Consider the following 55,954-nt stretch of genomic DNA (forward strand, 5'->3'; position numbering starts at 1 on the left):
CAAAAACCAACCCCTCCTCGGTGTGGGTCATATCGGCAATAGACGGCAAAACCTCATGAGCCGTCACTTGAACAACAAGCAGTGACCACAGCAGCAGCACGCTTGACAACAGTTTGAGAAACGACACCTTGGTGCCAACGAAGATGGAGTGTGCCATGCGCGGTTTAGCCCTTACCCTTGCTCTTTTTGCCCAACCGGCCACTGCGCACGAACTTTGGATCGAACCACACAGCTATCGGAATCCTGCCGAAACTATTGTCACAGCCGATGTTGTCAACGGTGAGAACTTTGAAGGCATTCGATTGTCCTACATCCCTACGCAATTCGAACGGTTTGTGGCGGTGAATGGCGGCAAATTTGCCAATGTTCAGGGCCGCGTCGGGGACCGTCCTGCCATGCAATTGCAGCCGCTTGGTGATGGACTGCATGTCATCGCCTATCTGTCGAAAGTCGCCACCATCAAATATGAGGAATGGCAAAAGTTTCAGAACTTCGTAGATCACAAGGATCTGGGCGATGCGCTGACGGAACATCGTGCGCGTGGGCTGGATGAGGAAGGGTTTTCAGAGGCTTACACGCGGTTCTCAAAGTCATTGGTCAGTGTTGGCAGTGGTGAAGGTGCTGATCGACGCCTCGGGTTAGAGACGGAGATTGTCGCACTTGATAATCCCTACATGGACGGTCTGACGGAGATCCGGCTCGAACTGCATTACCAACGTGATCTGCGTGCCAATGAGCAAATAGAAGTCTTTGTAAAGGCTCCAGATGGCACGGTTGAGGTATCGCTTTATAGAACCGATGACAACGGCGTCGCCACCGTGCCTGTCAAACCAGGGCATGCGTATATGGCAGATGCGGTCGTGTTGCGCGAACCATCAGATGACTTGGCGGCAGCAACGGGTGCGGTTTGGGAAACGCTCTGGGCCAATATCACTTGGGCTATGCCGGAATAATTCCAACGCGATATACATTAATTATATGCCACAACCTTCTGATATTATTTGTGTTGGCTCGTTCCTTTGGGATGTGATTGGTCGATCCTCCAATCACATGCGCGTCGGATCAGATGTTCCGGGCCGGATCACCCGCCTGCCCGGTGGTGTGGCGCTCAACATTGCAATGACCTTGCAACAGTTTGGCATCAAACCCACCGTTCTTTCCGCGATTGGCAAGGACAAGGCTGGTGCCGAACTCCTCCATGAAATGGGGCGGATGGGCATGGATTGCGCCCATATCTACAGATCCGACGACCTGCCCACAGATGTCTATATGGCGATTGAGGGAGGCAATGGCCTTATTGCCGCAATCGCAGATGCCCATTCACTGGAGGCTGCAGGGGACAAAATCCTGACCCCGCTGCGCACCGGAGCGCTCAAAATTGGTGATCAACCCTTTGTTTTGGACGGCAACCTGACGGTGGATCTGCTGCAAACCATCGCAACGGACGACCTCTTCAAAGGCGCAGACCTCAGAATTGCGCCAGCTTCGCCTGGAAAAGCACTGCGCCTAAACGCTTTTATCCCACATGCAACAGCCACTCTGTATGTGAATTTGGAAGAGGCTGGCTATCTTTGCTCGACAGAGTTTGAAGACAGCCGGTCAGCTGCAGACACACTTCTGAAACGCGGCTGCGCGCGCGTTCTGGTGACAGATGGTGCGCGGTCAGTCACAGATGGCACCAAGGACAGCCTCATCACCCAAACCCCGCCCGAAGTGCTCGTCACCCGTGTTACTGGCGCAGGCGATACCTTCATGGCCGCGCACATCGCATCCGAAGTTCAATACATGCCGCGTGACGACGCCTTAAACCGCGCCCTGGAGGCCGCAGCGACCTACGTGTCTGGAGCCACCCCAAAATGATCCCCCTCCATTTCAGTGCAGACGTTCAGGCTGCAAGAGAGAAGAACCACCCCATCGTGGCGCTCGAAAGCACCATCATCACGCATGGGATGCCCTACCCCCAAAACGTTGAGACGGCCCAATTGGTCGAAGCAGACGTGCGCGAAAAGGGTGCCGTGCCCGCCACGATCGCTGTCCTCAACGGCAAACTGCACATCGGCCTGGAAGCAGATGGGCTTCAAGCATTGGGCCAAGCCAAAGATGTTGCGAAACTCAGCCGTGCGGATATTGCCGCCTGTATCGCTTCTGGTGGGACTGGAGCCACCACCGTTGCTGCCACAATGATTGCGGCAAATCTTGCTGGGATCTCCGTCTTCGCCACTGGCGGGATTGGGGGTGTGCATCGCGGTGCAGAGAGCAGCTTTGACATGTCTGCCGATCTTCAGGAGCTCGCGCAAACACCTGTCACCGTTGTTGGCGCGGGGGCAAAGGCGATCCTCGACCTTCCCAAAACTTTTGAAGTCCTCGAGACGCTCGGCGTCCCTGTCATCGCTGTCGGGCAAGACACCCTGCCCGAGTTCTGGTCCCGCGCCTCTGACCTCCCTGCGCCGCTGCGGTTCGATACGGCTGCAGAGATCGCGAAAGCTCACATCACCCGCGGTGTTATGGGGATTGCCGGCGGGCAATTGGTCTGTAATCCAATCCCGCAAAACGATGAGATTCCTACCGCCGACCTTCAGCCAATCATCACCCAAGCCCTCGCCGAAGCGGAGGCCGCAGGCATCGCCGCAAAAGCCGTCACGCCCTTCCTCTTGGGACGCATCTTTGAGCTAACCGATGGTCGCTCCCTCACGGCCAATATCGCTTTGGTTCGCAACAATGCCTGTTTGGCCGCCGAAATAGCCACTGAAATCAACAAAATGAAAAGCGTTTGAGCCATAGACGCCTCATCGCCTTGTGAGATCACGGCCAACGCCCTAAATCATCCAAAGTACGGCTTAGGACCCAAGACATGACGAACGACCCATTCCATGATGATGCACCCCGCCGCAAACCCGGGATCATTTCGCGGCTGCGCGGAAACTTCCTTGCGGGGCTTATCATTATTGCGCCAATTGGCCTAACCCTTTGGCTGATCTGGACGGTCGTGGGCTGGATTGATGGCTGGGTCTGGCCTTTCGTGCCGCGCGCCTATCATCCAGAAGAATTGGTCAACTGGGCGCTCGGCCTGACAGGCGAAGAACGGATCAAGGTCAACGTGCGTGGCATCGGCGTCTTCGTCTTCCTGATCTTTACGATTTTCGTGGGCTGGTTGGGTAAGGGCCTCATGGGCCGCTCCTTCCTGCGCTACGGCGAACGTCTTGTCGATCGCATGCCTGTTGTTCGTTCCATCTACAACGGCGCGAAACAAATTGCGGAGACGGTCTTTTCCCAGCGCGATACGTCATTCGACAAAGCCTGTCTGATCCAATACCCGCGCCCAGGTCTTTGGGCGATTGCCTTTATCTCAACTGACGCGAAAGGCGAAATAAAACGCCACCTGTCGAACGGCGAGGACTACGCGACCGTCTTTGTCCCAACGACACCCAACCCGACCTCAGGCTTCATCCTCTTCCTACCGCGCAGCGACATCAAAGTCCTTGATATGTCGGTGGAAGATGCCGCGAAGCTGGTCATCTCTGCCGGGCTTGTCTATCCAAACGGGATAGATGACGACAAACCAGAGACCTAAATGATCACGCCAGCCTTGGTGGGCTTTGCCACCGGCTTCTCCCTCATTCTGGCCATCGGTGCGCAGAACGCTTTCGTTCTGCGGCAGGGCTTGATGCGTCAGTACGTGTTTTGGCTGTGCCTGCTCTGCGCCGCCTCTGACGCTATCCTCATCACGGCGGGTTTTTTGGGGTTCGGCATCATCGTTGCGCAATTCCCAAACCTGCCGATTGTTATGGCATGGGGCGGTGCGATTTTTCTGTTCGTCTATGGTGCCATGAGGTTTTTGGCCGCGTGGAAAGGTGCCTATGCGATGCAGATCGAGGGGCAGTCCGCAGGCCTTTTGACCACGCTTGTCACCGGCGCGGCTTTCACGTGGCTCAACCCACATGTCTACCTCGACACGCTTGGCCTGATCGGTGCGATCTCAACCGATTATCCGGCAGGGTCACAGCGGACCGCGTTCGGAGTCGGTGCGGTCCTGTCGTCTTTCGTGTTCTTCTTCGGGCTGGGCTATGGTGCGCGGCTATTGACGCCCATCTTCCAATCGGCCCGTGCGTGGCGCATCCTTGATGTGGTGATTGGAGTGGTGATGTGGGCGCTGGCCCTGAAGCTTATCAGCTGAACATTGCTGCCAGATCGACGGTCGAACGTTCGTTCAAGTCGTCCTTATACTCTGCCAAAAACGCCTTCGCTGCCGCCTCACCCGCTGCTTGAAAACGGTTCAAGATCACAGGCGTCGGAATCGTCTTCATTGCAACACTCAGCTCATTCATCAGCGCGTCATCTGCGATCATGTGAACCAAAACGTCCTTCATTGTCTCGCGCTCGATGCTGCCATCGGCCAACAGGCGCAACACAAAACTGATCGGCCGCAGCTCGCGCAAGAGCGACGTGTTAAAGCTGATCTCATTCGCACGGTTCTGGATTGCCGTGCTGTCCACCGGCAACTCTTCGCGATAAAGTGGTTTGATATTCACGACCAAAATGTCGTTTGGCAGGCCTTTGTCGAACAGCGGAAATAGCGCCGGATTGCCGGTGTACCAGCCGTCCTAATAAGCCTCCAACTTGTTATGTGTCGGGATCTTCAATTTCAACCGCTTTAAACAGGCTCGGCAAACAGGCGGGGGCCATGATTGCTGTGGGGTTAATCTCATCGCCTTGAAACAGCTTGATCTTGCCAGACCGCACATTGGTTGCACAAATCCGCAACGCTGGCCCATCTGCTGCGTAGACCTGATCAAAATGCAGCTCCCGTAAAATCCGTTCCCACGAGTTCTTCACTAGACCGCTGTACATGTAAGGCTACAACATACGAGTGCTTAAATCAAAGGAGGCGTAAGCGGGCGAATAGTCGAGCGCTTTGGTAAATGCCCCTGCAAAAGGCGTCAGCGACGCGATCCACGGTTGCGGGCGCCGACCTGACCCCAAAGTGAATTTAGATTGTTAAGCGCTCCCTTGCGGCCGCCAGAAATCAACCCCGCTTTCAGCGCAGATCCATTGAGCGCACCCGCCTATGTGCCAGAGATGCCGGCAATCTCAATGTATTCATCCGCCAGCAAGACATTCAGCACACCCCAGGTGAACGCCCCATGTGCCCCGCCGCGCTGAAGCGCCAGATTGATCCGCTTGGTCACAGGGCCGTCCAGCCGCCATCAACGCTGATCGTGGTGCCTGTGATCTGGTCCGCTGCTGATGAACATAGGAAGTTCACGGTCTGGCCCAACTGCTCCACCGTTGCAAATTCCTTGGACGGCTGGCGCTCCAAGATGATCTTCTGCGCTACTTCTTCTTTACTCATGTTGTACTTCTTGGCGGTGTCAGGGATCTGAGCCTCAACCAATGGCGTCAGCACATAGCCTGGACAGATGGCATTGCAGGTGATTGGTTCCTGAGCCGTCTCCAACGCCACAGCCTTGGTCATGCCGACAACACCGTGCTTCGCCGCCACGTAGGCCGATTTGTAGGGGGACGCCGTCAACCCGTGGGCGGAAGCGATGTTGACCACCCTGCCCCAACCCCGTTCGCGCATAATCGGCAAAGCCACCGCTGTCGTGTGAAAGGCAGAGCTCATGTTGATCGCAATGATCGCGTCCCATTTTTCAACCGGAAAATCCTCAATCGGGGCAACGTGCTGAATGCCTGCATTATTCACAAGAATGTCGCAGCCACCGGCCTTTTCTATCAACACGCGACAGGCATTACCCTTGGACATATCCGCCTGAATGTACCGCGCATCGAGGCCGGTTTCCTTCGCTATCTCCGCGGCCAAGGCATGATCGCTTTCATCATTGGTATAAGAGTTTAGCACAACATTCACGCCAGCCCGCGCCAGCTCCCACGCTACACCCAATCCGATGCCGGAGTTTGACCCTGTAATGATCGCTGTCTTTTCGCCGCTCATCTTGGCAATCCTTTCAAATCATTTTGGAAAAACACTATGCTGCAACTGCAAAATAGCCAACCATCAGGGCGACTTAAGAATCACTTAATTTTCAGGTAAACCTGCACGGACATTCGCAAGAATCTGCCATTTTCCTAAAAAAAACGCCCGCACGAAGCGGGCGTAAAGTTCTTGAGGCAGGTTTCATACAGGCAAGAAACCTATCGAGCAGTGATTGCTTTATAGGCAATTCGGCGCCAGCAACCAAGCTAAAAGTTTGAAATACTTGAAAACCCTCAGTACTCTCAAAGTTACTAAGAACTGGGCCAAGAAGGATTGTAGCAGATATGAGATCAGATTTTTTCCGCCTGTCGTTGGGCAGTTTTGCTGCCTCCGTGGTTTTGGCCACGTCTGCACGAGCTGAACCGCTACACGGCATCGCGATGTACGGCGAACCGGCCCTCTCTGCGGATTTCACCCATCTACCCTATGCCAATCCTGATGCGCTCAACGGCGGCAAAATCGTCACCTCTAGCGTTGGCACCTTCGACAGTCTGAACCCATACATTCAAAAAGGCTCCGTCCACTGGCAATTGCGGTTTCTGACGCAAGAAAGCCTGATGGGCCGTTCACTCGATGAACCATTCTCACTCTACGGGGTCTTGGCCGAAACGATTGAGACAAGTCCGGAGCGTGATTGGGTCGAATTCACTTTACGCGAAGAGGCGACATTCTCAGATGGCAGCCCCGTCACTGTCGAAGATGTCCTTTGGTCCTACGAAACACTCGGCACCCAAGGCCACGGACGCTATCGCGGCTTCTGGGAAAAGGTTGAAACCCTCGAACAAACCGGCCCCCGCGCCGTGCGCATTACCTTCAACACTGAAGATCGCGAACTGGTTCTGATCGCGGGCCTGCGTCCGATCCTGAAGAAAGCACAATGGGACGGTGTGGAATTTGCGGAAAGCGGCCGCGACATCGTGCCGATCACTTCCGCCGAATATGTCATCGATGAGTTTGAGGCGGGGCGATACATCTCCCTCAAACGCAACCCTGACTACTGGGGCAACGACATTCCCTTCCGCAGGGGCACCGGCAACCTCGATGAAATCCGGTTGGAGTTCTACGGCGATGACACAGCCGCGTTCGAGGCGTTCAAGGTCGGCGAAGTCAACGCCAACCGCGAATTCAACGTTGCCAAGTGGGAGAGCCAGTACAACTTCCCGCGCGTTCAGAATGGGGAGGTTGTTCTTTCCGTCGTACCGCATGAACGTCCCTCCGGCATGACAGGTTTTGCAATGAACACCCGTCGCGACAAGTTTGCAGACTGGCGTGTGCGTGATGCGATGCTCCATGCGTTCAATTTTGAATTTATCAACGAAACACTGACAGGCTCTGCTCAGCCGCGCATTACCTCTTATTGGTCCAACTCCCCTTTGGGCATGGAGGATGGCCCCGCCACAGGTCGTGTCCGTGAATTCCTGGAACCTTTCGCCGCTGACCTCCCTCCCGGCGCACTTGATGGCTACGCGCTTCCCGTCGCGGATGGCAGCGAACGTAACCGCGCAGGGATCGCCGCGGCGTTAGATCAGATGGCTGCAGCGGGCTACACCGTTGTGGATGGCGCGATGACCAACCCCGACGGCACACCGTTCACTTTTGATATTTTGATTCAAAGCGGCGGGTCGGAAAACAAAGCCATCACCGACATGTTCGTGCAATCGCTCGAACGAATGGGCATCACCGCGACCGTCTCTGCCGTGGACCGCCCGCAGTTCAAGGAACGCACTGACACCTACGACTTCGACATGGTCTACTATCGTCGCGGCGTCTCCCTTTCCCCCGGGAATGAGCAATACGCCTACTACGGCTCTGAACGCGCGGATGAGGAAGGCGGGCGCAACCTGATGGGTGTCAAATCCCCCGTCGTGGATGAGATGATCGGAAAGCTGCTGACCTCAGAAAGCCAAGATGACTTTGTGGCCGCCGTCAAAGCCTTGGACCGCACCTTGACCTCTGGCCGCTATGTTATTCCAATTTATCAGTGGAACATCAGCCGACAGGCTCACGTTAAAGAGCTCAAGTTCCCAGACGAATTGCCGATCTTTGGCGATTGGCCCGGTTGGCAGCCTGACGTATGGTGGTGGGAAGACTAAGCCCACCACCTCATTCAACAAAAAGCATCACACATGAAGTATATCTTTCTAGCAACGATCGCCCTTTTTACGACCGCCTGCACCCCGGCCCGCATCGCTGCCGACGCGGCGGTCACAACAGGCCAAGTCGTGCTGGGTGCTGCGGATATGCTGCTCTAAATGCGTCGGATGCTGGTGGCAGAGGGTTTGGGCACCTGCCTGCTTTTGATCGGCGTTGTTGGCTCCGGTATTATGGGGTCGGCTTTGGCAGACGGCAACGTCGCAATCACACTCCTCGCCAATGCCATTGCGACCGGCTGCATCCTCTACGCCATCATCACCACACTTGGCCCAATTTCCGGCGCGCATTTCAACCCAGTCGTCACGCTTTACTTCTGGCTCCGGCGTGAGACGGACACCGCTGTCGCGCTGGGCTACATACCAGTCCAAATTGCTGGCGGGATCGTTGGCGTCTGGCTCATCCATCTGATGTTTGACCTGCCCATTTGGCAGTTCGGTGGAACCACCCGAAGTGGCCTTGGCCAATGGTTCGGCGAAGCTATCGCCACCTTTGGACTTCTATTTGTGATTGCTGGTGGCCTCCGCTCCAAACCCGATGCGGTGCCAACGCTCGTGGCTCTCTACATCACCGGCGCCTATTGGTTCACTCCTTCCACCAGCTTTGCCAATCCCGCCGTCACCATCGCCCGCGTCTTCAGCGATACCTTCGCAGGCATTGCGCCAACCGACGCCCCCATGTTCATCCTCATGCAGGTGATCGGCCTCGGGGGCGCGCTTGCACTATTCCCCTGGCTTTTTCCGAAATCAGGTGAGTGACGTCATCCAAAGGATCGTCGCATCGTCCTGACTGATGGAGATGACGTTGTGCCCCATCGTGGCATCGTAATACGCACTGTCCCCACGGCGTAACTCCAGCGGCTCATAGAACTCCGTATAAAGCCGCACAACGCCGGTCAGCACGTAAAGGAATTCTTCCCCATCGTGCCGGATCCAGCCGTCAAACTCGGACATATCCCGCACCCGAATGCGTGACCGATAGGGCAGCATCTTCTTGCGGGTCAAACCATCTGCCAAAAGCTCATGCTCATAGGTGGTGGTCATCTGAACTGTGGTTTCGTCCGACTTCGTCACACTCAACCGCCCATTCACCTGATCGCCAGACGGCGGTGTGAAAAGCTGCGGAACAGAGATTTCTAAACCTACGGCCACCTTCTTCAAAGCGTCATACGTCGGCGACATTTGCCCATTCTCAATCTTGGACAGGGTTGAGCGTGCCAAACCAGCCTGCTTTGCGGCCTGTTCCAGCGTCCAATTCTTAGCCTTGCGCAACTCTCGCACGCGCAGACCAAGATCAAGCGGCTCGGCTTTCTCTATCTCCCCATTATCACGGGCGACGCGGACGATGGCGGTGGGATCATTCTTGGACATACGCTCGTATAACCAAGCCAAGCCTGCGCTTGCAACCCAACGAGGCCGCAGATACCGATGGGCCATGCACCTAGGACCTCCCCCAAAATCCTTTAACATGGCGCAGTATGTGCTCTCGGCCGATGTCGATCCGGAGAAACCCGCGTTGGAGATTGTGGGCGCCAATCCCATCCGCTTGACGTACGGCGAACTCCGGCAGGCCGTTGAAACGTACGCCGCTCAGATTGCGGACCAAACGAGTGGACCAAGCGATCGCGTTCTGCTTCGCCTCGGCAATAAGCCTGACTGCCCCATAAGCTACCTCGCGGCCATCGCCGTGGGCCGCATTCCGATCGTGACCTCAGCTAAACTGACGGCGGCGGAGGTGGAGCATATCGTCGATGTAACCCAGCCCGCACTCACCGTCTGCGACCCTGACCTCAACGCACCCAAAGGCATCCCAATCCTTCAGGAGACTGAAGCAACGTTCGAAGGCTACGAAATGGGCGATCCCAATCGCGGCGCATACATCGTTTTCACCTCCGGCACCTCCGGCAAGCAGATGCCTGTGTTGCACGCCCACCGCGCGATTTGGGCTCGGCGGAGCATGTTTGACGGCTGGACTGGCCTGACTGCCGGCGATCGTTTTATGCACGCAGGTGCCTTTAATTGGACCTATACAATGGGCACCGGCCTGATGGATCCGTGGACCCTTGGCGCGACAGCCCTCATCCCCGCCGATGGCACCCCGACGTCCGACCTGCCAAACCTGATGGCCGAGGGGCAAGCTACCATCTTCGCCGCCAGCCCTGGCGTATATCGCCGCCTCAGCCGCACAACGTTTCCAGCGGCCCCGCACCTTCGCTACGGCCTCTCCGCAGGTGAAAAACTCCCCAAAGAAACGAGACAGGCATGGGAACAGGCTACATACACGAAGGTTCACGAAGCCTACGGCATGTCCGAATGCTCAACCTTCATCTCCGGTTCAGCCCTCCATAACGCCCCCGAAGGCACGCTGGGCTTTGGGCAACCCGGCAGGCAGATCACTGTCCTGAACGTGGACCCCGGCACCCAGATCGGCGAAATCGCTGTCCACCGTGATGATCTTGGCCTTATGCTCGGCTACTTCAATGCCCCCGATGCAACGGCCGCTAAGTTCGATGGCCCGTGGTTCCGTACAGGCGATCTCGCGCAGCAAACACCAGACGGAGCGTTTCACTACAAAGGCCGCGCCAACGATATGATGAACGCAGGCGGGCACCGCGTAAGCCCGATAGAGGTGGAAGCCGCCCTCGCCCAATGTTCGGAAATCACAGAAGTGGCCTGCGCAGAAGTGCGGCTCAAATACGACCTTTCGCTGATTGCCGCCTTTTATGTCGCGCCAAACCTGATAGACGAGGACGAGATCAAATCGGCTCTTGCAACCCGCCTTGCCGATTACAAAATCCCGCGTCTTTTCGTTCCGGTGTCTCAGCTGCCGCGTGGGAATAACAACAAGCTTCTGCGCCAGAAGCTCCGCCAAGATTGGGAGGCCGCACATGGTCAAGCTTGATATCATCTCCGATCCCGTCTGCCCGTGGTGCTACATTGGCAAATCCAACTTCGACAAGGCGCTTGCCGACTTTCCGGATCATCCGTTTGAGATTCAATGGCACCCCTTCCAACTGAACCCCGACATGCCGCCCGAAGGTATGGACCGCCGTGAGTACCTTGAAGCAAAATTCGGCGGTAAGGAGGGTGTGATGCAAGCCTACGGCCCCGTCGTCACGCATGCGGAGAATGCAGGCGTCGAACTTAACCTCGATAAGATCCAAAAGACGCCCAACACCATCGATGCCCATCGATTGATCCATTGGGCGGGGCTGGAGCAGCTGCAATTGCTCGTCGTCGACCTGCTCTTCAAAGCCTACTTCGTCGAAGGCTGCGACATCAGCGATCACGAGGTGTTGTCCGCCATCGCGGAAACCGCCGAAATGGACACCAGCATGGTCACCCGCCTGTTGAAAACCGACAGCGACATCGAAGATATCCGCGCCCGCGACGTGCACAGCCGCAAAATGGGCATCCAATCCGTCCCCACCTTCATCGTCGCCAACCAACACGCCGTCCCGGGGGCCCAACCGCCGGAAATGTGGGCGAAGGTAATCAAGGAAATTCAAGATCAGTTGGATCAGGCGGAGTGACCCAACCAAGCCAAAGACTAAGCCAAGGCGAATTCATTGCGCTCATGGCCATGCTCACCGCCACGGTCGCGTTCTCCATTGATGCGATGTTGCCCGCGCTGCCTGAGATTGGCGAAGAACTCAGCCCTGTCGCGCTCAACAACGCGCAACTGATCCTCTCAGTCTTTATCCTTGGCATGGGCCTTGGCACGTTTTTTACTGGTCCCTTGTCGGACTCCTTCGGGCGCAAGATTGTGATGATCGGCGGCGCGCTGATCTATTCCGCCGCTGCACTCTGGGCCTATGTCGCGCAAAGCCTTGAAGGGGTGCTGTTCGCGCGCCTGATCCAAGGCATCGGCGCGGCAGGCCCGCGCGTGGTCGCCATGGCGATGATCCGTGACCTCTATGGCGGGCGGAACATGGCGCGGATTACGTCCTTTGTGCTGCTGATCTTTTCGCTCGTCCCCGCCCTCGCCCCGACGCTGGGCTATGTCATTATCGCGGGCTTTGGCTGGCGGGCGATCTTCCTTAGCTTTCTTGTCTTCTCTGCCGTTACCACCCTCTGGCTCTGGCGCCGCCAGCCAGAGACACTGACGGCCGAGGACCGCCGTCCGCTGAACCCGACCAAACTCTGGGAAGCCACGAAAGAGGTTTTCGCAACCGAAACAACACGCCTGTCGATCATCGTGCAGACGCTGGGGTTCGGTATCCTCTTCTCAAGCTTGTCCTCGATCCAGCAGATTTTCGACGTGGGCTTTGGGCGTGGCGACCATTTTCACCTATGGTTCGGCAGCATCGCGGTCATCGCGGCCAGTTCATCGCTGCTGAACGCGCGAATCGTGGGCAGCTACGGGATGCGCGCGATCATACGCCGTTCGTTTCAAGCAATGGTGCTGATCGCTGTCGTCATGCTGATCATGCAATTCTTAGGCAGTGAGACGGTCCGCTTCTGGTCGTTCTACATCTTCATCTTGGGATGCTTCTTCAATGCTGGACTCACACTTGGCAATCTCAATGCCCTAGCGATGGAGCCTTTGCCCCACATCGCGGGCCTCGCCGCAACCGCTGTCGCCGCCATTGGCACCGTCGGCTCCGTCCTCATCGCGATCCCTGTGGGCCTCGCCTTCAACGGCACACCAATCCCCTTAGGCTTCGCGGTTGTCATCCTAGCCACGCTTGCCTTTGCTATCACGAACAAGATCAAGCGACCGGGCGAAGATTAACCGGCCTTCCGCTTTCGCTCATCCGCCAACTTTTGGGCGAGATCGCGAGCGATGTTGAACGCGCCTTGGATTTTGTCCTTTTCCTTGGTCCAATCCCGTTTCACGACGATTTTGTTGTCCTTGATCTTTGCCAAACCGCGTTGATCGTTGATGAATTCGACCAACCCCTGCGGGCTTGCGAACTTATCGTTGTGAAATTGGATTGTCGCGCCTTTCGGCCCTGCGTCGAGCTTGGCAATTCCCGCTTTCTTGCACATCGCCTTGATCCGTACGACCAGCATGAGGGAGTTCACTTCCTTCGGCAGTTTGCCAAAGCGGTCAATGAGTTCTGCCGCGAACCCTTCCAGCTCTACCTTGGTGCTGAGTTCTGATAAACGACGATAGAGGCCCAGACGGACATCCAGATCCGGGATGTAATCCTCTGGAATAAGTACAGGAATCCCAAGGTTGATATTGGGTGCCCATTGTCCGTCATCGACGATCCCGTCGGCGGAGCCTGACTTGATCGCGGCGATCTGCTCTTCCAGCATCTGTTGGTAAAGCTCGTAGCCTACCTCTTTCATCTGGCCGGACTGCTCTTCGCCCAGAAGATTGCCTGCCCCGCGAATGTCGAGGTCTTGGGAGGCCAGCGTGAACCCTGCCCCCAATTTGTCGAGCGACCCCAACACCCGCAATCGTTTCTGCGCAGTGTCCGTCAATCGTTGGCGTGGCTTCGTGGTCAGATAGGCATAGGCACGGGTTTTAGACCGGCCAACACGGCCCCTGATCTGATAAAGCTGCGCCAAGCCGAACATATCTGCCGCCCAGATGATCATAGTATTCGCCGTTGGAATGTCGAGGCCGGATTCTACAATCGTGGTCGCCAGCAAAACGTCGTACTTGCCGTCGTAGAAAGCGTTCATCCGATCATCCAACTCCCCCGCCGCCATCTGGCCGGTGGCGGTGATAAAGGACACTTCCGGCACCTGATCCCGCAGGAAGGCTTCCAGCTCTGGAATGTCGGAAATGCGCGGCACGACAAAGAACGACTGCCCCCCGCGATAGTGTTCGCGCAGCAGAGCCTCCCGAATTGTGACGGTGTCAAATTCACTGACATAAGTGCGGATCGCCAAGCGGTCGATCGGCGGTGTGCCAATGATCGACAAGTCCCGCACGCCAGAGAGCGAGAGTTGCAACGTCCGTGGGATCGGCGTTGCAGTCAGGGTCAACACATGCACATCCGTGCGCATCTGTTTCAACCGCTCTTTATGCTGTACCCCGAAATGCTGCTCTTCATCGATGATCAGCAAGCCAAGGTTTTTGAACCGAATGTTCTTGGCCAAAAGCGCATGGGTGCCCACGACAACATCCAACGTGCCTTTCGCCATCCCTTCCCGCGTTGAATTCGCATCCTTCGGGGACACAAACCGCGACAGGGGCCTCACGTTCACGGGGAACCCACGGAACCGTTCCGCAAAGTTCTTGTAGTGCTGTCGCGCTAGGAGGGTCGTCGGCGCAATGATCGCCACCTGGACGCCGGTCAATGCAGCGACAAAGGCCGCGCGGATGGCCACCTCCGTCTTGCCAAAGCCGACATCGCCGCAGATCAAGCGGTCCATCGGACGACCGGAGGACATGTCGTTCATCACATCCTCGATCGCCTGAAGCTGATCGTCGGTTTCCACATAAGGGAACCGCGCAAGGAACTGATCCCAAAGCCCGTCCATAGGCTCCATCACCGGCGCCGTGCGCAACTCCCGCTCTGCCGCGACACGGATCAGACGTTCTGCGATCTGACGGATGCGCTCTTTCAGCTTGGCTTTCTTGGCTTGCCATGCACCGCCACCTAGACGATCCAAAAGCCCCGTATCGTGACCGTACTTTGATAGCAGCTCGATATTCTCAACGGGCAGATAGAGCTTCGCCTGCTCTGCGTACTCTAGCAGTAAACACTCATGTGCGGCACCAAGGGCTGTCACCACCTCAAGCCCGACAAACCGCCCAACGCCGTGATCGACGTGAACCGCTAAATCACCGGGAGCGAGCGACGTGGCTTCCGTTAGGAAGTTCTTCGCCTGTCGCTTCCGCTTCGTCTGCCGGATCAGGCGGTCGCCCAAGACGTCCTGTTCTGAAATCACCGTCAGCCCAGGCGCTTCAAACCCCGCATCCAAGGCCCAGACCGCCAGATGCAAGCCCGCCTTTCCGATGCGAGAAAAGTCAGTGATGGGGATCGCCTCTGCGATACCTTCATCCTCGATCAATCCCGTCAGGCGTTCGCGCGCGCCGTCAGAATAGCATGCAATCACAACTGGCCCATCCGCCAACCGCGCCTTCACATGAGAGGCCAAACTGCCGAACAGGCTGACCTGTTCTTGCTGGCGCTCTGGCGCAAAGTTCCGCCCCGGACGCCCGCCGGCATCCGTAACACCGGGCCCTGTTGCCTGAGGCAAAGGTGCAAACTGGATGACCCGCGCTTCGGTCAAGGCCGCATCCCACGCGGCATCATCCAAATAAAGCAGCTTCGGCGGTGCAGGCTTATAGACCGTGTCCATCCGCGACTTTTGCTCAAGTGCGTGTATGCGCGTGCCGTATTGATCTTCGATCGCCTCCCAGCGGGCCAACCGGCTTGGATCAACCTGATAGTCAAGGCTGACCGTCACACCTGGCAAGTAGTCAAAGAGCGTCTCCAGATCGTCTTGAAAGAAACTCAGCCAATGTTCCACACCTGCATGCTTCCGACCCGCTGACACTGCTTCATAAAGCGGATCGTCCGTACCAGCCGCGCCAAACTCGATGCGATAGTTCTGCCGAAACCGCGTGATCGCTGCCTCATCGAGAACAACCTCGGACACGGGCGCCAGTTCGATCTCGGTCAGTTTTTCGGTGGTGCGCTGCGTAACGGGATCAAACCGCCGCGCGCCATCCAACACGTCACCGAAAAGGTCCAACCTTATGGGCCCTGTCTGGCCTGGCGGGAAGATATCAATGATCCCACCCCGAACAGCGTAATCCCCCGGCTCCATCACCGTAGGGCTTTGCGTAAAACCCATCCGCACAAGGAAGGACTTCAACCCATCCTCATCCATGCGCTTGCCAACCGTGGCGGAAAACGCGGCCTCTTTAAGCAAGGACCGCGGTGGCACCTTCTGCGTCGCAGCGTTCACCGTGGTCAGCAGGATGTATTGATGCGGCATCCCATGCACCAATCCGGCCAGGGTGGCCATCCGCGCCGCCGACACATCCGCGTTAGGCGACACACGGTCGTAAGGCAAACAATCCCACGCCGGAAACACGACAACAGGCACATCCGGCGCAAGGAACGCCAAAGCAGCCTGCATCGCTGCCAACCGCTTATCATCGCGGGCGACATGGCACACCGGCCCGCCGCTTTTGCCCATCTCTTCCAAGATGACTTGCGCATCAAAGCCTTCCGGCGCACCGCTAATGGTAGTTTTCTTCACTGCTGACATGCGACGCGACCTATGCGAGCCTGCGCAGGTGTCAAGTTAAAGAAACCTGACAACATCAAGGTTTTGGTACATTCCAAACATCGCTGTGAAAAAGATCGCGATGATCCCGACGACCTGCGTCTTCAATCTGTGCCAAAACAGGGCGGAGATCAACTCTTTACCCTTCGGCTGCGCCTCATTCATCACATAAGCAGTGTGCATACTGATCCCAAGGACAAAGGACAGCGGCAGTGCGAGTAAGAAAATCGCCTGCGCCAGTTCAAACCAGTAATAAAAGGCAATCAAGCCAAGCGCTGTCAGCAGGAAATAGATGAAACCAACCAAGAAGGCGCCGGCTGTTTGGTTTATATGCACCAAACGGTTCACGTTCACCCGTGCGATATCCTCCAAATCACGCATCCCTTGCCCCGTTTCATCGCGGCGGGCACGCTGGATCAAGTCATTAGGCACGCCCAGCACAAAATGACTCACAGACGACCATACGACCGCAACCGCCATCCAATACCAGATGGAGGAAAAGGATCGCAGTTCGATGACTTGAAAGAGAGCTGTGGTCCAGTCCACCCGAGGGGTCCTACTGTGCGGTTCGTTGCGTTCGGCGGACACTAGCGTCAGCGCCGCCAATTGCCTAGCCTTGGCAAGCAGGAAAATCCGTGCGACCAACGCTTTGTGACCAGAAAGGCCCTAATATGAAACCGACCGTCGCCCCTTTTCCCTCCATGCGGTTCCGCCGGATGCGGCAATCGCCTGCACTCAGAGCCTTGTCAGGGCAAAACAGGCTGACGGTTGAGGATTTGATTTGGCCGATTTTCGTCATGGACGGCAAAGATGACGAAACACCAATCCCCTCCATGTCCGGTGTCACACGCAAAACCGTCGATCGCGCGGTCACTGCCGCGAAAGAGGCGCACACCTTGGGCATCCCTGCGATTTGCATCTTTCCTTACACCTCGATGGAGGCGCGGACCGAAGACTGCGCCATGGCGTGGAATCCCAACAATGTCAGCAACCGTGCGATCCGCGCGATCAAAGACGCAGTGCCCGATATTGCGATCATGACCGACATCGCGCTCGACCCCTATAACATCAACGGCCACGACGGCTTTGTCGACGACGGAGAGATCGTCAACGACCGCACGGTTGAAGCGCTGGTCAAAATGGCCATCGCTCAGGCTGAAGCTGGTGCCGATATCCTCGGCCCCTCTGACATGATGGATGGGCGCATCGGCGCGATCCGCTCGGCGCTCGAGTCCAATGGCCACCAAAACGTCACCATTCTCAGCTACACCGCCAAATACGCCTCTAGCTTTTACGGCCCATTCCGTGATGCGGTTGGCGCAAGCTCTGCGCTCACAGGCGATAAAAACACCTACCAAATGGACCCTGCCAATTCAGACGAAGCACTCCGCCTTGTGGAACGCGACCTGATGGAAGGCGCAGATATGGTGATGGTGAAACCTGGGATGCCATACCTCGATATCTGTCGCCGCGTGAAAGACAGTTTTGGCGTACCGACCTACGCCTACCAAGTCAGCGGCGAATACGCGATGCTGATGGCCGCCGTACAAAACGGCTGGCTCGATGGGGACAAAGTGATAGCTGAGAGTCTTTTGTGTTTTAAAAGAGCGGGTTGCGACGGCATCCTCACCTACTTTGCACCACGGGTGGCGAAAGCGCTGAATGGGTAACGCCGCAAAATCGACTACCACCACATCTTGCGCGTGACAGTGCCGACGGCACTGTTTATAAAGTTGCTAAGAGGGCAAAAGCCCCAATATCGGCAGTATAAGGCATATTCAGATGACAAACTTCAGTAGACGCAGCTTTGCGCTTGGGGCGGCTGCACTTCCTTTGGCAGCCTGCGGCAACGGCATTGGTGGCAGTGGCGCCGCGATGATTGATGCCCGCGTGGCCGAAACACTCAACTTCCTCTACGCCAACTACCCTGGCATGCAGGACCTTGCTGATCGGTCAGCAGGTCAACTTGTAATGCCCCTTGTATCCGAAATTGGATTGGGTTTTGGCGCGTCCTTCGGGCGTGGTGCCCTGCGCGTTGGCGACAGTAGTGTGGACTACTACAGCGCCGCCTCCGCCTCCGCTGGTCTCCAAATTGGCGCACAACAGTTCAGCCACGTGCTGTTCTTCATGACATCTGACGCACTGATGGATTTCCGCACGTCTGACGGCTGGGCCGCTGGCGCTGATCTTGAGTACGCCATCGCGGAACAAGGTGAAGTCTTGCGGGCAGACACGACAACCTCCCTGTCCCCTGTGGTTGCGCTGGTCTTTGGTCAGGCGGGCCTGCGGATCGGCGCAACACTTGAGGGCACTAAATATACCCGCATCATCCCATAATCTGGGATCACACAGCGGCGACTGAGACGACGACGTTCAACCCAATTTTGGTTCAGACAAGATTGGCATCTCCGGAGGCCCCAAATTCGTTTCGGTCCAAATCGCCGGTGATGTGAAGCACAAGAGTGCTCAAATCGCCCATATCGCTGCCCCGTTCGCGGTAGATGCGCGCGTCCAGTGTGACCGGTCGCACGACACCCTGAAGCGTCAAATTGCCTTCGAACGTGGCCCCGATCCCTGACCGCGTCACTCGCGACCTCTCAAAAGTTGCCCGCGGATTCTGCGTGGTCGACAGAACCGCCTCAGAGCGCACAGCTTCCGTCAACTTGCCAAAACCTGCATGCGTCCCTGTCATATGAAACATCACAAAAACCTATGATCGGCTCAGATTGTCAAAATCAATCACCATATCGGCCGCCGCAATCGGTATCTCCCCCTGAAATTCTGACCATTGCAGATTGTTGGTGAACCCGATGCGAGAGTCGTCAATTTTCAGCGTGTAGCTTTGTGGCGCAGCTCCTGCTGGCACGGTCTAAAAACCGACAAAAGCAGGCAGCGCGATTCTCCAAAACGGCATCATCCACCTCCAAGCAATCGGACGCTATTATTCTGCACTCTGATCACGGCCCACTAAAATACATGTGAACGCACACGTGAATGAAAATCGACACAACTGGTCGGTTGAGAACAAGAATCTGCCCATGGGAGATTCAGACTGACCAAAACGATGGAGGTCACAAAATGAAAACCAACACGCGCGTGGTCGTTATTGGCGGAGGCGTTGTCGGATGTTCGGTCCTCTATCACCTGACAAAACTCGGCTGGTCCGATGTCATGCTCCTCGATCGGTCAGAGCTGACCTCCGGCTCTACCTGGCACGCGGCGGGCGGCTTCCACACCTTGAACGGCGACACCAATATGGCTGCGCTGCAGGGGTACACCATTAACCTCTATCAAGAGCTGGAAAAGATCACCGGCATGTCCTGCGGTCTGCACCACGTCGGCGGTCTGACCCTTGCCGATAATCAAGACCGCTTTGACATGCTCGTCGCAGAACGGGCCAAGCATCGCTACATGGGCCTTGACACCCACATTGTTGGGCCGGACGAGATCAAGAAGATGGCCCCGATCACCAATACGGACGGGATCATCGGGGCGCTGTATGATCCGCTCGACGGGCACCTCGACCCGTCGGGCACCACCCACGCTTATGCCAAAGCCGCGCGGATGGGTGGGGCGACGGTAAAAATCCACACGATGGTCAAAGAAACCAACCAGCGTTCCGACGGCACATGGGACGTGGTGACGGACAGAGGGACCATTCACACCGAACATGTGGTCAACGCAGGTGGGCTTTGGGCGCGTGAAGTTGCGGCAATGGCAGGCATCTATGCGCCGCTGCACCCGATGGAGCATCAATACATCGTCACCGATGAGATTCCCGAGATTTACGAACGCGACGAAGAGCATCCGCATATCATCGATCCTGGTGGAGAAAGCTATCTCAGGCAGGAAGGCCGCGGCCTGTGTATAGGGTTCTACGAAAAGCCCTGCAAACCGTGGGCGGTCGACGGCACCCCTTGGACTTTCGGGCATGAACTTTTGCCGGACAACCTCGACAAGATCGAAAACTCCATTAACTTTGCCTACCGCCGCTTCCCGATCCTCGAACGCTCCGGCGTCAAAACGGTGATCCACGGTCCGTTCACCTTTGCTCCTGACGGCAACCCGCTTGTTGGCCCCGTCCCCGGCGTGCGGAACTACTGGTCCGCTTGCGGTGTTATGGCGGGCTTCAGCCAAGGCGGCGGTGTTGGGCTGATGCTGGCGCAATGGATGATTGAAGGCGAGTGCGAGCGCGATGTCACCGCTCTTGACGTCGCGCGCTACGGCAAGTGGATCACGAAAGGCTATACCCGTCCAAAAGTGATTGAGAACTACCAAAACCGTTTCTCTGTCAGCTACCCAAACGAAGAACTGCCCGCCGCCCGTCCGCACCGCACCACGGCGATGTATGACATTTTCAAAGATCTTGGCGCTGTCTTTGGCCATCAGTTCGGGCTTGAGGTGCCCAATTACTTTGCTCAAGGCGATGAACCGACGTACGAAACACCCTCCTTCCGCCGGTCGGACGCTTTTGAGGCTGTGGGGCGTGAAGTGCGTGCCGTCCGCGACAGCGTCGGCATCAACGAAATCCAGAATTTCGGCAAATTCGCCATCACGGGGCCAAACGCCCGGGCATGGCTCGACAAAATCATGGCAGGTCGCCTTCCGCAGCCTGGCCGGATCACACTCACCCCAATGCTGACGCCCAAAGGCAAGCTGATGGGCGACTTCACCGTGAGCTGTCTTGAGGAAGGTAACTTCCAACTCACCGCCAGCTACGGCTATCAAGAGGCGCACTACCGCTGGTTCCTGCAACACTTTGAGGACGGCGTGCAGGTCCGAAATGTCAGTGACCGCCGGACGGGTTTTCAGATCGCGGGGCCGAAATCACGCGATCTGCTCGCCGCCTGCACACGCGACGCGACAGACCTCAAATTCCGCGACGTGCGGCAAATGACCATTGGGCAAGTGACCTGCACTGTGCAGCAAGTCAGCTACACTGGCGACCTTGGATTTGAGATTTATTGCGACCCGATGGATCAGCGTCAGCTGTGGCACACCCTTTGGGACGCGGGCCAACCGATGAACATCACACCGTTTGGGATGCGCACAATGATGTCGCTCCGCCTTGATCGGTTGTTCGGGTCTTGGTTGCGGGAGTTTTCACCTGATTACACCGCCGCCGAAACTGGCATCGACCGTTTCATACAATGGTCCAAGAACACCGATTTCATCGGTCGTGCAGCGGCCGAGGCTGAACGCGCCAACCCACCGGCCCGCACCTCCGTTGCGTTTGAGGTGGACGCCAACGACGCCGACGTCACAGCTTATGAACCGGTCTTTATCGACGGCGAAGTCGTGGGCTTCTGCACCTCCGGCGGCTACAGTCACCACACACAGAGATCCATTGCCCTTGCTCTCATCCCGCGCGACAAGGCGAAGGACGGGCTGGAGGCGGAGATCGAAATCCTTGGCAAGATGTGCAAAGCACGACTGATCACGTCCCCGCTATTTGAGCCAAAAGGTATCGTCACCACGGGTTAGAGGCACTAGATTCTATCCAATGATACCGATTTTGATCATAGCAGCAGGGACATCGCGGCGCATGGGTGGCGAAGATCAGCTGATGCTCAAGATCGATGGCGTGCCGCTGATTGTGCGCACGTGCCGCCGTGCAGCGGCTACGGGGCACCCTGTCTTTGCCGCGATCCCCGGCCCGTGGCATCCCAGATATGAAGCCCTACGCGACGAACCTGTCACCTGCTTTGACGTGCCCGGTCACAAAGAAGGGATTGGCGGCCCCATGCGGGGGGCGGTCCGCCGCCTGCCCCCGTGCGAGGCCTTCATGATCGTCCTAGCCGACATGCCGGATTTGGAAACCGCTGACCTTCAAAAAGTCACCACCACATTTCCGCACCAAGCAAAAAACACTGTGGTCCGCGCCTTTACCGATAGGGACGACCCAGGCCATCCGATCCTCGTTTCCAGCGACCTTCGGCCAGAATTTTCAGAGCTGTCAGGTGATGACGGCGCGAATTTGATCGTGTCAAATCCCAACTTAAATCTGATCCGCGTCCAACTTTCCAAAGATCGCGAAATTCACAAGGTGATCAGGGCATCACGACTTCTGCAAAACGCGCAATGCCGTGGAGCGGCTTAGTCCAAGGTCCGATTTCATCTTTGTTTCCAATTTTTCGCCAAGTTTTGCGTCAACGCGTCGCCTCTAACGAGAAAACGCGGGCAGACCGATCACGAATGGAAAACAACGCGACAGCCGCACAGGCCCGATATTGATGTCAATTGAGTGAAGGCGTTTCGCCACACTTTTGTTCACGTGCCCAAAACAACGATTACGCATACTTGTTTTTGTTTCCAGTGCGCCCAGAAATTGCGCCGCGACACTCCGAATCAAGTCATTTTCATGGCCGTGCGGCACTCCTGGCTTTCTCGAACCTGACAAACTTGTAAGGTTGCCATCAGGTTCTCATTAAGTTCACCGGTCACATGTCGGTCCACACAAGATGGAAAGACAGATATGACCACTCCGGCAAAACCACATAGCTTTATCACCCGTAGCATCCATTGGGCCTCCGCCGCATTGATTGCTTTTGGCTATTTCAAGGGCCTCGACAACGTGTCTCAACTCGCTGATCCGAATTTGTTACGGACAGAGGTGATCTTTTCCCTCCTGCTGGGTGGCCTCTTTGCCTTGCGCCTGTTGTGGACCAAGAAAGTGGCCGGCCATACGCGCCTGCCCACAGACGCGCCGCGGTGGGAAAAATTCGCCTCTCAAGCCGTTCACGTCGGACTTTATGCAAGCGTCTTCTTGATCGTGATCTCAGGTCTGGGCATTGCTCTGGGATACACAACCCCGGTGCTTTCCGGTCTGTTTCTGTCGGCGATGATTGGTTTGCATGAATTTGCACTCGCCGCGCTGCCGATACTGTTGATCACGCACATCGCTGGTGCGCTCTGGCATCGCTTCATTCGCAGAGACGGGATCTTTGAAAGCATGGTCCCCGGCCTCTCGTCAAACGGAAAGGCGAGCTAAGACCGAATAGTGGATTGACCCCCCTGCGACTGAACGCTAGGACACGCAACGTGCCGATGTGGCGGAATGGTAGACGCAGGGGATTCAAAATCCCCCGATGGCAACATCGTGAGAGTTCGAGTCTCTCCATCGGCACCACCAAATCCTTCTCGCCTGCCTTGACCTAGACCGCGCCTCATGGCCTAAGCGACGTGATCGCGGCAGAGGCAAGTATGATCAAAGGTCTGTACAATTGGACGATGGGTCTGGCGCAATCGCGCCATGCGCTTTGGGCGCTGGCAATTGTCGCCTTTGTGGAATCTTGCTTCTTTCCGATCCCCCCCGACGTGCTGATGATCCCGATGATCATCGCCCGCCCTTCGAAAGCATTTCTCATCGCAGGGATAGCCACGGTCGCCTCCGTCCTTGGCGGGCTTTTGGGTTATTACATCGGCTACGCACTCTTCGAACTGGCCGGTCAGCCTATCTTTGATTTCTATGGCAAGGGTGATGCCGTCGCCGAATTCTCCGCCCGTTATAATGAACACGGGGCGTGGGCTGTGCTGATCGCCGGCGTCACCCCTTTCCCGTTCAAAGTCATCACGATAATGTCGGGCGTCACGCAATTGTCGCTGCCAGTCTTCATCGTATCCGCCATCCTCGCGCGCGCGCTGCGGTTCTTCTTTGTTGCCACGCTCCTCTGGAAATTTGGCGCACCGATCCGCGACTTTATGGAAAAACGTCTTGGCCTCATGTTCACGCTCTTTTGTGTTCTGCTGATCGGCGGCTTTGCCCTAGTGAGGTATCTATGACCCGCCAAATGCTCACCACCCTTGCCGCCGCTGGCTCTTTCGCCTTGCTCGCAGGGGCCTATACGTTTGAGTTTTTCGGCTATCCTCCGTGCCAGATGTGTTATTGGCAACGTTGGCCCCACTTCGTGGCCATCGCGATCAGTATCGTGGCCTACTTTGTTCCTGCCCGTGTCCTTGCATTACTGGGCGCGCTCGCTGCGTTCGGCACCTCTGGCGTCGGCGTCTACCACACGGGGGTGGAGCGGGATTGGTGGGAAGGCCCGACCAGTTGCACAGGCGGTGGCCTCACCGACCTTTCAGCGACAGATCTTTTGTCGACCGACGGCCCGCGTCTGGTGATGTGCGATCAGGTGAGTTGGGAATTCCTGACGCTGTCGATGGCAAGCTGGAATGCTCTGTTTTCCTTCGGCTTTGCGCTGATTTGGCTGGCCGCTGCGCGGAAGGCTTAGTCCAAGAACTGCCCGTGGGCTGGTGATGCAACAAGCGTTCGGCCGCGCTTAATGGTCGCCAAGCACTGACTACAAATTTGCTGATGCGCTCGGCCTAAAAAACATCAGCCCGCCGGGACGGGCAGGTGTTGGCGCGGCGCGCTACGCGCTCGACCCGCGCCTTACCGCCGCGTCGACAGTAAAATACTTGTCTCTGTCCGGCCAATCGCCTCTGTCCGACGGATCGCAGTCAGGGCGGCATCGAATGCCTCCAGCGTCTCCGCCCCAATCTCAGCGATATAATCCCACTTGCCGTTGGTCGAATGCACCGCCTGAACTTCTGGCCGCTTCAAAAGCGCCGCCGCGACCTTCTCACTTTGCCGTCCCGCAATCTCCAACATCATCAAACCACGCACGGGGTAGTCACTGATGTCGGCCTTTGTTTCGACCGTGAAGCCGACGATATCGCCCGCCTCCACCAGCTTTGCCATCCGCGCGCGCACGGTGTTGCGTTGCACACCCAAATCAGCCGCCAGTTCTGACAAAGATGCCCGCGCGTTCCGGCGCAGCATCCGCACAAGGCTCATATCCAATTCGTCCAACACAACTATCCGTTTCGATCAATCTTCATGCGTTTCGCACCTTTGGACCGCTAGGGGAAGCATGGCTTTCGATCAATACTCAGCACATGGACAAGAAGAATTGTATATTCATCGGCGTCCCGCTCGATTGCGGCAAACGACGCCAAGGCTGTCTGATGGGCCCCGACGCCTATCGTACAGCGGGACTGGCCGACGCGCTCACCGCGCTTGGCCACACCGCACGAGACATTGGCAACGTCGTGCCTGACAAAGTTGACGCCAGCGACGATGGGCACCTGCACAAACTCGCTGAAAACATCGGCTGGACCTTCGCCCTGCAACGCGCGGCGAAGGACACAGCGCCAACCGGCTTCCCGATCTTCATGGGCGGCGATCACGCATTGGCGGCTGGCACGGTTAGCGGCATGGCAGCCCATTGGGCGAAAGAGGGCCGCCCGTTCTTCGTCCTCTGGCTCGACGCTCACACCGACATTCACAACCCGCAAAGCACAGCCAGCGGCAACCTCCACGGCACGCCCGTGGGCTACTACATCGGTCGCGACGGATTCGACGGCTTCCCAATAGTCGAAGCCCCTGTGGCATCGGAAAACATCTGCATGATTGGTATTCGCTCCGTCGACGCGCCCGAAAATGACGTTCTGCAAGACCTCAACATCGACGTTGTGGACATGCGCCGGATTGACGAGACGGACATCGCCACCCACCTCGCCGCCTTCCTCGAGCGGGTGAAGGCTGCGAATGGCGTCCTCCACGTCTCCCTCGATGTCGATTTCCTCGACCCGCTCCACGCGCCCGCAGTCGGCACCACCGTCCCCGGTGGAGCGACCGAACGGGAGGCGCATTTGGTCATGGAGATGCTGTCTGACGCAGGTGTTGTCCGTTCCCTCGACCTTGTCGAACTCAACCCTTTCCTGGACGACCGCGGCAAAACGGCGAGCTTGATGGTTGACCTCACCGCCTCCCTCATGGGCCGCCGTGTCTTTGACCGACCAACACGGGATTACTCCTCATGACATTTGAGCCCTCAAAACTCGCCATGGTGCCCTTCGTCTCCGTCGAGAATATGTTGAAGCTCGTCCACCACATCGGCATCGAAAACGTCCTCTGCGATCTGGCACAAGCCATCGAGGAAGATTTCAAACGGTGGGAGCTTTTCGATAAAACCCCGCGCGTTGGGTCCCACTCCAACGTGGGCGTTATGGAACTGATGCCCACCAGTGATGGGAAGCTTTACGGCTTCAAATACGTCAACGGCCATCCCAAGAATGCGAAAGAAGGGCTGCAAACTGTTACCGCTTTCGGTCTGCTGGCGGAGGTTTACTCCGGCTACCCTGTGATGCTTTCTGAGATGACGGTGCTGACCGCCCTGCGCACCGCCGCCATGTCTGCGGTCGCGACCAAAGCGCTCGCCCCCAAGGGCGCAAAGACGATGGCCATGATCGGCAATGGCGCGCAATCCGAATTCCAATGCGTCGCCATGAAAGCCTATTGCGGGATCGAGACGGTCAGGCTCTATGACATCGACTCTGCGGCGACGGTCAAATGCGCAGGCAACCTCGCCCGCACCGGCCTTAGGATCGAAACCTGTTCCTCTATCGAAGACGTTGTGGAGGGAGCCCAGATCATCACCACGGCCACCGCCGACAAAGACAAGCAACAAATCCTCACCGACAACCACTTTGGCACAGGCGTGCATATCAACGCCATCGGCGGCGACTGCCCCGGCAAGACGGAGCTTCACCGCGATATCGTCTCCCGCTCTACCGTCTTCGTGGAATACCTGCCGCAGACACGGATCGAAGGCGAAATTCAGCAAATGGCGGAGGACCACCCCGTCACCGAATTGTGGGAGGTTTTGGCAGGCAAGACCGAGGGCCGCACGTCGCTGAACGAAGTGACCCTCTTTGATGGCGTCGGCTTCGCGATCGAGGATTTCTCCGCACTGCGCTACGTCCATGCCAAGATCAAAGGCACGCCCTTCTTTGACGATCTAGATATGATCGCCGATCCCGACGATCCTCGCGATCTTTTCGGGATGCTACAACGCGCCAGATAGCCGATGTGTACATACGCTGTGTGTACAGCCTGTGTACGCAATACGCGGCCTTTTTTGAGGGCCGCCATTGCCCCCATATGCGGGGTCTGATATAAATTTTGCAACGAAATATGGGCCGGAGCAGCGGCCAAACATCCGGGGCGATTTGCGTGATCGACACACCAGAAACACCTGAAAATGAAAATGAAAATCCAACCGAACGCTCCGCGTACGACGGTCCGACGGTTTCCATCCTCGATGAAATGAAAACGTCCTACCTCGATTACGCGATGAGCGTGATCGTTTCACGGGCGATTCCCGACCTTCGCGACGGCCTAAAACCCGTCCACCGCCGCATCATTTATTCGATGTACGAAAAGGGCATCACGCACGACAAAACCTACCGCAAATCTGCGAAATCCGTGGGCGATGTGATGGGCTCCTATCACCCACACGGCGATAGCGCAATTTACGAATCCCTAGTCCGTATGGCACAGGATTTCGCCATGTCCCTGCCGCTGATCGATGGTCAGGGCAACTTCGGCTCCATGGACGGCGATAACGCCGCTGCGATGCGCTACACCGAAAGCCGACTTGAGAAGGTTGCGGTCCATATGACCGATGATCTTGGCAAGGCAACCGTTGATTTTGTTGACAACTATGACGGGAAAGAGCGTGAGCCGACGGTTCTGCCCTCAAAATTCCCCAACATGCTGGTCAACGGCGCGGGCGGCATAGCGGTGGGTATGGCCACGAACATCCCGCCCCACAATTTGGGCGAAGTTATCGACGCCACGCTGGCGCTGACCGACAATCCCGATCTTACCAGCGAAGAACTGATCGAATACGTGCCTGGCCCCGATTTTCCGACCGGCGGCATCATGCTGGGTCGCTCTGGCGCTCGGAAGGCTTATCTCGAAGGGCGCGGCAGCGTTATCATGCGCGCCAAAACGGAGGTCGAAGAACTTCGTAAGGATCGCTATGCCATCGTCATAACCGAGGTGCCTTACCAGGTGAACAAAGCGACTATGATCGACCGCATCGCAGAAGCCGCACGTGACAAACGGATCGAAGGCATTGCCCACGTCCAAGACGAGTCCGACCGCAACGGCGTGCGCGTGGTCATCGAGTTAAAGCGCGATGCAACGGCAGAGGTGGTCCTGAACCAGCTGTTCCGCTTTACGCCGATGCAGACGTCCTTTGGCTGCAATATGCTGGCTCTGAACGGCGGTCGACCTGAACAGCTGACTTTGCGCAAGTTCCTGACCTACTTCCTCGACTTCCGCGAAGACATTGTCGCCCGCCGGACAGCCTATGAACTGCGTAAAGCGCGGGAGCGGAGCCATATTCTCTGTGGTTTGGCCGTGGCTGTCACCAACATCGACGAGGTGGTCAACACGATCCGCAGCTCTGCCGATGCAGCGGAGGCGCGTGAGAAGCTGATGACACGCCGTTGGCCCGCGGAATCGATCATCGAATATATCCAACTGATCGATGACCCGACCCATACTGCCAACGATGACGGCACCTACAACCTGTCTGAAACGCAAGCCCGCGCCATTCTCGAGTTGCGCTTGCAGCGCCTGACCCAGATTGGCGTCAAGGAGGTCACCGACGAACTTCAAGATCTCGCCGCGAAGATCCGTGAATACTTGGAAATTCTTGGGTCACGGGACCGCATCATGCAAATCATCCGTGATGAGCTGAACGAGATCAAAGATCAATTCGCCGTCCAGCGTCGAACAGAGATTGTCGACTGGTCCGGCGACATGGAAGACGAAGACCTGATCGAGAAAGAGGATATGGTCGTCACCGTCACCTCCGGCGGCTACATCAAACGCACCGCGCTTGCAGATTTCCGTGCGCAGCGGCGCGGCGGTAAAGGTCTCTCCTCGATGGCCACGAAGGAAGAGGATGTCGTGACGACCCTCTTCGTGGCCAACACACACACGCAGCTCTTGTTCTTCACCACCGACGGGATGGTCTACAAGCTGAAGACGTGGCGCCTGCCACAGGGTTCCCGGACGGCCAAAGGCAAGGCCATCGTGAACATCCTGCCAATCCCCTCAGGGGTATCTATCGCGGCCATCATGCCAGTGGACCGGCCAGAGGATGAATGGGCCGACCTGCAGGTTGTCTTTGCAACTGACGCTGGAACTGTGCGCCGTAACGCTCTGTCCGACTTCACAAATGTCAAATCGAACGGCAAAATCGCGATGAAGTTTGAGGGCGACAGCGAAGGCTGGTCGATGATCGACGCGCGCATTGCTTCCAATGATGACGACGTGATGCTCACCACCGCCTCCGGACGCGCGATCCGCTTCCCTGCAACCGATGTGCGGGTCTTTACCAGCCGCTCCTCCACAGGTGTACGCGGCGTCAAACTCTCCGGCGATGACAAGGTCGTCTCCATGTCAATCATCCGGCACTTCGTCGCCGACCCAGAAGAACGCGCGGCCTACCTCAAGATGCGCCGCGCGATGGCAGGTTTGGGCGACGATGCCGAGAGCGATGATGACGACGAAGTCATCGCAGGTGCCATCAGCCAAGAACGCTATGCAGAGATGTCAGCCGCTGAGAACCTGATACTTACTATTACGGAACAAGGATCTGGCAAGCTTTCTTCAAGTCATGACTACCCCGTGCGCGGTCGCGGTGGCATGGGTGTGGCAGCGATGGACAAGGCCATGCGCGGCGGTGCTTTGGTCAGTTCATTCCCTGTGGAAATGGGGGACCAGATTATGCTCGTCACCTCCACCGGCCAATCGATCCGCGTCCCTGTCGAAGGCATCAGCTTCCGCAGCCGCAGCGCTGGAGGCGTGAAGGTGTTCGACACCGCCAAGGGTGAAACCGTCGTCAGTGTCGCCTGGATTGCTGAACAGGATGAAGAAGATGGCACAGAAGCGGGTGAAGAATAGCGCTTGCTTTTTCAACACCTTGCCGCCTTCCGCATGGCCGTTTATGCTTGCTCTAATAGGTAAGAAACCTCAGCAAAAATAAATTGCGGCGAGCATAATTTTATTCAAAAAATATATTGGCGCGGGCCTTTCGTCCGTGCTTTCCACAGCGTTTGGCGCCCAAGAATTTGTGGGCGGCACGCTTGAACTTGAATACACCAGCTTCGATGGGGCCGATGTAACATCTACAACGGCGAAGTTGAATTCGCGATCAACCGTCAATTCGGTGTGGAACTAGATTAGAATGGTGCGTCTAGTGACAGCGAACCGGCGTCCAGCGCCACCCTTCACGGCATCTACCACATGAGCAACACTTCCTCCGTGTGAGCTTTCTATGGTCAAAGCGTTGGTGGTGATGTTGATTCCTCGTCTTATGGCGCTGAGGGCGGAACGTCACTGGGTACCTTTAGCTTCGGCGCGTATCTTGGCCGGCAAGATATCGGCGCGACAGGCGCGGCCACATTCGGTCTCAATGCCGAAGTGCTCATCTATAACGCTTTTGAGCTTTACTAAGATACAGATCTCGCCGTTGTAGACGACGTTTTCGCTGGTACGAGCGAACTTGGTGTTCAATACAACACGAGCAATGGGCCTGAGTTGTTTGTACATTTGGGATCTTTGTCAGTAAGTTACGGCACCACAACAGCGTCTGAGAAATACGTTGGCATTGGTGCGCGCATCAATTTTGGCGCCAAGCGCTGCACAACATTCGAAGGTCGCTAATCCCCTTTGCAAACCAACGCTCATGTCCTAAATGCGGGGCATGAGCAAAACACTGAACATCATCGGCGGCGGCATGGCCGGGTCGGAAGCAGCATGGCAGGCAGCGAATGCTGGCGTCAAAGTCATTCTTCACGAAATGCGCCCGAAGGTCGAAACCTTCGCCCATCGTACGGGTCATTTGGGGGAGATGGTGTGCTCCAATTCCTTTCGCTCCGACGATCATGAGCAGAATGCGGTCGGTCTCCTCCATTGGGAAATGTTGCAAGCCGGCGGCCTTATAATGAAGACCGCCTACGCGCACCGCTTGCCTGCGGGTGGCGCACTGGCGGTGGACCGCGATCCATTTGCGGAAAGCGTCACAGCAGCCCTTACCGCACATCCAAATATTTCTGTTTCTTATGAAGAGATTACAGAGCTTCCCTTAGACGAAAATTGGATCATCGCAACCGGCCCGCTGACCTCCGGTGTGTTAGCAGAAGCGATCCAGAAAGAGACCGGCTCCGACGCGCTCGCCTTCTTCGATGCCATCGCGCCCATCGTCTATTTCGACAGCGTCAATATGGACGTCGCGTGGATGCAATCGCGCTATGACAAAGGCGAGACGGAGGAAGAGCGGACCGCCTACCTCAACTGTCCAATGACCAAGGACCAGTATGAGGCGTTCATTGACGCATTGCTGACTGCTGATAAGACAGAGTTCAAAGAAGGCGAAACCGCTGGATATTTCGACGGTTGCTTGCCGATAGAGGTGATGGCGGGACGTGGCCGTGAGACCCTGCGCTTTGGCCCGATGAAGCCTGTGGGCCTCACCAACGCCCATCAACCTGAGAATAAACCCTACGCCGTCGTGCAACTGCGCCGCGATAACGCGCTTGGCACTCTTTTCAACATCGTCGGGTTCCAGACCAAGATGAAGTACGGCGCACAAAAAGATGTTTTCAAACTGATTCCGGGGCTTGAGGGTGCGGAGTTTGCGCGTCTTGGTGGGATCCATCGCAACACCTTCATCAACTCACCCATGCTCCTAGATGATCATATGCGCCTCAAAAGCCGCCCAAACATCCGCTTTGCAGGACAGATCACAGGTGTCGAAGGCTACGTTGAAAGTGCTGCTATGGGCTTGCTGGCTGGGCGAATGGCCGTGGCGGAGATGTCGGGTTCATCATTGGCCCCCGTCCCGCAAACCACCGCAATGGGCGCCCTTTTGCGTCACATCACCGGTGGGGCTGAGGCGAAGACATTCCAGCCGATGAACGTCAACTTCGGGCTCTTCCCGCCAATCGAGGGCGTCAAAGGAGGGCGCAAAGGCCGCAAGGATCGCTACAAAGCCTACACAGACCGCGCCAAGGCGGATTGGTCCGACTGGCTGGGTCAAAAGTCACTGGACGCCGCCTAGCCTACCCAGTTACGCTTGGCTCATGACCAAGAAAGACGTGTTGAAACCCCAACTTTGGACCCCGCGCCCCGTTGCCGAAACCATCGCCGTTTACGCCGATTGGGCCGAAACCTACGACGCGGAGGTTGAAAAGCGCGGCTACCGGACACCGGAACGGCTGTCGAAAGCACTTGCCGACGTTATTGACCTTTCCACCACTGTCTTGGACTTTGGCTGCGGCACTGGGCTGTCAGGGATAGCTCTAAAAGATGCGGGTTTTCAGACCCTTCACGGTACCGACGTCACGTCGGAAATGTTGGAGAAGGCCACTGCGATCGGACTTTATGAAAAGACGTGGGTCTCAACACCCGAGGATCCAGCGTTTGGCAAAGGGGCCTACAAAGCTATCGCAGCCATTGGCGTAGTCAGCCTTGGCGCCGCCCCTCCAGAAACGCTCGCCATGCTGGTCGGAAAGCTCAACACAGGGAACATCTTGGCGATGTCGTATAATGAGCCAACGTTGCGGGATGTGAGCTATATTAAAGCTTTAGACGATGAAGTTGCGTCAGGTCATGTTGAAGTCATCTTTCGCGAAAACGGCCCGCATCTTGAAGATGTCGGCATGACATCCGATGTCATCATTCTACGCCACAAGTGATCACACGCTTCGCCCCATCGCCTACAGGTCGGTTGCACCTTGGCCATGTGTTTTCGGCCCTGACCGTCTGGCAAACCGCGAAAGAGCTTGGCGGAGTCGCCCTTTTGCGTGTTGAAGACACCGACAGCAAGCGCAGCCGTGCAGTATTTGAGGATGGTATCTACGAAGACCTCGCATGGCTCGGCCTGACATGGCCCACGCCCGTGCGTCGTCAGTCCGAACATTGTGCCGACTACGAGGCCGTGCTGTCCGATCTCGCCGACCGTGGCGTACTCTACCCCTGTTCCTGCAGCCGTCGCGCTATCCAAGCGGTAGGAGCGAAACAAGGCAGCGACGGGTATATCTATCCTGGCACATGCCGCCATCGAACAATGAGCGATGTGACACCCAGCGATGTGCTACGACTGAACATCGCCAAAGCGTTTGAAACTCTGCCAGATATCTTGAGCTACGCCGATAACGGCAAAACCGTTCGGTTTGACGTCGCTCACGTGCTCAAAACGCTTGGCGATCCTGTGCTGAAACGCAAGGAGACGGGTGATCCCGCCTATCATCTGGCTTGCACGCACGATGATGCCTTCCAAGACATCACCCATGTCGTGCGGGGCAAGGATATCTCCGCCCAGACCCCGCTTCATGTCCTGCTGCAAAACCTCATGGGGTGGCCGACACCCACTTACATCCACCATGACCTTGTCACAGGTTCAGACGGTAACCGATTGGCCAAAATCACAAATTCACAATCGGTGGCAACATACCACGAGGCTGGATACAGCCCGGACGAGGTCATTCGGATGGCGGGTTGGCCGCCTCCATAGGGGACATAATCTCCATCTCTTCGCCATTCTGCACAGCCGTGTAAAAACAACTCCGGCGATTGGTGTGACAGGCTGGCCCTTCTTGCGTCACTTCGATCAGCAGACAATCCCGATCGCAATCAACCTTGAACTCCACAAGCTGTTGCGTGTGACCGCTTGTGGCGCCTTTGATCCAAAATTCTTGTCGAGAGCGGGACCAGTATGTAACCTGACCTGTCTCAAGCGTCTGCGCCACCGCTTCGGCCGTCATCCACGCCATCATCAGCACCTCACCCGACGCCGCATCCTGCGCAATCGCGGGGATCAGACCTGCGTCATTATACCGGAGGGTCGCGGGATCAAATGTCATGGCACTCTCTTTCCAAGGGCGGTCCTGCGCCCTATCTACGGTCAAGACGTTGAAAGGGCAAACGGATGTCGGATACCGATGTGATCAAACTCTACTCCCAACGCATTCTGGCGTTGGCGGCAAATATGCCCAAGACGGATCGTTTGCCCGCACCAAGTGCCACGGCCAAAAGACGCTCCCCCCTTTGCGGGTCAACAGTCACCGTCGATGTTGCTATGAAAGACGGTGTGATCGCCGACTACGGCCAAGACGTCAAAGCTTGTGCCTTGGGCCAAGCCGCCGCGGCGGTTGTCGGTGCGCATATCGTGGGGTTGGACCGCGAGAGTGTTCAACATGGCCGCGATCAACTTTATCGCATGTTGAAAGAAGATGGCCCCGTGCCGTCTGCGCCATTCAGCGACCTAGAGGTGCTACAACCGGCCAAGGACTATAAGAACCGCCACGCGTCCATCATGCTCGCCTTCGATGCGACGCTTGACGCGCTATCAGCCATCCAAGACGCTTCATAAAAAAGCCGCCGCGCATCCGAGGGAGGATGGCGGCGGACAGGACAACGATCTTTCGTCTGATGTCCGATCAGGGCAGGCAAAAACCCTGTGGGCAAGGACAGTAAGACAGGCAGGTCAAAACGACACGTTTCGGGATAAGTGACGTTTGCCAGACAAAAGATCAGGGCAAGTTAGACAATCCCGGGCAAGGATAGACCAACAAACAAAATCACCAACAAAGCCACAGCGCCCATCGCATCCCAAATGATCGTATCACTGGACCGGATCACAACATCTTTGATTTCCTTAGCCATGGAAGGCTCCTGTGCTCTGTTCGTTTTGTTGCTACTTTGTTCTCATATTGCGGTACGTCTGTAAAGAACCTTTTAAGAACATTTGTGAACAAAAGTTCTCATTTTAGCCTAACCCACTGAAAACAAACGGATGGCTTTATCCTGCTCCATCAACCAAAGGAGTACGCGCGCCGCCTTTCCGCGCTCCGATGACAGCTCTGGATCGTCGTTAAGAAGCATGCGTGCATCTTTCTGCGCCATCGCCATCAGTGCGGTTTGGCGTTCCAGATCAGCAATGTGGAACCGTGGCAGGCCAGATTGCGCAACACCAATCACATCGCCTGCGCCGCGCATGGCGAGGTCTTCCTCGGAGATGCGAAAACCATCTTCAGTCTCACGCAGAATTTCCAAGCGGCTCTTGCCGTTCTCTGTCAGCGGCGCCTGGTAAAGCATCAAGCAGGTCGATGCCTCCGCCCCACGTCCAACGCGCCCCCGAAGTTGGTGCAGTTGCGCAAGGCCGAAACTTTCCGCCCTCTCGATCACCATGATGGATGCGTTGGGTACGTTAACCCCAACCTCGATCACCGTCGTCGCGACAAGCACTGACGTCTCCCCCGCCACGAACTTTGCCATCGCCACGTCTTTCTCTGCTGGCGGCATTTGACCGTGGACGAGGCCGACGACCCCCACACCCAAGGCCGCACGCAGGTATTTGAAACGTTCCTCTGCCGCGGTCATGTCCATCACCTCGGACTCTTCGACCAGTGGGCAGACCCAATAGGCCTGCTTGCCTTTCGCCACCGCCTTGCGCAGCTTATAGACCACTTCGTCCAACCGTTCGGTGGAGACCAGCGCCGTTTGCACAGGCGTTCGGCCAGGGGGCTTTTCGTCCAGCACACTCACATCCATGTCGCCATATTGCGCCAGCGCGAGGGAGCGCGGGATTGGCGTTGCGGTCATTACAAGGATGTCGACCGCTTTGCCTTTGGCCCCAAGCTCCATCCGCTGAGCGACACCAAAGCGATGCTGTTCGTCGATGACCGCAAGGCGCAGGTCGTTGAACTCGACTCCTTTCTGGAACACCGCATGAGTGCCAACAAGGATCTGGATCTTGCCCGCCTCTAACGCGGCAAGTTTCGCGGCGCGTTCTGAGCCTTTATCCCGGCCTGTGAGGATTTCGAGCACTACGCCCGCCTCCTCCGTCAAGGGCTGCAACCCGTCGAGGTGCTGACGCGCCAAAATTTCCGTCGGGGCCATCATGACGCCCTGCCCGCCAGCCTCCACCACCGCGAGCAAAGCCATAAGCGCCACCAACGTCTTGCCCGATCCTACATCGCCCTGAAGCAAGCGGTTCATCCGGAGCGATGTTGCCAGGTCTTCCGTGATCTCGGCAATCGCTCGTGTCTGTGCGCCAGTGGGTTTGAAAGTCAGTGAGCACAAAACCTTGTCCAGCAAAGCCCCCGTCGCCATGCTGCGTCTGCCCGGGGCCCGCCGCGCCTTGGCCCGTGCGAGGGCGAGTGTCATTTGATGTGCAAAAAGCTCATCATAGGCCAACCGCGTGCGCGATTTATCCTCCGCCGAGATATGGCCAAACCCCGTAGGACGATGCGCCTGCGTAATGGCATCTTTCCAATCCGGCCAGCCCTGTTGCGCCTTCAAAGTCGGGTCAATCCATTCGGTGAGCTCTGGTGTCATCGCCAAGGAAGCGCTCGACGCTTTCCACATCACCTTTTGGGTCACGCCTGCAGTCAAAGGGTAGACTGGCTCAAATGCCGGGATCTGGTCGCCTTCATCGGGTTTGACTACGTGATCGGGATGAACCATCTGCGCCACGCCGTCAAAAACCTCCAGCTTGCCGGACACGATCCGCCGCTCCCCTTTGGGCAAAAGCCGTTGTAGGTAGTCGCCGCGCGCATGAAAGAATACCAATTGAAATGCAGTTTGCGCATCTGAGACAACAACGCGAAACGGCCGCCCTTTTTGACGGTTCGGGCGGTGCTCCTCGACCTTCACCTCAACCGTCACCGTTGCTGGCGCCACCACATCCCGCACGCTGTCCCGCCGTGCGCGGTCGATGCCGGAATGCGGCAGAGTGAACAGCAGATCCCGCGGCTTTTCGATGTGGAGCGCCTCTAGATGTTGTGCTGTTTTGGGACCGATTCCGTCCAAGGCGGTCAGATCACCGAAAAGCGAGAAAAGAACCTCCGGCCGACCGCTCATGCGTCACCGATAAGTGTCAGCCAGCCGTCCTCATCAATCGTCTCAACACCCAAATCCGCGGCTTTTTTGGCTTTTGAGCCTGCGCCCGGCCCTGCAACCAGCAAATCGGTCTTCGCACTGACGGAGCCTGAGACTTTCGCGCCCAACGCTTCAGCCCGTGCTTTGGCTTCGGCACGGGTCATTTTTTTCAAGGTTCCGGTGAAGACGACGGTTTTGCCCGCGACGGGGCTGACGGACGTATCGGGCGCGGCGACGTCTTCGATGGTGAGTTGTGCGGCGAGCGCGTCAATACTCTCTCGTTCCTGTGGGTTCTGCATAGCGGTGATGACGCTTTCTGCCATGACCGCACCGACGCCATCGATGCTGATGAGGTCGTCCCAAGCTGCACCTTGACCGATCTGCGCCTCCGATATCGCTGTGGCAAACGCCTCCCAAGACCCATAATGCCGCGCGAGCATTGCGCCGCCCGTCTCTCCCACATGCCGGATGCCAAGGGCAAAGATCACACGATTGAGCGGGATTTGGCGTTTCTCATCAATCGCATCGAAAAGGTTGTTTGCGCTCTTCTCGCCCCAGCCTTCACGGTTTTTGAGCTGTTGAAGCCCGTCGCCATATCGTTCCCGAAGGCGGAAAATGTCGGCGGGTGTGGCGATCCAGGCGTCGGTGTAGAACTGTTCGACCTGCTTTGCGCCCAACCCTTCTATGTCAAAGGCCGCGCGACCAACGAAGTGCTTGAGTCGCTCCACCGCTTGCGCGGGACATATGAGACCACCGGTGCAGCGATGCACCGCATCCCCCGGCTCGCGGATCGCGAGGGAACCGCATTCTGGGCATGTTGACGGAAATTCAAAGGGGACGGTAACCGATGGTCGGCGCCTGAGGTCTACATCCTTGATCTTTGGAATAACGTCACCCGCGCGATAGACCTGAACCCAATCGCCCATGCGGATGTCGCGGCCCTCGCGGATTGGTATGCCGTTGCCGCCACGCCCCGCGATGTAGTCCTCATTGTGCAGCGTCGCGTTAGAGACGACGACGCCCCCAACCGTGATCGGCTCCAACCGGGCGACCGGGGACAACGCGCCCGTGCGCCCGACTTGAATGTCGATCGCGTCGAGCCTTGTCCATGCAAGCTCCGCCGGAAACTTATGCGCAATGGCCCAACGGGGCGTGGTGGACCGAAACCCCAAGCGGGCTTGGAGCGCCAGATTATCGACTTTGTAGACCACACCGTCGATGTCATAGCCCAGGTCAGCGCGGCTTTCTTCAATCTGATGGTAATGCGCCAAAAGATCGTCCGCTGACTGGCAGGTCTTGGTCAGCGGGTTCGTAGCAAACCCAAGCTCCGCCAGACGCCCAATCGCACCGGACTGCATTTCGGCCAAGGGTGTCGACAGTGCGCCCCAAGCGTAGGCGAAGAACTTCAGCGGTCTGCTTTTCGTGATCTCCACATCTAGTTGGCGCAAGGATCCGGCGGCAGCGTTCCGAGGGTTGGCGAAAGTCTTCTCCCCCTTCTCAGCCTGCCGCGCATTGAGGTCAGCGAAGTCTGCGTGGGACATATAAACCTCGCCCCGCACCTCCAGCACGTCAGGTGCGCCTTCGATAACTTTAGGCACGTCATCAATCGTCAGAGCATTCGTGGTGACGTTCTCACCCGTTTCCCCATCGCCACGGGTGGCCGCCTGGACGAGTTTTCCGTTCTCGTACCGTATGGCAAGGGAAAGCCCATCGATCTTTGGCTCTGCCGTGAAGGCCAAAGGCGCATCCGCCCCTAGGCCAAGAAACTTACGAACCTGAGTTTCGAAATCGGCGACGTCTTCATCGCTGAACGCATTGGCCAGTGACAGCATTCGAACTTCGTGTTTGACCTTTGCAAAACCCGCCGCGGGTTTGGCGCCCACTTGGTCACTCGGGCTATTAGATAGCCTGAGATCGGGAAACCGTGCCTCTAGCGCGAGGTTCAGCGCTTTCAGCGCGTCATAGTCGGCATCGGTAATGTCGGGCGCATCTTCGGTGTGATAGGCAACATTCGCTCTCGCCAAAACCTCTGCCAATTCCGCTATGACTGCGCTGGCTTCAGCTTCATCAATTTCCAAAGGCTCTGCAGCCAAAAGTGTTTGCACATCATATAAAGTTTGGGATGCAGGCATGAATTAGCCTCTGATTGCAGAATAGACGTTCTTGTAGAAGTTCTAAGTCTGCAATAGAGGCAGGTCCAGTGTCGATGGGTCTTCAGTTTGTTGCCAACTAAGTGTTTATAGCCATTGCTCGTCCCATTGATTTGGGTTCTGGATCGCGCAGCACATAGCCACGTCCCTAAAACCGTCTTGATAAAGTTTTGACGGCCGGTCGCTTCGCTCAATTTTTTGCGCAGTTTACAGATTCAAACGTCGAAGATCTTCAATTCCGGCTTATCCATGTCGCCATAAAGTTGGTTGAGGAACATTTCTTTGGTCAGCGTCGTTCTTTTGCGAAGCGATAGCAATTCCAAAATTTGATACTCTTTGCCCGTCAGATGCACGGCATTTCCCTGTACATCCACAGTCTTGGCATCGAGGTTCACATTCACCGTACCGGTTTTGATAATCGACTGAGCATGTCCTTTTGAGCGTCGAATGATCGTATGGATTCGGGCGATCAGTTCTTCACGGTTTTGTCAGATATTCATCTGCCCCAAACCCAAAGCCACGCAGCTTGCTGTCGGTGTCATCTTCCCCCGACAGAATAAGGATGGCCGTGTCAACGCGCGCCACACGCAACTGGCGCAAAACCTCATGCCCGTTCTTGTCGGGCAAATTCAAATCAAGAAGGATCAAATCGTAGTCATAAAGCTTGGCAAGATCGATCCCTTCCTCCCCCAAATCAGTCGTATAGACCTTTAGGCTGGCGTGGTTCAGCATTAGTTCGATGTTTTTCGCGGTCGTTAGATCATCTTCGACGAGTAAGACGCGCACAATATGCTCTCCAACTGGGTGCGTTTGGCCCACCCTAGGATCGGAATGGTTAATCACCCGTTACCCATAAGCAATTTTGTATCAACTCTCCTTAAAGTAGCCTATGGCGCTGTAATGCTGTTGTTTTCAGCGCACGCACACCGTGTTTTGCAATCGCACGCTCCCATTCTGTGTATTCCTCCACCGTCAGTTCATATCGCTCCAACGCCTCATCCCGCTTGATAAGACCACTCGTCACTGCCATCATAATCGCCGCTTTGCGTGATGCCACCCAACGCGATGTCTCAAACGGCTGAAGATCGGCACGGGTCAGCATGGAGCCGTTTGGCAAGGTTTCGGAGCGCGGGCCATCAATCTTTTCAGATACATCTGATACCAGCCTTGTCGTTCGGGCTGATTAGTCCGCCAAAGCCTTTAAGGACTGGTAACTTCGAGGGGTTGGATATACGTCACATTTTCCTATATTTCCGTTCTAGCTTAACTTGGACCTGAGCTATGTCGTTGGAGACCACACTCAACTCACTGGGCTTTGCCAAGCCCCCGTCGGAGACGCGCGTTGTCGTGGCGATGTCGGGTGGTGTGGACAGTTCTGTTGTGGCCGCGATGTTGAAGGACGAAGGCTATGACGTCGTCGGCGTCACCTTGCAGCTTTACGACCACGGCGCGGCCTTGGTCAAAAAAGGGGCCTGCTGTGCGGGCCGTGATATTCATGACGCGCGCCGTGTGGCAGACGAGATGAACTTCCCGCACTACGTGTTGGACTATGAAAATACCTTCCGTGAGGCTGTGATTGATGAGTTTGCGGACAGCTACCTAGCTGGCGCAACACCGGTACCCTGTATTCGCTGCAATGAGCGGGTGAAATTCAAGGATCTGCTTGAAACTGCAAAAGACCTTGATGCCGACTGCATGGCGACTGGGCACTATATCCAACGGATGGTGGGGTCTGAGGGGGCGGAGCTGCACTGCGCCGCCGACCCAAGTAAAGATCAAAGCTATTTCCTGTTTTCGACCACGCAAGAGCAACTCGACTATCTTCGTTTCCCGTTGGGCCATCATCCGTCCAAGGATGAAACCCGCGCGCTTGCGGCGAAGTATGGCCTGAGCGTGGCGGACAAGCCCGACAGCCAAGACATCTGCTTTGTGCCAAACGGCAACTACGCAGCAGTAATCGAAAAGTTGCGCCCAGGGGCGGCGGAACCAGGCGAGATTGTCGACACAGACGGCACCGTTCTAGGCATGCACAACGGCGTGATCCATTACACGATCGGACAACGACGTGGGCTTGGCATCGGCGGGCTTGCAACGCCGCTTTATGTGGTGAAGCTCGACGTTGAGAAAAAGCATGTCATCGTTGGTCCAAAAGAGATGCTGGCGACCCGTAAGGTGCCGATCCGCGAAGTGAACTGGATCGGTGACGGGGGCTTCATGGACGGTGGCGAACGTCAGATTGCAGTCAAGGTCCGCTCCACCCGTCCGCCGACCGACGCGATCCTGCGGCCAATCTCTGGCACCGAAGCCGAAGTTGAACTGGCCGCAGCAGAGGAAGGCGTCTCCCCTGGGCAGGCTTGTGCGTTCTATGACCCTAACAACAGCCGCGTTCTGGGTGGTGGTTGGATTTGGCGCGGGTACTAAGCGGCCCGCGCTAGAACACCACGTTCATCACGGTGAGGGAGACGATCAAGAACAGGATCGTCATGATCCCCCCACTCTTCATGAAATCCACCACGCGGTAGCCCGCAGGGCCCATAATCAGCGCGTTGACCTGATGCGTGGGGATCAGGAAGGAGTTCGAGGTGGAGATCGCCACGGTCAGTGCAAAGATCGCCGGATCGCCACCTGCCGCCACAGCGATGGATACAGCCAATGGCACCAAAAGCACGGTCGCACCAACGTTTGACATCACCAGCGTGAAACCCGTCGCCAAGACCGCGACACCCGCTTGCAGGCCCCAAATCGGCCAGCCGTGCAACAGAGTCAGGATTTGTTGTGCGATCCAACTTGCCGTGCCGGTGTTCTGAACCGCCTGCCCCAAGGGGATCAAACTGGCGAGGAGGAACACCGTCTGCCAACTTACCGCTTCATAGGCCTCATCAATCCGCAGAACATTCGTCGCAATCATCCCGCAGGCTCCCGTGAGCAAAGCCAGCGACAGGCGCATGTCGGTAAAAAGGATCAGCCCAAGCGTGATGAGGAAAAACAAAAGTGCCCAGACTACCTTGTTCGGGCGCAAGTCTTCCATTGGGAAGTCGGAGGTCACGACCACGAAATCACGATCCTTCGTCAGTCGTGCCAAGCGGTCCCATGCAGTGAATGCCACCAGAGTATCGCCGGCGCGCAGCGGTTCATTGCTGATGTCGGTGACAGCGTGGTCTTCTGTCTCAACGAGGCTCAACGTTTCACCACCACGGTGGATCGCCAGCAACCCCAAGCCATAGGTTTTGCGCATGACCACATCGCGGGCTGACTTGCCGATGAGATCGGAGTCGGGTGGAACAACCACCTCCGCCACGCCAGCGACTGTTGGCGCGTAGGCTTCGGCAAAGATGTCGAGTTCCGGCAAAACGTCTAGCCCATAGTCATTGGCCATTGCTTGAATGACCTTCCGGCGTCCCATGATCGCCAACCGGCAAGGGTCTTGCACGGTGGTCGACGTGACGGGGGAGAAGAACCGCTGCCCTTTGTGATACGATCCCAAGATGTAGCAATTGTGGGCGACCATAATATCTTCGAAGGTTTGGCCGCGTAGGATCGAACCCTCCGGCACGACAACTTCGACCAGATCAGATTTCAGACCGTAAATCTTCTTGAGATAATCGCGGACGGACTGGCCGCTACTACCTTCGTCTTTGGACCCGATATTCGGCAGAACCCAACGGCCCAACAGCACGAAATAAAGAATACCCGTCAGAACTAAGGCTATCCCCACAGGCGTAACGGAGAAGAGCGTGAAAATCTCCATCTGTTGATCCGTGGGCAGCATGTCGTTTGAGCTGATGATGAGGTCGTTGAGCAGGATCAAAGGCGATGACCCCACCAAGGTCATCGTGCCGCCAAGGATCGCGCAAAAGCCCATCGGCATCAGCAAACGACTCATGGGCAGTTCCGTCCGCACAGAAATTCGGCTGACCACGGGCAAGAACAACGCCGCCGCACCAACGTTTTGCATGAAGCTTGAGATCAAGCCGACCGTGCCGGAAATGATCGGGATGATCCGCACTTCGGTCTTGCCACCGTATTTGAGGATCGCCGCAGCGACTTTGCTCATAATGCCGGTCTTGTCCAAGCCTGCCCCAATGATCATCACCGCAATGATCGACACCACCGCGTTACTGGCCAGACCATCAAAGAGGTGGTTCACGTCCGCAAGGTTGCCAAGGCCGGGCATCTGGCTCAACAGCCCGAGCAAAACCATCACAAGGATCGCCGCAAGGTCGATGCGCACAATCACTGACACGAACAAACCAACCGTCAATGCCAGCAATCCCAAGACCACTGCCATTTCGAACGTAAGCGCCAGATTTTCCAAGATGCGTTCCCCTTTGATGCTTGTTACAACCTCACCCCCACCAGACGCAATATTCTGACACGGGGAAACTTGCGAAATGATGACCTGTTCGCACGCGCAACAGGTGTTGGGAAATTCACACCGCTGGCTGGTACCAGACCAAAAGAAGTTCTAGGGGTTGCTCATGATCTATTCGTCTGCACAAGACTGGCGCGATGCGCCCAATAAACGCTCCCTGCTTTTCGCGATGTCGGGACTGGGGAAGACCTATGTCTCCAACATCCTGCGCGACAGCGGGGATTGGTTTCACTATTCCATCGATTACCGCATCGGTACCCGCTACATGGGTGAACGGATCGCGGACAATGCCAAGCGGGAAGCGATGAAGGTGCCGTTCCTGCGCGACCTTCTGAAGTCGAACTCGATCTACATCGGCTCAAATATCTCCTTCGATGACCTCAAGCCGATCTCATCTTATCTCGGAAAACCAGGGGATCCGGACAAAGGTGGGCTGCTTTGGGACGAATACACCCGCCGTCAGGATCAGTTTCAGGCGTCCGAGATTGCCGCCCTACATGACACCGGTCACTTCATGGACCGCGCCAAGGATCTTTATGGCTATCCGCATTTCGTCTGCGACACTGGCGGGTCGATTTGCGAATGGGTGGACGTCAACAATCCAGACGATCCCATCATGGAAGACCTTGCCTCAAAAACCCTGATAATCTGGATCGAAGGGACCGACGCACATACCGAAGAACTGGTGCGCAGGTTCGACAAAGAACCCAAGCCGATGTCTTACGATCCCGCGTTCTTGCTCAAATGCTGGAGTAAGTACCTCAAAGAGCATCAGGTCGCTGAAGACAAAGTGGACCCAGATCATTTTATTCGCTGGACTTATGCCTCCGCCCTTGCGCACCGCCAGCCGCGTTATCGCGCGATGGCCGATGGGTGGGGTTTGACCGTCAAGGCCGAGGACATGGTCAAGGTCAGGGCCGCTGAGGACTTTATCGATGTTGTAGCAGACGCGCTTGAGATGCGCGGCTAACACCCCTAACTTGGTTTTCCCACGTATACAGGATTAAAGATCATGCCGATCAAACTGCCCCGTTCCCTGCCGGCCTTTGACGTGCTGTCGCGCGAAGGGGTTATGGTGATGGGCGAAGATGCGGCGTCCCGTCAGGATATCCGCCCACTGCGGATCGCGCTTTTGAACCTAATGCCCAAAAAGATCGATACGGAGAACCAATTCGCTCGCCTGATCGGCGCGACACCGCTCCAGATCGAGCTATCACTGCTCAGGATGTCTGAACATCAGACCAAGAACACCGCCGCCGCACATATGGAAGAGTTCTATCAACCTTTCCAAGCGGTGAAGGATCAGAAGTTCGACGGCCTCATCATTACTGGCGCCCCTATTGAGCATCTTGAGTTCGAAGACGTAACATATTGGGAAGAGTTGAAAGAGGTGATGGATTGGACCCAAACCAACGTCCATTCGACCTTTGGCGTTTGTTGGGGTGGCATGGCGATGATCAACCATTTCCACAACGTGCCAAAACATATCTTGGACGCGAAAGCGTTTGGCTGTTTCCGGCACACCAACATGGATCCCGCGTCACCCTATCTGCGCGGGTTTTCGGATGATTGCGTCATCCCCGTCAGTCGCTGGACGGAGATGCGGCAGGACGAGATTGATTTTGCGGGGCTCAAGACCCTGATTACCAGTTCTGAGGTTGGTCCGGCCTTGGTCGAAGATGTGGCACATCGCGCGCTCTATATCTTCAACCACTTCGAATACGATAGTGATACGCTGAAAGGTGAATATGACCGCGATATAGCCAATGGCACGCCTATTAATGTGCCAATCAATTATTACCCCGAAAATGACCCAACGGAAAAACCCACCAACCGCTGGCGAAGCCACGCACACCTCCTATATGGCAATTGGGTCAACGAAATTTATCAAACAACCGCATACGATCTTAATGCAATTGGCACGTAGAACTTTCACATTTGCAGGTGCAGCTTTGGCTGTTGGCGCGGTCGCGACCACAGCGCTCGGCCGCTCGCGGGTGCAAAGTGCGGAAGAAAGCTTTCCCCCAATCGGTCAGTTTGTCGATGTTAAGGGCCGCAAGGTTCACTATGTCCAAGAGGGATCTGGCCCTGATGTTGTGCTGCTGCACGGCGCAGGCGGCAACCTGCGGGAATTTACCTTTGACCTCGTTGGTCGCCTGACAGATCGCTACCGTGTCACAGTCTTTGATCGCCCCGGCATGGGCTATACGGACCGCGTGCCAGAAGTCGATGACAGCGCGTATGCCACCGAAGGCGACAGCCCCTTGGATCAAGCGGACATGCTGCTCAAAGCCAGCGAAAAGCTGGGGCTAGAGGCCCCTATCGTTGCGGGTCACAGCTTTGGTGGCATCGTCTCTATGGCTTGGGCAAACCTCGGCTTGGACAGCGAAAGCCCGGCTAACGCTGCGGCTGTCGTCTCACTCGCAGGCGTTTTGATGCCGTGGCCCGGTGAATTGGGTCAATATTACCGTGTCAACGGTAGCGCCTTTGGCGGCGTTGTCACCATTCCCTTGATTTCCGCGCTGGCGTCCGACCAACGGATCAACGACACGATTGACGCAATCTTTGCGCCACAACCTGCACCTGAAGGCTATGCGGAGTATGTGGGCGGACAGCTGACACTGCGCCCCGACCAGTTCCGTGCGAATGTACGTCAGGTCAACACCCTGCGTCCCCATGTGGTTGAGATGTCGAAACGGTATCCAGAGCTGGAGCTGCCCATCGAAATCGTGCACGGCGTCGAAGACACCACCGTGCCAATCGAAGTGCATCCCTACGAGTTGTCTAAGATTGTCCCTTCGGCGTTTCTTACCGAACTACCGGGTGTAGGCCACATGCCGCACCATGCCGACCCAGATGCAACGCTTGCCGCGATTGATCGCGCTGCAAGTCGCGCCGGATTGCGCTAACCCCTCGCACACCCCATATTGCCCTACAGTCAGGAGGCGTCATGGCTAAACCATTCGACGGCGACATTAGCCGTTTCTACGCAGAGCGCGCACCGCAAGAGGTCCACAACGCGATTGAATCCGCGAACAAGGGGCAAATTCTGAACTCTGATTTTCCCTATGACAAACGCTGGAAGCGTGCTGACTACGAAGCCGCCATTAAAGAAACGCTGACGCGGATAAATTCCGATCATTCGCCGTGGAAGGTCGTAAAATCCGATGACAAGCGCCGCGCGCGGGTCAACGCGATCCGCACGGTCCTGAGCAATCTGGATTATTCGTGCAAGGATCCTGAAGCACTCGGTGAGATCGACAGCAAAGTCGCGGGCGGCATCGTCCTCTGGAATGGGTAAACGCGGCTATCACCACGGCAACCTGCGTGAAGCACTGGTTGAAGCCTGTCTCAAGCTCATTGAAGCAAAGGGACCGACGGGGTTTACGCTGTCCGAGGCGTCCCGCGAGGCTGGCGTGACCCCCGCCGCCCTCTACCGACATTTCGAAGGCCGCGACGATCTGATCGCGGAAGCCGCACGCCAAGGCTATGAAATTTTCGCTGATCTGATGGAATACGCCTATTCCACCGGCCAACCTTCCTCCCTCGCTGCATTTGAAGCTACGGGGCGTGCCTATCTGGCCTTTGCTCAGAAATACCCCGGCCATTATATCGCGATGTTCGAATCCGGCGTTTCCATCAACCGCACGCCGGAACTCAACGCCGTCGCCACCCGCGCAATGGGCGTCTTGGAGAAAGCGGCCGCTGACCTCAGCCAGCATATTCCAGAGGAAAAACGTCCACCGCCACAGATGTTTTCTGCCCACATCTGGGCGATGAGCCACGGCGTGGTGGAGCTTTTTGCTCGCGGCGCACCTGGCACGCAAAGCCCCTACCCACCCGATGATCTGCTAGAGACAGGGATTGGTGTGTATCTTCGCGGCCTTGGCCTCGTCGCACCTAACAGTTAAGTACTACTCAATCTGCATGCGTGCTGTTACACCCCTTCAAAAGAGCCGTTTAAGACCTGATTGGGAGATCGTATATGGAAGGTTGGCTTGCGGGCGTGTTTGCCGTGTTCGGGGCGGTCGACGTTTACCTGAATGATTGTCAGACCAGTTGTTTTGCCTATTCCGATGCCACTGCGCGGGTGCATGCACAGGCGGGTGCGACAGAATTTAACAACCGCTGGATCGGGCAAGAGGTGCTCTTGGGCTACGACTTTGGCCGCAAATACGGCCCCTTCCAACCGACCATCGCTGCCTCCATCACCGACATGGGTGATGCGTGGATCGGTGCAGGCGTGAAATGGAACACTCAGCACCTCTTTGACAGCCACTTCTATTTCGAAACCTACGCCATGCCCGGCCTCTACGCTGCTGGCGCTGGTCCCGACATCGGCGGGTTCATTCAGTTCCGCGGCTCCATCGGGTTTGGCTATGAATTTGAAAACGGCGTCCAAGCTCTCATCGCATACGACCACCGCTCCAACGCGCACATCTGGAAGACAAACCCGGGACTGGAAACCTTCCACCTCCGCGTGTCATTTCCGTTGGACTGACGGGCCAAAGAGTAAAAGCACTCAAGAAAGAAAAAGGGCGGCCCGCTGGACCGCCCTTTTGCATTTGATGGAAAGCAGATTAACGCTTGGAGAACTGGAAGCTCTTCCGCGCTTTTGCTTTACCGTACTTCTTACGCTCAACAACGCGGCTGTCGCGTGTGAGGAAGCCAGCGGCTTTCAGCGCGCCGCGCAAGGACGGATCGTAAAGCTGGAGCGCTTTTGAGATGCCGTGCTTAACCGCACCCGCCTGACCTGACAGGCCGCCGCCTTTGACAGTTGCCATAACGTCGAACTGATCGACAACGCCTGCCACCTGAAACGGCTGACGCAGGATCATCTGCAGGACAGGACGTGCGAAGTAAACTGGCATATCTTTGCCGTTCACTGTGACCTTGCCAGAACCTGGCTTGATCCAGACACGTGCAATCGCGTCCTTACGCTTCCCAGTCGCATAAGAGCGACCCAGTTCGTCACGAACAGGCTCACGGGTGATGACAGTTTCGACCACAGCTTCTGGCGCCTCTACGCCTTCAGTAACTTGGCCCAGCTCTTCGAGTGAGTTGACTTGATCGGCCATTATGCAGTCCTCGTATTCTTTTTGTTCATGGAAGCAACGTCCAGAACTTCCGGCTTCTGCGCGTCCATGCCGTGCTCGGCACCAGCGAAAACGCGAAGGTGTGTCATTTGCTGGCGGGACAGCTTGCCACCTGGCAGCATGCGCTGGACGGCTTTCATGATCACGCGCTCTGGGTGATCGCCTTCCAAAATCTCAGCTTTTGTGCGGGATTTGATGCCGCCTGGGTGGCCAGTGTGCCAGTAGTACTTTTCATCACGCTTGTTGCCGGTCATCTGGACCTTCTCAGCGTTGATGACGATGATGTTGTCGCCCATATCCATGTGTGGTGTGAAGGACGGCTTGTGCTTGCCACGCAAGCGCATCGCGATGATCGATGCAAGACGGCCCAGAACGATGCCTTCGGCGTCGATCACGTACCATTTCTTGTCGATATCCGCGGGAGTAGCGGTAAAGGTTTTCATATCGGTCTCAGTGTTTCGGGGGCGAACACGCCCTGTCATTCAGATTGGAGCGTTATATAGCGGTTGCACTCCCAGTCAACAGGCTGATGCCCTGAATTCGTAATGTAATTCAATAGGTTAAAAATTAGGTATTATGTTACCCCATCTAACTCACCTCGGTGGGATTGAATATGTCAAACCCGCCCGTGCTACGGGTTTTTGATCGCCTTCGCTGTAGATCAGCGTATCCCCGACCGCCAAAACCTTGCCCAGCTTCAAAATACGTGTCTCAGAAATCAGATCGCAATTCGCAACAGGCTTACGCATGAAATCAATGCTGCAATTGGTGGTCACAGCAAGGTCCACGGGCCCAATACGCGCCAGAATGGCAAGATAGACGGAGACATCCGCTAACTCAAACATCGTCGGGCCTGACACCGTTCCACCTGGGCGAAGGTGCTGGTTCGACACCCGCAAACGGACCACGAGTTTCTCGTCATCTACCGCCACCACCTCAAATACGTCTGCGACTTGGTCAAAGTCGCTTCGCAGAAAGGCTTCCAATGCCGCAGCGTCCATTTTAAGTGTCATGGTAATCCTCGCGTTTGACGCAGATGACATGAAAGGCTTAAGCATGACAATCCTTCAAAGAGACGACATTGGCTTCGTTACACGGCTGACGCTGACCGCTCCGGAGCGGTTGAACGCCTTGTCTGATGAAATGCTGGCAGAGCTGACGGGGATGCTGGATGCCATTGCGGAGGATTCGTCAGTAAAAGCGGTCATCATCGCAGGCGCAGGCAAAGCGTTCTGTGCGGGTCACGATCTGAAACAGATGCAAGCCAAGCGCGCGGCTGACGATGGCGGCGCGGCAGCACTAAAAGACCTCTTCGACCGCTGCGCTGTCATGATGGGGAAAATTCAGGCCCTGCCCCAACCTGTCATCGCACAGGTTCACGGCATTGCGGCGGCAGCAGGCTGTCAGCTTGTGGCCACCTGTGACCTCGCCGTTGCAGCGGAAGGCACGCGGTTCGGCGTCAATGGCGTCAACATCGGCCTCTTTTGTTCCACTCCCATGGTCGCTCTCACCCGCAACATCGGGCGCAAAATGGCATTTGAAATGCTGACAACGGGCCGGTTCATCGAGGCGGAGGAAGCTCAGAGCTTGGGCCTCATCAATCGCGCGGTTCCAGCGGAGGAATTGGCCGACGCCACCCTCGAACTGGCGGAAACCATCGCGGGCAAGCTTGGAAGCGCGGTGCGGCACGGCAAAGGTGCATTCTACGCGCAGGCGGAAATGTCGACAAAAGAGGCCTATTACTTTGCAGGCGAGGTGATGGTCCGCAACATGATCGACGCTGACACCAACGAGGGCATAAACGCCTTCTTGGAAAAGCGTGATCCCAATTGGGACTAGAGCCCGTAAATGTCGGAAAACTTCGCTTCGAGATAATCGAGCAGTGGCTCGACCGTCGGTGCTTGGCCGGATGCTTGGGTGATGAGCTCAACAGGCTTCATCAATGCCCCGTGCTGTTGCACTTTCTCACGCAGCCAGTTGGTTGCGGGCGAGGTATCACCTTCCGCCAAAGCAGCATCCAACCCTGGTGCATCCTGCCGCATATTGGCATTTAGGCACCCGGCATAGACATTGCCCAAGCTATAGGTCGGGAAATAGCCAAACAGCCCTTCGGACCAATGCACATCCTGCAAAACGCCGTTTGACGGTTCATCGACCGCGTAACCGAAGTCCGACAAGAACCTGTCGTTCCAAGCCGCTTCCAGATCATTAACCGCAAGGTCGCCAGACACCAGCGCCCGCTCAAGATCGAACCGCAGCATCACGTGCAGGTTATACTGCACCTCATCGGCCTCCGTACGGATATAACCATCCGCCACGCGGTTGACGCAGGCATAGAACGCCTGCGGCCCGTCGATGCCAAAATCACCGAACTGATCGCGCATTTGCGCATAAAGCCAGCCGGTGAAAGCACGACTGCGTCCAATCTGGTTCTCGTAAATGCGGCTTTGGCTTTCGTGGACGCCCATCGACACACCTCCGCCCAAGGGCGTCAGCAGATAGGCTTGATCGATGTTCTGTTCGTAACAAGCGTGCCCTACCTCATGCACGGTTGAGTAGAAGCAGTTGAACGGATCGTCCAAACTGGTGCGTGTCGTGATGCGCGCGTCCAGACCGGACCCGCTGGAGAACGGATGCACCGCCTTATCAATCCGTCCCTTCTCAAGGTCATATCCAAAGGTCAGCGCTAGTTTGGTGGACAAAGCCAATTGCCCCGCTTCATCAAACTCCTGCGACAGCTCGGGCGGCGCAGGGCGATCGAGCACAGCCGCCCGCAAAGCCACAAGCCGCGGCCGCAGCGCGTCAAAGAGCGCAGAAATTTCAGCCTCCGTCGTGTCCGGCTCATAGGTATCGATCAGCGCATCATAAGCCTTGCCGCCCTGTCTGACAGCCGCGGCTTCCTGTCGGCGCAGGTTCAAAACCTCGGTGAGCATTGGCAGGAAGGCAGCGACATCATTGTCATCCCGCGCCTGCGCCCAAACGCGATGGGCCAGCGATGTGACCTTGGCAAGGGCCGCCGCCAGATCGGCAGGCAGTTTCACCGCCCGCTCATAATCACGACGGATTTGGTAAAGGCTTGCGGCACTCACATCATCAGTCGCGGTTGAGGCGTCCAACCATTCGCCCACACGCGGGTCGGTCCGGCGCGCGTGCAGCACCTTGGCCATTGCCGCGTGCTCTTCCGCCCGTTGCGGCGTCGCGCCTTCAGGCATCATGGTTTCTTGGTCCCACCCAAGACGCCGGGCAACTTCGGACAGCGCCCGCGTCTCCCGATCAAAGGCGATCAGGTCTTCATAAGCGCCCACCGTTACGCTCCTGCGATCTTTTCAGGGAATGGATGGCGCGTTATGAACTTCGCCCGTAGCACAATCACCCAAAGCACAATCGCCCCGATCTGATGCACAATCGCGATGCTCCACGGTGCGGCATAAAGCACGGTGAAAATGCCCAGCATCATTTGCAGCAGGAAGATCGCCAGAACGGAGTTGAATGAATGTCGGATCGAGGAATTGCCACTGCTCCGCGCCTGCAACCAAACCAAAATACCAAAGGCCAGTAGCACATACCCAATCATCCGGTGGATGAACTGCACCAGCCCTGCGTTCTCAAAGAAGTTGGTCCAGGACGGCTGAAGGTCGAATGCGGTCGTGGGCACAAAGCTTCCGCCCATCAGCGGCCATTCGGCATAGCTGCGACCTGCGTCAATGCCAGCCACCATCGCGCCCCAGATGATTTGTAGGAACGCAATCGCGATCAACACGGTCGCCAGTCGCGCTAGCCGCGCATCTTCACTGCGCCGCGCTTGCATCAAATCCGCTTCTCGCCGACTCAGTTGCAAAATGAACCACGTCAGGAAACCGAAGATCACGAAGGCCAACCCAAGGTGTGTCGCCAAACGATAGGACGCCACATCGAGCATTCCTTCCTCAAGGCCGGACGACACCATCCACCATCCGATGAACCCCTGCAGACCGCCCAAAGCGCCCAGAAGCAACAGTTTGCCCGTCCATCCGGTCGGGATCTGTCGTCGCACCGCGAAATAGACAAAGCCCGCCCCCCAGACGAGGCCGATCACGCGGCCCAATTGACGATGCCCCCATTCCCACCAGTAAATGACCTTGAATTCAGTAAGGCTCATGCCTGCGTTTTGTTCGATGTATTCAGGGATTTGTTTGTATTTCTCAAACTCAGCATCCCATGCTTCCGCTGAGAGTGGCGGCATGGCGCCGGTCACGGGTTTCCATTCGGTGATCGACAATCCGCTGTCTGTCAGGCGCGTCAGACCGCCAACAACGATCATCAAGAAAACAAGCGCGAAAAGCGCAAAGAGCCAGATGCAGATCGCGCCGCGCCCGTCGTTCACACCACGGTCAATCGCACCAGGTGTGGCTACTTGTTTTTCGGTGGTCCCAACCTCTTCAAAGATGGAGCGGGGTTTGTCTGCCATGCCGGTTCTCCTTGCCTTCCACTCAACTTAGTCGCCGCCCGAAGGCGCGACAAGTTCAGCGTCGATTTGGCTCAATCGCCGCGTTCTTTCCATCGGACCATCTGACGCAACACGCCGTGCAACATCTGCACATCAGCGCGGGTCAGCGGCATCCGGCTCCACAGATTGCGCAGGTTGATCTTCATGTTGGCGGCCTTGGCCTCCGGATAGAAGAACCCTGCGTCCTGCATCCGGTTCTCATAGTGATCGGCAAGCTTCTCTATCTCGATCTGCTCCGCCCAGTCGCCCTCCATGCTCACCGTGTGATCCACGACCTCTTCCCGCGCGCGGCGCCACTCGTACCCCATTAGCAAGACGCATTGGGCAAGGTTCAGCGATGGGAACTCTGGGTTCACAGGGACGGTGACAATAGCGTTGGCCTTGGCGATATCGTCATTCTCCATCCCTGCGCGTTCGGGCCCAAAAAGCACCGCCACCTTCTGCCCCGTCTCAATCCGCGCGAACGCATCGCGCATCGCCGCTTCGGGCGAAAACACGGGCTTTGTCAGTTCGCGGGGGCGTGCGGTGGTGGCGTAGACGTAGGTGCAATCGCTGACAGCCTCAGCCGTCGTTTTGCAAATCTGCGCGTCATCCAGCACACGCCCCGCACCAGAAGCCATCGCCACCGCCTTTTGATTGGGCCAGCCATCGCGCGGGCTGCTGATCCGCATTCGGTCGAGGCCGAAATTCAGCATCGCGCGGGCCGCCGCGCCGATATTCTCTCCCATCTGGGGGCGGATCAGGACAAAGATGGGCTTTGGCTGCTCTGATGGCATGGATGGCTCCGAAATTGGTGGCGCAGTGATACATCTGAGACGCTGTCGAAACAAGCGGCGCCTGCCCATAGCCAAAGACAACAAAGAGGTCTAAAAGGTCCACAGTTTGAAGACCTTAGAGCACGCCAATGACCGACGCCCCAGAGCAGCCGCAAATCTATCTGATCACCCCGTCGGAATTTGACTTGTCAAGCTTTCCCGACACGATCTCAAGCTGTCTAGACGCCACACCAGTGGCTTGTGTCCGGCTGGCGCTAGGAACGCGGGATGAGGAAAAGATCGCCCGCGCCGCCGATGCCTTGCGCGAAGTGACCCATGAACGCGACGTGGCACTGGTGATCGACAGCCACGTACAATTGGTGGAGCGGTTGGGCCTTGACGGTGTGCACCTGACGGATGCGTCGCGATCCGTCCTTAAAATGCGCAAAGAACTGGACGACGACGCCATCATCGGCGCTTATTGCGGCCAATCGAGCCACGACGGTATGACCGCCGGCGAATTGGGCGCGGACTATGTGGCGTTTGGCCCCGTCGGTGCGTCCGCGCTGGGTGACGGTGAAACCGCGCCGAAAGACCTCTTCCAATGGTGGAGCCAGATGATCGAAGTGCCTGTCGTGGCAGAGGGCGCATTGACCGACCAACTCATCGCCGATTTCGCCCCGTTCACGGATTTCTTCGGCATCGGGGATGAGATTTGGACGTCGGACAACGCCAAGAGCCGGTTGCTCGATTTCGTGGCGGCTATGTCCTGACGGTCAGCGCTTCGCGCACCTGATCTTCCAACGCCTTCGCCATCACTTTTCGGTCCGCAAAGTTGCTGGCCAGCACAGGTTCGTGAAACACCACTTCGATCTTGCCTTGTTGCGTCGCAGCCAGTGTAGACCAAAGATGCGGTCCAAAATCCATGTTACCCCACCAGCCATAGAACCGCTGATCCTTCCCCTCCGGAGCGTTATAGACTACCGTCACTGCTTGTAGGGCGAGGTCCTTCACCATCTCAGGATCAAGAAAGGCCGCAAAGAGGGTCGGTTTGAACGGAAGCACCTGCAAACCGTCGGTGGACGTACCCTCTGGAAAGAACAACAGCTTATGCCCTGCCGCCAGCCGGTTTTTGAACATGTCAATATGCGCTCGCGCCTGACGCCGATCGCGTTCAATAAACACCGTGCCAGTGGCCCGCGCGAGCCAGCCGATCCCAGGCCATGTCGCGACCTCTGCCTTTGAGACAAAGTAAAGCTGGGTCGCCGCATTCAGCGCAAAGATATCTAGCCAACTGGAATGGTTGGCAACAATCGCACCTTCCTCGGCCAATGGTTGACCTTTGACCTCATACCCAACACCCAACACTCGCAGGCTGTTGCGGCAGACAAAGGTTGTGATCGCGGGCGTCACAGGGCGGTGCAGACCGCAGATCGGATATTCAATTAATCGGATTAACAGCAACAGGAGTAGCCCGCCAAAGACAAAGGGAACAAGGCAAAGCGTGCGCAGCGCCCCGAGCACATAGCCCCAAAACCCCGGCGACGCCCCAGGTGGGACGTCTTTCGAATACCACGTATCCGCCATCAGCCGCGCCCCTTTTGATAGAGCGCCCGCTGCGCCGCGTTCGACTGCGCCACATCTAAAACCATACACACGTCCGTCGTGTTAAACTTTGTGTCGACAAAAGCGCCCTGCCCGATCTTTCCACCCAGCTTGAGGTAGGCTTTGATCAGGCTCGGCATTTGCCGCATAGCGACTTTGCGATCTGTCGCGGTTGCCTCAAACACTGCTGGATATTTGGACACAGGTCGCGAGGCTTCCGGCGCAAGATGTTCCGCATGCAAAAGCGACAAAGCCTGCGCAAAGGCATTCGGATCCGTGCCATGAAAAGACGCCACGCCGAACAGGATGTCAGTCCTCGTTGCAGCAATATGCGCATCCAACGCTTGCCACAGACACACCATCGCCAAACCGCTACGATAGTCAGGGTGCAGACAAC

At 56.7% G+C, this 55,954-nt stretch carries 55 protein-coding genes, 1 tRNA gene and 2 pseudogenes (1 of these 58 cut by a window edge); 35 read left to right on the plus strand and 23 right to left on the minus strand.

What is annotated here, in order from left to right; translation table 11 throughout:
• The first annotated feature begins 155 nt into the window (after positions 1-155).
• The 5 genes from ACTF5F_RS10560 to ACTF5F_RS10580 all read left to right on the plus strand — a co-directional run bounded on the left by ACTF5F_RS10560 (position 156) and on the right by ACTF5F_RS10580 (position 4,174).
• Positions 156-953, plus strand: a complete 798-nt coding sequence (locus ACTF5F_RS10560) for a DUF4198 domain-containing protein (protein ID WP_438956836.1) — start codon at positions 156-158, stop codon at positions 951-953.
• 25 nt (positions 954-978) lie between these two features.
• Entirely contained in the window at positions 979-1,860 is an 882-nt protein-coding gene (locus ACTF5F_RS10565) for a PfkB family carbohydrate kinase (protein ID WP_438956837.1), read from the plus strand.
• On the plus strand, positions 1,857-2,774 hold the full coding sequence (locus ACTF5F_RS10570) for a pseudouridine-5'-phosphate glycosidase (protein WP_438956838.1): 918 nt from the start codon (positions 1,857-1,859) through the stop codon (positions 2,772-2,774). The genes ACTF5F_RS10565 and ACTF5F_RS10570 overlap by 4 nt, the downstream gene beginning before the upstream one ends.
• Positions 2,775-2,851: 77 nt before the next feature.
• Positions 2,852-3,571, plus strand: a complete 720-nt coding sequence (locus ACTF5F_RS10575) for a DUF502 domain-containing protein (protein ID WP_438956839.1) — start codon at positions 2,852-2,854, stop codon at positions 3,569-3,571.
• Entirely contained in the window at positions 3,572-4,174 is a 603-nt protein-coding gene (locus tag ACTF5F_RS10580; protein WP_438956840.1) for a LysE/ArgO family amino acid transporter, read from the plus strand.
• On the opposite strand, the pseudogene ACTF5F_RS10585 reads toward ACTF5F_RS10580, so the two are convergent.
• Positions 4,167-5,186, minus strand: a pseudogene (locus ACTF5F_RS10585) (patatin-like phospholipase family protein). The gene ACTF5F_RS10580 and the pseudogene ACTF5F_RS10585 overlap by 8 nt on opposite strands.
• Positions 5,183-5,953 (minus strand): 3-hydroxybutyrate dehydrogenase, encoded by a 771-nt coding sequence (locus ACTF5F_RS10590; protein ID WP_438956841.1) that lies wholly within the window; start codon positions 5,951-5,953, stop codon positions 5,183-5,185. Before ACTF5F_RS10590 ends, ACTF5F_RS10585 begins: the two are co-directional and overlap by 4 nt.
• Before the next feature lie 326 nt (positions 5,954-6,279).
• On the opposite strand from ACTF5F_RS10590, the gene ACTF5F_RS10595 reads away from it, so the two are divergent.
• From ACTF5F_RS10595 to ACTF5F_RS10605, 3 genes are read left to right on the plus strand one after another with little or no spacing between them, the layout of a single operon-like run.
• Positions 6,280-8,088, plus strand: coding sequence for an extracellular solute-binding protein (locus ACTF5F_RS10595; RefSeq protein WP_438956842.1), 1,809 nt, complete (start codon positions 6,280-6,282; stop codon positions 8,086-8,088).
• A 33-nt stretch (positions 8,089-8,121) separates the two neighbouring features.
• Positions 8,122-8,247: a hypothetical protein gene (locus tag ACTF5F_RS10600; RefSeq protein WP_438956843.1), complete on the plus strand. Its 126-nt coding sequence runs from the start codon at positions 8,122-8,124 to the stop codon at positions 8,245-8,247.
• On the plus strand, positions 8,248-8,904 hold the full coding sequence (locus ACTF5F_RS10605) for an aquaporin (RefSeq protein ID WP_438956844.1): 657 nt from the start codon (positions 8,248-8,250) through the stop codon (positions 8,902-8,904).
• Here ACTF5F_RS10605 and ACTF5F_RS10610 read toward each other — a convergent pair.
• Positions 8,893-9,516 (minus strand): helix-turn-helix domain-containing protein, encoded by a 624-nt coding sequence (locus tag ACTF5F_RS10610; RefSeq protein WP_438956906.1) that lies wholly within the window; start codon positions 9,514-9,516, stop codon positions 8,893-8,895. The genes ACTF5F_RS10605 and ACTF5F_RS10610 overlap by 12 nt on opposite strands.
• Positions 9,517-9,613: 97 nt before the next feature.
• Here ACTF5F_RS10610 and ACTF5F_RS10615 point away from each other — a divergent pair, with 97 nt between their 5' ends.
• From ACTF5F_RS10615 to ACTF5F_RS10625, 3 genes are read left to right on the plus strand one after another with little or no spacing between them, the layout of a single operon-like run.
• Complete coding sequence (locus ACTF5F_RS10615; protein WP_438956845.1) at positions 9,614-11,047, plus strand: class I adenylate-forming enzyme family protein; 1,434 nt, start codon at positions 9,614-9,616, stop codon at positions 11,045-11,047.
• Positions 11,034-11,678: a DsbA family oxidoreductase gene (locus tag ACTF5F_RS10620; protein ID WP_438956846.1), complete on the plus strand. Its 645-nt coding sequence runs from the start codon at positions 11,034-11,036 to the stop codon at positions 11,676-11,678. The genes ACTF5F_RS10615 and ACTF5F_RS10620 overlap by 14 nt, the downstream gene beginning before the upstream one ends.
• Positions 11,675-12,880 (plus strand): multidrug effflux MFS transporter, encoded by a 1,206-nt coding sequence (locus tag ACTF5F_RS10625; protein WP_438956847.1) that lies wholly within the window; start codon positions 11,675-11,677, stop codon positions 12,878-12,880. Before ACTF5F_RS10620 ends, ACTF5F_RS10625 begins: the two co-directional genes overlap by 4 nt.
• Here the strand turns inward: ACTF5F_RS10625 and mfd are convergent.
• On the minus strand, positions 12,877-16,329 hold the full coding sequence (mfd, locus tag ACTF5F_RS10630; protein ID WP_438956848.1) for a transcription-repair coupling factor: 3,453 nt from the start codon (positions 16,327-16,329) through the stop codon (positions 12,877-12,879). The two genes, ACTF5F_RS10625 and mfd, sit on opposite strands and share 4 nt — an antisense overlap.
• A gap of 36 nt (positions 16,330-16,365) precedes the next feature.
• Positions 16,366-16,893, minus strand: coding sequence for a component of SufBCD complex (locus ACTF5F_RS10635; protein WP_438956849.1), 528 nt, complete (start codon positions 16,891-16,893; stop codon positions 16,366-16,368).
• Positions 16,894-17,018: 125 nt separating this feature from the next.
• Here ACTF5F_RS10635 and hemB point away from each other — a divergent pair, with 125 nt between their 5' ends.
• On the plus strand, positions 17,019-18,017 hold the full coding sequence (hemB, locus tag ACTF5F_RS10640) for a porphobilinogen synthase (RefSeq protein WP_438956850.1): 999 nt from the start codon (positions 17,019-17,021) through the stop codon (positions 18,015-18,017).
• Positions 18,018-18,129: 112 nt separating this feature from the next.
• On the plus strand, positions 18,130-18,684 hold the full coding sequence (locus ACTF5F_RS10645) for a YSC84-related protein (protein ID WP_438956851.1): 555 nt from the start codon (positions 18,130-18,132) through the stop codon (positions 18,682-18,684).
• Between the two features lie 52 nt (positions 18,685-18,736).
• Here the strand turns inward: ACTF5F_RS10645 and ACTF5F_RS10650 are convergent, their stop codons facing one another.
• Positions 18,737-19,048, minus strand: a complete 312-nt coding sequence (locus ACTF5F_RS10650) for a YceI family protein (protein ID WP_438956852.1) — start codon at positions 19,046-19,048, stop codon at positions 18,737-18,739.
• A 377-nt stretch (positions 19,049-19,425) separates the two neighbouring features.
• On the opposite strand from ACTF5F_RS10650, the gene ACTF5F_RS10655 reads away from it, so the two are divergent.
• From ACTF5F_RS10655 to ACTF5F_RS10680, 6 genes are all read left to right on the plus strand, one after another.
• Positions 19,426-21,831, plus strand: a complete 2,406-nt coding sequence (locus tag ACTF5F_RS10655; RefSeq protein ID WP_438956853.1) for a GcvT family protein — start codon at positions 19,426-19,428, stop codon at positions 21,829-21,831.
• Positions 21,832-21,850: 19 nt separating this feature from the next.
• Entirely contained in the window at positions 21,851-22,447 is a 597-nt protein-coding gene (locus ACTF5F_RS10660; protein WP_438956854.1) for a nucleotidyltransferase family protein, read from the plus strand.
• Positions 22,448-22,822: 375 nt separating this feature from the next.
• Positions 22,823-23,338: a cytochrome b gene (locus ACTF5F_RS10665; RefSeq protein ID WP_438956855.1), complete on the plus strand. Its 516-nt coding sequence runs from the start codon at positions 22,823-22,825 to the stop codon at positions 23,336-23,338.
• Between the two features lie 52 nt (positions 23,339-23,390).
• Positions 23,391-23,476: transfer RNA gene (locus tag ACTF5F_RS10670), tRNA-Leu, on the plus strand.
• Between the two features lie 74 nt (positions 23,477-23,550).
• Positions 23,551-24,129, plus strand: coding sequence for a YqaA family protein (locus tag ACTF5F_RS10675; RefSeq protein WP_438956856.1), 579 nt, complete (start codon positions 23,551-23,553; stop codon positions 24,127-24,129).
• Positions 24,126-24,578: a disulfide bond formation protein B gene (locus ACTF5F_RS10680; protein ID WP_438956857.1), complete on the plus strand. Its 453-nt coding sequence runs from the start codon at positions 24,126-24,128 to the stop codon at positions 24,576-24,578. The genes ACTF5F_RS10675 and ACTF5F_RS10680 overlap by 4 nt, the downstream gene beginning before the upstream one ends.
• A 161-nt stretch (positions 24,579-24,739) precedes the next feature.
• Here the strand turns inward: ACTF5F_RS10680 and ACTF5F_RS10685 are convergent, their stop codons facing one another.
• Positions 24,740-25,162 carry an Lrp/AsnC family transcriptional regulator gene (locus tag ACTF5F_RS10685; protein WP_438956858.1) on the minus strand — a complete coding sequence of 141 codons (423 nt, stop codon included), beginning with the start codon at positions 25,160-25,162 and terminating at the stop codon, positions 24,740-24,742.
• Positions 25,163-25,245: 83 nt separating this feature from the next.
• Here ACTF5F_RS10685 and rocF point away from each other — a divergent pair, with 83 nt between their 5' ends.
• The 3 genes from rocF (at position 25,246) to gyrA (ending at position 30,112) form a co-directional block, all read left to right on the plus strand.
• Positions 25,246-26,172: an arginase gene (gene rocF, locus ACTF5F_RS10690; RefSeq protein ID WP_438956859.1), complete on the plus strand. Its 927-nt coding sequence runs from the start codon at positions 25,246-25,248 to the stop codon at positions 26,170-26,172.
• Positions 26,169-27,215 carry an ornithine cyclodeaminase gene (locus ACTF5F_RS10695; RefSeq protein WP_438956860.1) on the plus strand — a complete coding sequence of 349 codons (1,047 nt, stop codon included), beginning with the start codon at positions 26,169-26,171 and terminating at the stop codon, positions 27,213-27,215. Before rocF ends, ACTF5F_RS10695 begins: the two co-directional genes overlap by 4 nt.
• Positions 27,216-27,364: 149 nt before the next feature.
• On the plus strand, positions 27,365-30,112 hold the full coding sequence (gene gyrA, locus ACTF5F_RS10700; RefSeq protein ID WP_438956861.1) for a DNA gyrase subunit A: 2,748 nt from the start codon (positions 27,365-27,367) through the stop codon (positions 30,110-30,112).
• Between the two features lie 432 nt (positions 30,113-30,544).
• Here gyrA and ACTF5F_RS10705 read toward each other — a convergent pair whose 3' ends face one another.
• The gene (locus ACTF5F_RS10705) at positions 30,545-30,760 is read right to left on the minus strand and encodes a hypothetical protein (RefSeq protein WP_438956862.1); all 216 of its coding nucleotides are present in this window, start codon (positions 30,758-30,760) and stop codon (positions 30,545-30,547) included.
• Between the two features lie 154 nt (positions 30,761-30,914).
• On the opposite strand from ACTF5F_RS10705, the gene trmFO reads away from it, so the two are divergent.
• Genes trmFO through gluQRS form a run of 3 tightly spaced genes read left to right on the plus strand, consistent with a single transcriptional unit; the run spans position 30,915 to position 33,725 of the window.
• Positions 30,915-32,270, plus strand: coding sequence for a methylenetetrahydrofolate--tRNA-(uracil(54)-C(5))-methyltransferase (FADH(2)-oxidizing) TrmFO (gene trmFO / locus ACTF5F_RS10710; protein ID WP_438956863.1), 1,356 nt, complete (start codon positions 30,915-30,917; stop codon positions 32,268-32,270).
• A 22-nt stretch (positions 32,271-32,292) separates the two neighbouring features.
• On the plus strand, positions 32,293-32,907 hold the full coding sequence (locus tag ACTF5F_RS10715) for a class I SAM-dependent DNA methyltransferase (protein WP_438956864.1): 615 nt from the start codon (positions 32,293-32,295) through the stop codon (positions 32,905-32,907).
• Positions 32,904-33,725 carry a tRNA glutamyl-Q(34) synthetase GluQRS gene (gluQRS, locus tag ACTF5F_RS10720; protein WP_438956865.1) on the plus strand — a complete coding sequence of 274 codons (822 nt, stop codon included), beginning with the start codon at positions 32,904-32,906 and terminating at the stop codon, positions 33,723-33,725. Before ACTF5F_RS10715 ends, gluQRS begins: the two co-directional genes overlap by 4 nt.
• Here gluQRS and hisI read toward each other — a convergent pair.
• Positions 33,694-34,074: a phosphoribosyl-AMP cyclohydrolase gene (gene hisI / locus ACTF5F_RS10725; RefSeq protein ID WP_438956866.1), complete on the minus strand. Its 381-nt coding sequence runs from the start codon at positions 34,072-34,074 to the stop codon at positions 33,694-33,696. The two genes, gluQRS and hisI, sit on opposite strands and share 32 nt — an antisense overlap.
• A gap of 65 nt (positions 34,075-34,139) precedes the next feature.
• Between hisI and ACTF5F_RS10730 the strand changes: the two genes are divergently transcribed.
• Positions 34,140-34,583 carry an iron-sulfur cluster assembly scaffold protein gene (locus ACTF5F_RS10730; protein ID WP_438956867.1) on the plus strand — a complete coding sequence of 148 codons (444 nt, stop codon included), beginning with the start codon at positions 34,140-34,142 and terminating at the stop codon, positions 34,581-34,583.
• Positions 34,584-34,753: 170 nt separating this feature from the next.
• On the opposite strand, the gene ACTF5F_RS10735 is transcribed toward ACTF5F_RS10730, so the two are convergent.
• From ACTF5F_RS10735 to ACTF5F_RS10755, 5 genes and pseudogenes are all read right to left on the minus strand, one after another.
• Positions 34,754-34,876, minus strand: a complete 123-nt coding sequence (locus ACTF5F_RS10735; protein ID WP_438956868.1) for a hypothetical protein — start codon at positions 34,874-34,876, stop codon at positions 34,754-34,756.
• Positions 34,877-34,984: 108 nt separating this feature from the next.
• Complete coding sequence (gene recG / locus ACTF5F_RS10740; protein WP_438956869.1) at positions 34,985-37,075, minus strand: ATP-dependent DNA helicase RecG; 2,091 nt, start codon at positions 37,073-37,075, stop codon at positions 34,985-34,987.
• A complete protein-coding gene (gene ligA / locus ACTF5F_RS10745) occupies positions 37,072-39,225 on the minus strand; it encodes an NAD-dependent DNA ligase LigA (protein WP_438956870.1) in 2,154 nt (717 codons plus the stop codon). The genes recG and ligA overlap by 4 nt, the downstream gene beginning before the upstream one ends.
• 97 nt (positions 39,226-39,322) lie before the next feature.
• Positions 39,323-40,029: pseudogene (gene ctrA / locus ACTF5F_RS10750) on the minus strand (response regulator transcription factor CtrA).
• Positions 40,030-40,120: 91 nt separating this feature from the next.
• A complete protein-coding gene (locus ACTF5F_RS10755; protein ID WP_438956871.1) occupies positions 40,121-40,345 on the minus strand; it encodes a DUF1153 domain-containing protein in 225 nt (74 codons plus the stop codon).
• Between the two features lie 179 nt (positions 40,346-40,524).
• On the opposite strand from ACTF5F_RS10755, the gene mnmA reads away from it, so the two are divergent.
• Positions 40,525-41,664 carry a tRNA 2-thiouridine(34) synthase MnmA gene (gene mnmA / locus ACTF5F_RS10760; protein ID WP_438956872.1) on the plus strand — a complete coding sequence of 380 codons (1,140 nt, stop codon included), beginning with the start codon at positions 40,525-40,527 and terminating at the stop codon, positions 41,662-41,664.
• Positions 41,665-41,674: 10 nt separating this feature from the next.
• Here mnmA and ACTF5F_RS10765 read toward each other — a convergent pair whose 3' ends face one another.
• Positions 41,675-43,558, minus strand: coding sequence for an SLC13 family permease (locus ACTF5F_RS10765; protein ID WP_438956873.1), 1,884 nt, complete (start codon positions 43,556-43,558; stop codon positions 41,675-41,677).
• A 163-nt stretch (positions 43,559-43,721) separates the two neighbouring features.
• Between ACTF5F_RS10765 and ACTF5F_RS10770 the strand changes: the two genes are divergently transcribed.
• The 6 genes from ACTF5F_RS10770 to ACTF5F_RS10795 all read left to right on the plus strand — a co-directional run bounded on the left by ACTF5F_RS10770 (position 43,722) and on the right by ACTF5F_RS10795 (position 48,116).
• Positions 43,722-44,585, plus strand: coding sequence for an ATPase (locus tag ACTF5F_RS10770; protein ID WP_438956874.1), 864 nt, complete (start codon positions 43,722-43,724; stop codon positions 44,583-44,585).
• 42 nt (positions 44,586-44,627) lie between these two features.
• Positions 44,628-45,542 (plus strand): homoserine O-acetyltransferase MetA, encoded by a 915-nt coding sequence (gene metA / locus ACTF5F_RS10775; RefSeq protein WP_438956875.1) that lies wholly within the window; start codon positions 44,628-44,630, stop codon positions 45,540-45,542.
• Entirely contained in the window at positions 45,526-46,524 is a 999-nt protein-coding gene (locus tag ACTF5F_RS10780) for an alpha/beta fold hydrolase (RefSeq protein WP_438956876.1), read from the plus strand. Before metA ends, ACTF5F_RS10780 begins: the two co-directional genes overlap by 17 nt.
• 41 nt (positions 46,525-46,565) lie before the next feature.
• On the plus strand, positions 46,566-46,916 hold the full coding sequence (locus ACTF5F_RS10785) for a hypothetical protein (RefSeq protein WP_438956877.1): 351 nt from the start codon (positions 46,566-46,568) through the stop codon (positions 46,914-46,916).
• Complete coding sequence (locus tag ACTF5F_RS10790; RefSeq protein ID WP_438956907.1) at positions 46,909-47,526, plus strand: TetR/AcrR family transcriptional regulator; 618 nt, start codon at positions 46,909-46,911, stop codon at positions 47,524-47,526. Before ACTF5F_RS10785 ends, ACTF5F_RS10790 begins: the two co-directional genes overlap by 8 nt.
• A gap of 74 nt (positions 47,527-47,600) precedes the next feature.
• Positions 47,601-48,116, plus strand: a complete 516-nt coding sequence (locus tag ACTF5F_RS10795) for an acyloxyacyl hydrolase (RefSeq protein ID WP_438956878.1) — start codon at positions 47,601-47,603, stop codon at positions 48,114-48,116.
• A gap of 79 nt (positions 48,117-48,195) precedes the next feature.
• Here ACTF5F_RS10795 and rpsI read toward each other — a convergent pair whose 3' ends face one another.
• The 3 genes from rpsI to ACTF5F_RS10810 all read right to left on the minus strand — a co-directional run bounded on the left by rpsI (position 48,196) and on the right by ACTF5F_RS10810 (position 49,724).
• Positions 48,196-48,693: a 30S ribosomal protein S9 gene (gene rpsI / locus ACTF5F_RS10800; protein ID WP_438956879.1), complete on the minus strand. Its 498-nt coding sequence runs from the start codon at positions 48,691-48,693 to the stop codon at positions 48,196-48,198.
• The gene (rplM, locus tag ACTF5F_RS10805; RefSeq protein ID WP_438956880.1) at positions 48,693-49,154 is read right to left on the minus strand and encodes a 50S ribosomal protein L13; all 462 of its coding nucleotides are present in this window, start codon (positions 49,152-49,154) and stop codon (positions 48,693-48,695) included. The genes rpsI and rplM overlap by 1 nt, the downstream gene beginning before the upstream one ends.
• A 150-nt stretch (positions 49,155-49,304) precedes the next feature.
• On the minus strand, positions 49,305-49,724 hold the full coding sequence (locus ACTF5F_RS10810) for a PaaI family thioesterase (RefSeq protein ID WP_438956881.1): 420 nt from the start codon (positions 49,722-49,724) through the stop codon (positions 49,305-49,307).
• Positions 49,725-49,767: 43 nt separating this feature from the next.
• Between ACTF5F_RS10810 and ACTF5F_RS10815 the strand changes: the two genes are divergently transcribed.
• On the plus strand, positions 49,768-50,550 hold the full coding sequence (locus ACTF5F_RS10815) for an enoyl-CoA hydratase (RefSeq protein ID WP_438956882.1): 783 nt from the start codon (positions 49,768-49,770) through the stop codon (positions 50,548-50,550).
• Here the strand turns inward: ACTF5F_RS10815 and ACTF5F_RS10820 are convergent.
• From ACTF5F_RS10820 to ACTF5F_RS10830, 3 genes are all read right to left on the minus strand, one after another.
• On the minus strand, positions 50,547-52,016 hold the full coding sequence (locus ACTF5F_RS10820; RefSeq protein WP_438956883.1) for a carboxypeptidase M32: 1,470 nt from the start codon (positions 52,014-52,016) through the stop codon (positions 50,547-50,549). The genes ACTF5F_RS10815 and ACTF5F_RS10820 overlap by 4 nt on opposite strands.
• A 2-nt stretch (positions 52,017-52,018) precedes the next feature.
• Positions 52,019-53,158: a heme A synthase gene (gene ctaA, locus ACTF5F_RS10825; RefSeq protein WP_438956884.1), complete on the minus strand. Its 1,140-nt coding sequence runs from the start codon at positions 53,156-53,158 to the stop codon at positions 52,019-52,021.
• A gap of 71 nt (positions 53,159-53,229) precedes the next feature.
• Positions 53,230-53,973: an RNA methyltransferase gene (locus ACTF5F_RS10830; RefSeq protein WP_438956885.1), complete on the minus strand. Its 744-nt coding sequence runs from the start codon at positions 53,971-53,973 to the stop codon at positions 53,230-53,232.
• Between the two features lie 128 nt (positions 53,974-54,101).
• Between ACTF5F_RS10830 and ACTF5F_RS10835 the strand changes: the two genes are divergently transcribed.
• A complete protein-coding gene (locus tag ACTF5F_RS10835; RefSeq protein WP_438956886.1) occupies positions 54,102-54,725 on the plus strand; it encodes a thiamine phosphate synthase in 624 nt (207 codons plus the stop codon).
• Here ACTF5F_RS10835 and ACTF5F_RS10840 read toward each other — a convergent pair.
• Together ACTF5F_RS10840 and ACTF5F_RS10845 are read right to left on the minus strand one after the other, a co-directional pair.
• On the minus strand, positions 54,715-55,539 hold the full coding sequence (locus ACTF5F_RS10840; protein WP_438956887.1) for a lysophospholipid acyltransferase family protein: 825 nt from the start codon (positions 55,537-55,539) through the stop codon (positions 54,715-54,717). The genes ACTF5F_RS10835 and ACTF5F_RS10840 overlap by 11 nt on opposite strands.
• Positions 55,539-55,954, minus strand: partial view of a GNAT family N-acetyltransferase gene (locus ACTF5F_RS10845; RefSeq protein WP_438956888.1) — the 3' portion only. The gene runs 328 nt beyond the window's last position; 416 of the gene's 744 nt are visible here — the last part of the coding sequence; the start codon falls outside the window, past its right edge; its stop codon occupies positions 55,539-55,541. Before ACTF5F_RS10845 ends, ACTF5F_RS10840 begins: the two co-directional genes overlap by 1 nt.

Origin of the sequence: Cognatiyoonia sp. (assembly GCF_965661665.1) — a bacterium.
In the GTDB taxonomy this organism is placed as follows: Bacteria; Pseudomonadota; Alphaproteobacteria; order Rhodobacterales; family Rhodobacteraceae; genus Cognatiyoonia.

Excerpts from the sequence above, each read along its gene's own strand:
- ACTF5F_RS10560 (WP_438956836.1), top strand. The coding sequence starts at position 156 with ATGCGCGGTTTAGCCCTTACCCTTGCTCTTTTTGCCCAACCGGCCACT.
- ACTF5F_RS10565 (WP_438956837.1), top strand. The coding sequence starts at position 979 with ATGCCACAACCTTCTGATATTATTTGTGTTGGCTCGTTCCTTTGGGAT.
- ACTF5F_RS10570 (WP_438956838.1), top strand. The coding sequence starts at position 1,857 with ATGATCCCCCTCCATTTCAGTGCAGACGTTCAGGCTGCAAGAGAGAAG.
- ACTF5F_RS10575 (WP_438956839.1), top strand. The coding sequence starts at position 2,852 with ATGACGAACGACCCATTCCATGATGATGCACCCCGCCGCAAACCCGGG.
- ACTF5F_RS10580 (WP_438956840.1), top strand. The coding sequence starts at position 3,572 with ATGATCACGCCAGCCTTGGTGGGCTTTGCCACCGGCTTCTCCCTCATT.
- ACTF5F_RS10590 (WP_438956841.1), bottom strand. The coding sequence starts at position 5,953 with ATGAGCGGCGAAAAGACAGCGATCATTACAGGGTCAAACTCCGGCATC.
- ACTF5F_RS10595 (WP_438956842.1), top strand. The coding sequence starts at position 6,280 with ATGAGATCAGATTTTTTCCGCCTGTCGTTGGGCAGTTTTGCTGCCTCC.
- ACTF5F_RS10600 (WP_438956843.1), top strand. The coding sequence starts at position 8,122 with ATGAAGTATATCTTTCTAGCAACGATCGCCCTTTTTACGACCGCCTGC.
- ACTF5F_RS10605 (WP_438956844.1), top strand. The coding sequence starts at position 8,248 with ATGCGTCGGATGCTGGTGGCAGAGGGTTTGGGCACCTGCCTGCTTTTG.
- ACTF5F_RS10610 (WP_438956906.1), bottom strand. The coding sequence starts at position 9,516 with ATGTCCAAGAATGATCCCACCGCCATCGTCCGCGTCGCCCGTGATAAT.
- ACTF5F_RS10615 (WP_438956845.1), top strand. The coding sequence starts at position 9,614 with ATGGCGCAGTATGTGCTCTCGGCCGATGTCGATCCGGAGAAACCCGCG.
- ACTF5F_RS10620 (WP_438956846.1), top strand. The coding sequence starts at position 11,034 with ATGGTCAAGCTTGATATCATCTCCGATCCCGTCTGCCCGTGGTGCTAC.
- mfd (WP_438956848.1), bottom strand. The coding sequence starts at position 16,329 with ATGTCAGCAGTGAAGAAAACTACCATTAGCGGTGCGCCGGAAGGCTTT.
- hemB (WP_438956850.1), top strand. The coding sequence starts at position 17,019 with ATGAAACCGACCGTCGCCCCTTTTCCCTCCATGCGGTTCCGCCGGATG.
- ACTF5F_RS10645 (WP_438956851.1), top strand. The coding sequence starts at position 18,130 with ATGACAAACTTCAGTAGACGCAGCTTTGCGCTTGGGGCGGCTGCACTT.
- ACTF5F_RS10650 (WP_438956852.1), bottom strand. The coding sequence starts at position 19,048 with ATGTTTCATATGACAGGGACGCATGCAGGTTTTGGCAAGTTGACGGAA.
- ACTF5F_RS10655 (WP_438956853.1), top strand. The coding sequence starts at position 19,426 with ATGAAAACCAACACGCGCGTGGTCGTTATTGGCGGAGGCGTTGTCGGA.
- ACTF5F_RS10660 (WP_438956854.1), top strand. The coding sequence starts at position 21,851 with ATGATACCGATTTTGATCATAGCAGCAGGGACATCGCGGCGCATGGGT.
- ACTF5F_RS10665 (WP_438956855.1), top strand. The coding sequence starts at position 22,823 with ATGACCACTCCGGCAAAACCACATAGCTTTATCACCCGTAGCATCCAT.
- ACTF5F_RS10675 (WP_438956856.1), top strand. The coding sequence starts at position 23,551 with ATGATCAAAGGTCTGTACAATTGGACGATGGGTCTGGCGCAATCGCGC.
- ACTF5F_RS10680 (WP_438956857.1), top strand. The coding sequence starts at position 24,126 with ATGACCCGCCAAATGCTCACCACCCTTGCCGCCGCTGGCTCTTTCGCC.
- rocF (WP_438956859.1), top strand. The coding sequence starts at position 25,246 with ATGGACAAGAAGAATTGTATATTCATCGGCGTCCCGCTCGATTGCGGC.
- ACTF5F_RS10695 (WP_438956860.1), top strand. The coding sequence starts at position 26,169 with ATGACATTTGAGCCCTCAAAACTCGCCATGGTGCCCTTCGTCTCCGTC.
- ACTF5F_RS10705 (WP_438956862.1), bottom strand. The coding sequence starts at position 30,760 with ATGTACAAACAACTCAGGCCCATTGCTCGTGTTGTATTGAACACCAAG.
- trmFO (WP_438956863.1), top strand. The coding sequence starts at position 30,915 with ATGAGCAAAACACTGAACATCATCGGCGGCGGCATGGCCGGGTCGGAA.
- ACTF5F_RS10715 (WP_438956864.1), top strand. The coding sequence starts at position 32,293 with ATGACCAAGAAAGACGTGTTGAAACCCCAACTTTGGACCCCGCGCCCC.
- hisI (WP_438956866.1), bottom strand. The coding sequence starts at position 34,074 with ATGACATTTGATCCCGCGACCCTCCGGTATAATGACGCAGGTCTGATC.
- ACTF5F_RS10730 (WP_438956867.1), top strand. The coding sequence starts at position 34,140 with ATGTCGGATACCGATGTGATCAAACTCTACTCCCAACGCATTCTGGCG.
- ACTF5F_RS10735 (WP_438956868.1), bottom strand. The coding sequence starts at position 34,876 with ATGGCTAAGGAAATCAAAGATGTTGTGATCCGGTCCAGTGATACGATC.
- recG (WP_438956869.1), bottom strand. The coding sequence starts at position 37,075 with ATGAGCGGTCGGCCGGAGGTTCTTTTCTCGCTTTTCGGTGATCTGACC.
- ligA (WP_438956870.1), bottom strand. The coding sequence starts at position 39,225 with ATGCCTGCATCCCAAACTTTATATGATGTGCAAACACTTTTGGCTGCA.
- ACTF5F_RS10755 (WP_438956871.1), bottom strand. The coding sequence starts at position 40,345 with ATGCTGACCCGTGCCGATCTTCAGCCGTTTGAGACATCGCGTTGGGTG.
- mnmA (WP_438956872.1), top strand. The coding sequence starts at position 40,525 with ATGTCGTTGGAGACCACACTCAACTCACTGGGCTTTGCCAAGCCCCCG.
- ACTF5F_RS10770 (WP_438956874.1), top strand. The coding sequence starts at position 43,722 with ATGATCTATTCGTCTGCACAAGACTGGCGCGATGCGCCCAATAAACGC.
- metA (WP_438956875.1), top strand. The coding sequence starts at position 44,628 with ATGCCGATCAAACTGCCCCGTTCCCTGCCGGCCTTTGACGTGCTGTCG.
- ACTF5F_RS10780 (WP_438956876.1), top strand. The coding sequence starts at position 45,526 with ATGCAATTGGCACGTAGAACTTTCACATTTGCAGGTGCAGCTTTGGCT.
- ACTF5F_RS10785 (WP_438956877.1), top strand. The coding sequence starts at position 46,566 with ATGGCTAAACCATTCGACGGCGACATTAGCCGTTTCTACGCAGAGCGC.
- ACTF5F_RS10790 (WP_438956907.1), top strand. The coding sequence starts at position 46,909 with ATGGGTAAACGCGGCTATCACCACGGCAACCTGCGTGAAGCACTGGTT.
- ACTF5F_RS10795 (WP_438956878.1), top strand. The coding sequence starts at position 47,601 with ATGGAAGGTTGGCTTGCGGGCGTGTTTGCCGTGTTCGGGGCGGTCGAC.
- rpsI (WP_438956879.1), bottom strand. The coding sequence starts at position 48,693 with ATGGCCGATCAAGTCAACTCACTCGAAGAGCTGGGCCAAGTTACTGAA.
- rplM (WP_438956880.1), bottom strand. The coding sequence starts at position 49,154 with ATGAAAACCTTTACCGCTACTCCCGCGGATATCGACAAGAAATGGTAC.
- ACTF5F_RS10810 (WP_438956881.1), bottom strand. The coding sequence starts at position 49,724 with ATGACACTTAAAATGGACGCTGCGGCATTGGAAGCCTTTCTGCGAAGC.
- ACTF5F_RS10815 (WP_438956882.1), top strand. The coding sequence starts at position 49,768 with ATGACAATCCTTCAAAGAGACGACATTGGCTTCGTTACACGGCTGACG.
- ctaA (WP_438956884.1), bottom strand. The coding sequence starts at position 53,158 with ATGGCAGACAAACCCCGCTCCATCTTTGAAGAGGTTGGGACCACCGAA.
- ACTF5F_RS10830 (WP_438956885.1), bottom strand. The coding sequence starts at position 53,973 with ATGCCATCAGAGCAGCCAAAGCCCATCTTTGTCCTGATCCGCCCCCAG.
- ACTF5F_RS10835 (WP_438956886.1), top strand. The coding sequence starts at position 54,102 with ATGACCGACGCCCCAGAGCAGCCGCAAATCTATCTGATCACCCCGTCG.
- ACTF5F_RS10840 (WP_438956887.1), bottom strand. The coding sequence starts at position 55,539 with ATGGCGGATACGTGGTATTCGAAAGACGTCCCACCTGGGGCGTCGCCG.